The following is a 54,727-nucleotide window of genomic DNA, read 5'->3' as shown; positions in this document are numbered from 1 at the left end:
GAAGTCGTCCGCGGTGGCGATGGCCTCGATGGCACGGGCCCTGCCCAGCCGACGGGTCAGATGCTGCACTCCGCCCGCTCCGGGCAGTGCACCGGTCCCGGACTCGAACTGCCCGAACACCGCGTTCTCGCGCGCCGCGAAGATCATGTCGCAGGCCAGGGTGAGTTCATTGCCGCCGCCGCGGGCGCGGCCGCGTACCTTGGCGATGGTGATCACCGGGACCCGCGCCAGCTTGTACAGGAACATCCCCAGCGAGGCGTCTCCCGGGCCGCCGGCCTTCGCGGCCTCGGCCGTGTACTGCGGGACGGCCGCAAGGTCCACATGCGCTGAGAAGTACTCCGGCGACGCGCTGTCGACGACCAGGACACGTACCTCGCCCGGATCGGCGTAGAGCGCGTCCACGAGGGACACCAGATCACGGACGAGATCGACGCCGAGGAGGTTGAGGGGGCCAGCGTCCAGGGTGGCATACAGGACACCATCCTCCAGCCGGGTCCGGATCGAAGCGAAGGTGAAGCTCATGACGACTCCCGTGAGTGCGGCGATGCGGAGAGAGGAATTTCGGTCGGCGGACGGATCAGGAGCGAGGACGCGGTGAACCGGAGATGGCGCGGCGCGGGAGTGCGGGTGGCCGGGGAGATCACAGGTGAGCCTGGAACCAGTCCAAGGCAGCCCGTGAGGCCGCTTCGAACTGCGCGTGGTACGGGTCGAAGTGCCCGCCATCCAGCAGCACCAGCCGCTTGGGCTCCAACGCCCGCTCGTAGGCGGATGCTCGTAGGCGGACAGCACCAAGTCCACACCGGTGACCTGGTCGCGCTTGGCGGCAAGCACCAGCAGCGACGCTGCCGGGCCGATCCGGTCGATCCACTCTCCCGGGGCATACATGCGTGACCAGCGCATCGAGCGCAGCGTGGCGAAGTTGTCCATCACCTTCCCGTCGATCGGCCGGGTGTAGTAGGCGACAGCCTCGGGACTGGGGTAGAACGCGGGAACCGACGGATCGTCGCTGACCACGGCGCGTGTCGTCGGCGACTCGCCACGCAGCATGGCGCGCTCGTCCTCATCGAACTGCTGCTCCAGCTCGCCCAGTGCCGCGCCCGAGGCCCTGCGCAGGCCCGTGGCATAGCCGTCGACGGTCGGCACTTGGCCTACGACAACCTTGATCCGGCTGTCGGTCGCGCCCCAGTACATCTGATCATGGATGGGAATCAACCACACTTCAGACGTGCGCCCGGGACGGCGACCGCCCGTCGGCCCCGACGACGTGGGCCCCGGAGCCTCACCGGGCGCCTCTCGCCGCTTCCTGCCGCGCGCACCACCATCGTTCAACATCCACCACCATTGTCCGACGTCCCCGCGGGGCCCGCACCTTCCGGCGCGGCGGGGCGGGACGCGGCCGGGCGTCCATGTGCGAGCCTCGGCGCCTGTGCCTACGCTGGAGAACGTCCGAGGGCAGGGAGGACGCACCCATGGACATGAAACTGGAACTCGTCGTCGTGCCGGTGTCCGATGTCGACCGGGCCAAGGACTTCTACACGGGACTGGGGTGGCGGCTGGACGCGGACCTGGCCCCCGCCGACCGGTTCCGCGTGGTGCAGATGACTCCGCCGGGCTCGCCCGCTTCGGTCATCTTCGGTACCTCCGTCACGGAGCAGGCGCCGGGCTCGGCCCGCGGCCTGCACTTGGTCGTGAACGACATCGACAAGGCCCACGACGAGCTGGAGCGCGGCGGCGCCCACCCGAGCGACGTCTTCCACGACGCCGGTGGCGTGTTCCACCACGCGGGGAACGCGGACCGGGTGGACGGACCGGCTCCCGACCACGGCAGTTACGGCTCATTCCTGTCGTTCAGCGACCCGGACGGCAACGGCTGGCTCCTACAGGAGATCACCGACCGCCTCCCGGGGCGGATGGACCCCTCGACCACGGCCTTCGGCTCCGTTGCGGACCTCGCCGACGCAATGCGACGCGCCGCCTCCGCGCACGGCGAGCACGAGAGGCGCACCGGCACCGAGGACGCCAACTGGCCGGACTGGTATGCCCGTTACATGGTAAGCGAGCAGGCGGGGACAGAGCCGCCGACATGAGCACGGTGGGACTGTGGCGACGACCGGCATAGAACGGGTCATGCGTGGGGCGCGCCGACGAGGGAGCGAGGGACAGCATGGCACTTTCACGACGCCCGATAACGCCCATTACCGCTGTGATGGCCGGGGCGCTGGCAGGGACTGTGGGCACCGCCAGCATGGACATGGTTCGCTATATGAGATACCGCCGCGGTGGCGGAAAGGAAAGTCCGCGAGACTGGGAGTTCGCACCGGTCGCTGACTGGACGCAGGCACCAGATCCGGGGCAGATCGCGAAGCGTGTGATAGAGGGATTCACCCAGCGGAGTATCCCTGACCGTTGGGCATGGCTGATCAGCACGGCGGCTCATTGGTCATACGGTTGCTTCGGAGGGGCGGCCTACGGGATCGCGGCCGGGTCTGCCCAGCGACCAAACCCTCTGTATGGATTGCCGTTTGGCGCGGCGGTGTGCGCAAGTGGCTACCTCGTCCTGCCGCAGGCAGGCATCTACAAACCCATCTGGGACTACGACGTGAGGACCTTGGGTGAGGACTTGTCGGCGCACCTCGCCTATGGAATGGCTACGGGAGCCTCCTTCTGGCTGACCAGCAAGCTGCTCTCGTAGGGCTTGGTTCCGGCCCCGCGACCCCGCCGCAGGGGCAAGCGGGTTGAGCCGTCCGCCCGCACCGCGATCCACCGTCATCGGGACATGCACTTGATGCGGCAGAACGCTTGAACCCTTCGTTCTGACACCCGGTTCGCTCAGCGGTGGTTGCCAAGACTCCGGTCGGCAGGATGTACTGGACCGAAGAACGACGTTGAGCAGTCTGGCTGTGGTTGCCTCGCTCAACGCCTTGGACATTGCGAGCGTCTCCGGCACATCAGCCGTTTGAGGATCCGCCTGTGTCCCCCATCCTCCATCCCCATCCACATCCCCATCCCCATCTCCATCTCCATCTCCAGGGTTCCACTGGCTCGGTTGCCTCCGCCGGAAGCACGCGACGACGGCCAATGGGCCCATCTCGACCTGCAAGAAAGGGTTCTCGGACCATGCGGCGGTACATTCTCACTGGCACTCCGGGCGCGGGCAAGACATCAATCTTGCGGCGCCTGGACGAACTTGGCTACAACGTTGTCGAGGAGGCGGCAACGGCGGTCATCGCACAAGCCCAGGCCCTGGGCGAGAACCAGCCATGGACACGGGCGTCCTTCATCGACGAGATCGTCGCCCTGCAGCGGCGGCGACAGTTGGAAGCCACCGGCTCTGTTCAGGTATTCGACCGATCACCGGTCTGCACCCACGCCCTCGCCATCTACTTGGGATGGCCGGTGTCTCCGACGCTGACCGCGGAACTCGAACGGATCACGTCGGAAGGGGTCTACGAACGACACGTACTCTTCGTCCGCAATCTAGGGTTCTGCGAGCCGACCGCGGCTCGGCAGATCAGTTTCCAGGAATCACTGACTTTCGAGAAAATCCACGAAGAGAGCTATCGCGCGTTCGGCTACGAGCTCATTGACATTCCTGCCGGCGACCCGGCTCACCGCGTCGCTACGGTGAGTTCAATGATCGCGCATGCCCCACCTCAGGCACCCACAGAGTGAGCCGCACAACAACGACATTCTCGGAATGCAACACAACCGACGATGGGTTCAACACCGTACCGGGCGTGGCAGACGCTCTGACATCCCTCGATCGCCACGCCGATCGCTTGCCGCCGGACGCACTCAGCCGGGCAGCGTGACGAGCCCCGCCTCATAGGCCGTGATCACAAGCTGAACCCGGTCCCGGGCGCCCAATTTGGTGAGCAGGCGCGACACGTGCGACTTGGCGGTGGCCACCGTGATGAAGAGGTCCTCCGCGATCTCGGTGTTCGACCGGCCGCGCCCGACCAGGGTCAGGACTTCCCGTTCCCGCTCGGTGATGCCCTCGACCAGCCGTGGAGAGCGTGCCGGGGCGGCTTCGGGGCGCCTGGCGAACTCCGCGATCAGACGACGCGTGACAGCGGGGGCGATCAGCGCGTCGCCGGCGGCGACCACGCGGATCGCCGCGAGGATGTCGTCGAGCGCCATGTCCTTGACCATGAAGCCGCTCGCTCCGGCCCGGAGCGCACCGTAGACGTGGTCGTCCTCGTCGAAGGTGGTCAGGACGAGAACGCGGGCGGTCGCCGGACCGGCGGTGATCAGTCGAGTGGCCTCGATCCCGTCCATGCCGGGCATCCGGATGTCCATCACCACGACGTCGGGGCTTATGCCGCCAACCAGTTGAACGGCCTCGGCGCCGGTGGACGCCTCACCGACGACCTCCAGGTCGGGGTGGTCGGCCATGATCACGCGCAGGCCGGACCGCACCAGCGGCTGGTCGTCGACGAGCAGGACGCGTACGGGACCGCCGGTCATCGGGCCTCCAACGGAACTACGGCGGGGTCGGGCAGGGGCAGCCGCGCCGCCACCCGGAAGCCGCCCTCGGGACGCGGCCCGGCGCTGAGGCGACCGTGCAGCAGGGCGACCCGCTCGCGCATGCCCACGATGCCGAAGCCGTGGGCCGGGCCGTCCCCGGTGGCGCCGCGCCCGTCGTCGACGATTTCCACGGACAGTTCCCCGTCCCCGTACTCGATGGTCACCCGGCAGTGTCCGGTGTCCGCGTGGCGGACGACATTGGTCAGCGCCTCCTGGACGATACGGTAGGCCGACAGGTCGATGTCGGCGGGCAGCGGGCGCTGTTCCCCACCGTGACGCACATCAACACGCACATCAACGCGCACACCGGCGTCCGCCGTCGCCGCCGCCAGCCGTTCGAGGTCCGCGAGACCGGGCGAAGGCGTGATCGGTGCCCGTCCCGAAACCTCCGCGTCCGGGTCTGCCCGGCGGAGTGCCACCAGCGTGCGCCGCAGGCCCGACAAGGTCTCTCTGCTGGTGGCTTCGATGGCTCGTAGCGCCTCCTGGGCCTCCGCCAGCTGTGTCCGGATGACCCGGCTTCCCACCCCGGCCTGGATGGCGATGATGCCGATGCTGTGCGCGACCATGTCGTGCAACTCCCGTGCGATCCTCAGCCGTTCGGCGATGACGGCCTCGGCCACCTCCTGCGCGCGCAGCTCCACCGCGTGTTCGCGGCGCTCGCGGCTCAGCAGACCGACCGTGCAGGCCGCGGCCATCGCCAGGAGGGTGATCACGAGATTGACGGTCAGGCCGTCGCCGTGCGTGAAGCCTCCGACGAGCAGGATCTGGACGACGAGGGACGTGGCCGCGGCGACGATCGAGGCCCGCCGCGCGCGGGTGGCGACGATGAAGCCCAAGGTGAGGTCGACCGCCAGATACGACAGGAACTGGCCCTGGTACGAAGCCGACAGATCCGCATCGGCGGAGCTCGGGGGACCCACCACCACGGCCGTGGATCCGAGGAGCGCCAGGGCCAGGGCCAGGACCGGCGCGCGTCGCAGGACACCGATGAGCAGGCTCGCCGCCAGCAGTGCCCCGATGCCGTGGACCGTGCCCGAAGCCCGCGGCGCACCTCCTATGAGCAGACCCACCGCGAGGACGTACAGAACGCCCCCCGCCCAGGCCATGACCTTCGTCCTCGTCATCGGCGGTGTGCCCGCTCAGGGAGCGGTACCCACTCAAGAGAACGGTCGTGTCCTGCGACGCGCGCAGGCACCGGGCTGGTCGGTTGGTCGTTCATCCCGCGAGGCTATCCAGCCGCCGACCCCGCGGCATCGGCCCGTGGACGTACGCCCACGGGCGAAGGCGGCCGCACGATTGCCACCCACGGCCCCATGACCGGACGGGGCCCTCCCGGCAGGGTTGTCCATGTGATCGAAGTCAACGAACTCACCAAACGCTACGGCGGCAAGACCGCCGTCGACCAGCTGTCCTTCACCGTGCGGCCGGGCCGGGTCACCGGCTTCCTCGGCCCCAACGGAGCCGGCAAGTCCACCACTCTGCGACTGATCCTCGGCCTGGAAGCCCCCACCTCGGGCACCGCCACCGTCGGCGGAGTCCCCTTCCGCAGCCACGCACGGGGACTGCGGCACGTCGGCGCGCTCCTCGACGCGGGTGAGGTCCACGGCGGCCGCACCGCCACGGCCCACCTGTCCGCCCTGGCCCGCAGCAACGGGATCTCCCCGCGCCGGGTGGACGAGGTCCTGCGCGAAGTGGGATTGACCGACGCGGCGAACCTCCGTATCGGCGGGTTCTCGCTCGGCATGAAGCAGCGTCTCGGAGTCGCCACCGCCCTGCTCGGCGACCCGCCGGTGCTGATGTTCGACGAACCGGTCAACGGCATGGACCCGGAGGGCGTGCTCTGGATGCGCCACCTCTTCCAGCGCCTCGCGGCCGAGGGCCGCACGGTCTTTCTCTCCAGCCACCTCATGTCGGAGATGGAGAACACCGCCGACCAACTCGTCGTCATCGGCCGGGGCCGGCTCATCGCCGACGAGTCGGTACGGGACTTCGCGGCCCGCGGCAGCCACCTCGGAGTGGTGGTGGGCACACGGCAGGCAGCCGAGCTGACGACGGTGCTGACCGCCGCCGGCGCGGCGGTCGAGCCTGAGGGATCGGCGGGCGCCGAGAGGCTCGCCGTGACCGGACTGCCGACGGACCGGATCGCCGCGCTCGCCTTCGAGAACGGGATCCTGTTGAACGAGCTGACCTCCCGAACCGCCTCGCTGGAGGACGCCTTCATGGAACTCACCGCCGACAGCGTCGAATACCAGGCAGGACAGCCCCGATGACCACAGGGACTGCCGCCCCAACGACCACTTCGGCCGCGTCCCCCGCCGAGCCGCCCGCCCGCTTCCGCGACCTGATCGCCGCCGAGTGGATCAAGGTACGGTCCCTGCGCTCCACCCCGTGGGCCCTCGCCTTCATCACCCTGTTCGTCATCGGGTCCGGCGCCGTGGCCACACGGACGGACAAGGCCGCGGGTTCCGAACCCGGTGGTTTCCTGGCCTACGACGCCTTCCCGTCGACCGGTTACCTGACGCTGATGCTCGTCGCCGGCAGCATGGGCGCCCTCACCGTCGTGAGCGAGTACAGCAGCGGGCTGATTCGCACCACCAGCGTGGCCGTCCCCGCCCGTGGTGCGGTGGTGCTGGCCAAGGCAGTCGTCACCGCCGTGCTGTGGACCGCGGTCGGCACGGCCGCCTCCATCGGATCCTTCCTGGTCTCCCAGGCCATCCTGGACGGGCACGACGCCAGTGTTCCGATCACCCACTCCGACGTGTTCCGGCCGCTGGTGGCATCCGCGTTGCTGGCTCCGGTGTGCGCCTTGGTCGGTCTGGGCCTCGGCGTTCTGCTCCGGCATACCGCCGGGACCATGCTCACCAGCGTCTTCACCCTGCTGATGCTGCCCACCATGTTCTCGGAGAGCAATCGCTGGTCCGCGGACGTCAGACACACGATGGTGTCGGCCGCCTGGACTCGTCTGGTCCAGACGTGGGACCCGGATCCCGAATCCCTGGGCTACACCGCCACGCTCCCCGGCTCCTGGACGGTGTACGCCCTGTGGGCGCTGGTCGCGGTCGCTCTCGCGGTGGTCGTCGTACGGCACCGCGACGTGTGAATGGCCTCCGAACACGCGCGTCGCACCCGAAGGTCCCCGCCCCGGACGGGTCCCCGCCCCGGACGGCGGAACGAAGCCGGAGCCTACGAGGTTCAACAGGCGGCGGCCGACGTGAGGAGATCCCTCTGAACTGATCCGGATCACTCCAGCGCACGAGCTGTTCCCCTCGGCGGAGAGATCGCCCCGCACCTGCCTGCCGGCAGCTGCCGCCAATGTTCGGGCGGCCTCGCCGACGGTCTACCGACGTTCTGTCCACCGCGTGATCCTGGACGAACTCGGCAGCTGGGGTGAGCCGGACTGGTCGCGGTGCGCGATGGGCTCGGTCACAGATCGACCCGTCGGGGGCGGGCCTCTTCCCTTCCGAACGCCAGCACTTGGGCGAGTACGTCCCGCATCCGCTTGATGTCCTCGTCCGGTGCGCCGAGCTCCGCCTCGATCTCCGCGTCATCCAGTCCCAGATCATCCAGCGAAGCGGGATCCAGCGACACCGTGAGCAGCCCGTCTGACAGAACGACCTCACGGATACAGCCGTAAGCGGTCCCTTGATCCCGCGTCACCAGGCAGTGGCTGTCAAGCCAGCGGACCCGGAGCCGATACGCCCCCGACGATCATGAGAGGCGCAGATGACTGACAATGCCGGGATGACCCGACCCAGAATCCGTGTCGCCGCATACATGATCCGGAACCGCGCCGTCCCCGAAGTCCTGGTGTTCGACCACATCGGAATGCCCGAGGCCGGCACCCAAGTCCCCGCGGGAGGAGTCAAACCAGGAGAAGAACTGGAAGAAGCGGTCCTTCGTGAGGTCGCCGAGGAGACGGGTCTGCTGACAGCCACAGTCGTCCGACAGATCGCCACGGAGAACAAGCCCCATCCCGACACCGGTCAGCCACGACGAACCAGTTTCTTCTTCCTCCGGGCAGCAGCGGAAACCTCCGACGCGTGGGAACACCACGTCAACGGCGACGGAGACGACGCCGGCCTCACCTTCGCCTGCCGGTTCCTCCCCCTTCCCTTGAAGCAACCACTGGCCGACGATCAAGACGCATGGCTGGGCCGCATCGATCCGCGCTGGACCACCGTGGCTGGCGACGGTCAGTAGTCAGACCGGCCCCAACCGCTGACTACCGCGACACCTCAACCCGCGGGCATACCGGTCTCAAGGCCGGTCACGTCAGCGATGACAGGTATTCGGACCAGTTCTCGCCGACGAGCGTGGCCCAGCGTTCGGCTGTCTTCGGGTGGATGCCGGGCAGGTCGGCGATGACCATGCGGTGCCGGTAGGAACGCTGTCGCCGATCCTGCTGGCTAATTCGGTCAGAAGCTGGGATTCGAAGGAGCCCGGTTATCCCTGTGGGTGATTGCGCTCATGAGGGGGGCGGGACAGTCAGCAGAAAAGCCTTGGCCCCCTGATGGCCACTGGAGAGGCCGGTTCGCGCAGCGCGGCCGGCTCGCGACGTGACGCGGCGTCCCTGCCTTCAACGGCAACTATTCCGCCCTGGCCCACGTCACGAGGTCTCGTACAGCTCCTCAGCGATCGCCCTTGGGCGGGCGCACGGGGTGTGGCAGTGGCTGACGCCAGTCGCCCAGTGCCGTGAGGAGGAACTGGCGGGCGAGAGAACGTATTTCGTCCCACGCCGGATCTGTGGCCAGGGTGTTGGTCCAGAGTCCGGCCCGGGAGGCGGGATCGATCTCGCCGAGGCGACGGCCTATGGCCTGAAGACCGCACAGCTCCTCGGACTGGAAGACTCCGCGCTCCGCGAGTCTTTCGGAAATGCGGCAGAGCAGCTCCGCTTCTTCAACGACGGACTCCGTCTCCGTCTCCAGCTCACGCTCGCTCAGCCAGGCAAGCTGATCCTGGGTGTCAGCTGCGAGGAGGGTCATAAATCGCAGCGTCCAGGTGCGCTGGTGTGCGTCGCCGAGATCGTTCATGCATGCAGGATTGCACCTGACTCGTCCTTGGTCTCCATGGCATCTACGCCGCCCCGGACTACGTCACGAGGTGCTGGCACAGCTCCTCACGCGGCGAGGGAGGGACCGAGACGGGCAAGGTGGCTGGCGCGGGTTCGGTCGAGCGGGTGCACTGGTCGCGCACCGGGCAGCATCGCCGGAGGGTGCCGATGGTCCGGCGGCAGATCCCGGCCGCGCACTCAGCCGCGATGTGGCCGAGGAGCCACTGCCGCCGCTGGTCTACCGGGCCTTCGCCTGGGCACGCATCTGCTGGGTCAGCCGCCCGAGTTCGGCCGCCGTCGTGGGCGAGGCGTCGCTGAGCCCGCTGTATACGGCCGTCGGGCTGCGCAGGAAGCGCCGCAGCAGGGCCACGAGCAACCCTTCCGGCAGGGTCCGCAGTGCAGCGAACGCGCGAGGCACCGGCGGCGCCGACATGGCGGCCAGGTTCTGCCGCATGAGGTGGAGCATGCCGCGGACCGCGTCGGGATCGTCGGCCAGCGCTACCGGGCCGCCCGCCGCGTGCACCGCTTGTCCGAGTGGCACCTCGAACGCGGCGTGTGTCTTGAGCCAGGCGTCCATCCGGGGCTCGGCCTTGGCGTTCATCCCGGCGGTGCTGAACTCCTGGACGATCCGTTCCAGTCGCGGGGTGGTTCGGCCGTCGGGTTCGCCGATCGGCATCGGGACCCGGCTGGTCATGAAGGTGGTCGGGCGGTAGCGGACCACGTCCCCGTCCATCGTGCCGCCGGCCAGTGCCGGGGGGAAGCCGAGCAATACTCGTTCGTGGCCGATCACCGCGCCCAGCGGCTGCGCGCCGGCCGCCCAGTTGTGCAGGAACAGCACGTCACCTTCGAGGCCGGCGAGTGACTCCAGCACCGGGTCAACTTGATGGGTGCGGACGAGGACGGCGGTCAGGTCGTACCCGCCGGCCGGGTGCTCGACCACCGGTACCGGTACCCGCCTGACGGCAGGGCTGTCTTCCTCGGCGAGTTGCACGCCGTACCGGCGCAGGGAGGCCAGACGCTCGCCCCGGGCGAGGAGCGAGACGTCGAGCCCGGCCTCATGCAAGCGGGCGGAGAACAGGCTGCCGCAGACCCCGGCGCCGTACACGAGCAGTTTCATGACAACCTCTTCCGCATATTAGTCAAACGTTCGTTTCAATCGAACGTATGTATAGTACGCACATGGCGCTACCCGATACCCGGACCAAGATCCTCGACGCGGCCGAACGCCTCTTCGCCGAGCACGGCTACAGCGGCACCTCGGTCCGGGCGATCACCGACCTCGCCGGAGTGAACCTGGCCGCCGTCGGCTATCACTTCGGCTCGAAGGCGGAACTTTTGGCCGAGGTCGCCCGCCGCGTGACCGAGCCCATCACCGCCGCCCAGAGCGCCGGGCTCGACGAACTGCTCGCCCGGACTCCGGACCCGTCGGTCGCCGAACTGGTGGAAGCGTTCGCAGGGCCGTTCTTCGACGAGATGCCCGCCGGCAATGAGAGCGGAGCCCGGACGTCCCGGCTGATCGTGACGATCCTCAGCGACCCGGCCGAGGAGGCGCGCAGTTGGACCGGCCCGGACGAGGACACGGTCCGCGAGCGCTACCTGGCGGCTTTCGCGCGCGCACTGCCCGGCCTTGCCCCACAGGAACTGGTGTTCCGGATGCGGGGGATCCTCGCCGTGACGGCCGTGGACCGCGTCGAGGTCTACAACCGGCCCTCCCCTGACTGCCCGACGGCGATGGCAGGCGAGGAGACCCGGCGCTTGGCGATCACGTTCCTGACGGCAGCAGTGAGCGCGCCACCGACCCAGGCCCGGCGATAAGCCCGGGGCGGCTCACTCACCGCCCTCGTCGCCGTCCTCAGGCAACGTTCGGGTCGCGCAGCCGGCCGCCGCCCGGGCCGAGGTGCCCATCGTGAGGTTCTGGGGCGATGGCCTGCTCGCCTCGGTGGACGGGCTGCGGTTCGTCGTGCCCGTCACCCCCGGCGTTCCGGCCGCCGGCGCCCTGCGCCCGCTTCGGGACCCTGATGCGCCAGAGCTGGACGAGGATGAGGACGAGTCGGTCGGCTCGGAGTGATTCGGGGCCGTCACCGCCCGCTTCCCTACCGGCCGTCGCCCGGCGTCACAGGAGGACGCCGCCGGAGACCTCGATGCGCTGGGCGGTGACCCAGCGCAGTCCCTCGGAGGCCAGCGTAGCGATGGCGTCGCCGATCTCCTCAGGTTCGCCGACGCGGCCGAGCGCGGTCTGTCCGGCCAGAACCTGGCGCATTCCGGCGTCGTCCCGCATCGCTCCGCCATTGAAGTCGGTGGCGGTCGGCCCCGGGGCGATGGAGTTGACCCGGATACCGCGAGGTCCGAGTTCTGCGGCGAGGGTGCGGCTCAGAGCTTCGACGGCGGCCTTCGACGCGGAGTAGGCCGAGGTGGCGGGGCTGGTGTGGCGGGTCAGTGAGGTCGAGACGTTGATGACCTGGCCGCCCTGGGCCAGCAGCGGCACGAGCGACTGGATGAGGAAGAACGTGCCCCGGACGTTGGTGCCCATCACCGTGTCGAAGTCGTCGATCGTGACAGTCTCCAGCGGCCCGAAGACTCCCACTCCCGCATTGTTGACCAGGATGTCGAGCCGCGAAGCACCCCAGCGCTCCAACTGCGCGCCCAGTTCGGAGGTGAAGGACGCGAAGGAGGAGACGTCGCTGATGTCGAGCCGGAGAACAGCGGCAGTTCCACCCACGGCCTGCACCTGTTCCGCCGTCTTCTCAGCCCCGGCCGCATCGCCGCGGTGGGTGACCACGACCCGCACCCCGCGTGTGGCCAGGGCGATGGCCGCGCTGCGCCCGAGGCCGCGATTCGCACCGGTCACCAAAGCGATCTTGTCGATTGTCATGAACTTCCTCCACCGTGCGACAACCAGGATGCGCCCAGGTGTCACAGATCAGAGGCGAGTCACTCGACTCGCCTTGCTGGTGCACCGTAAGCGGACCCCCGAGGCGAGTCAAGTGACTCGCCTCGGTGCTGCGGCATACTTTCCGCATGGCAGCAGAACTCACCGCGCATCACCGCAGGCTCGCTCAGCAGAAGCGCGAGGCGATCACCTCCGCGGCCACAGAACTGTTCTTGGACCGTGGCTACGACGGCACCTCCCTCGCACGGATCGCTGAAGCGGCCGAGGTCTCGAAGTCCACCCTGTTCAAGCAGTTCCCCACCAAGGCGGCCCTCTTCGAGGCCATCGTCACCGAGTCCTGGCAGCGCGACGCCGGCGATACCGTCGCGCGGCCACAGGCGGGAGATCTGCGCTCCGGGCTGACAGCCATCGGCCACCGCTACGCCGACCTGATCGGCCGGCCCCGCATGACAGCCCTGTTCCGGATCGTCATCGCCGAACTGCCTCGTTTCCCCGAGCTGGGACGGATGCAGTTCCAACTCGGCAAACTGCCCTACTTCGCCTCCGTCCAGCACTACTTGGAATCCGAGCATGAGGCGGGCAACGCCGATGTGCCCGACGCCGAGAGCGCCGCGAACCAGTTCCTCGGCATGATCGCCAACTACGTCCTGTGGCCCCGCATGCTGCTGACCGGCTGGAACCCCGCAGCCTCCGACATCCACAACGCCGTCGAAGAGGCCGTCCAAACCATGCTCGCCAGATACACCCCCGACCCCCCGGCCTGACCCGAAGCCGGAACTTCGACACTGACGCACAATGCGAAAGACCGCGACGCGGGCGGTTGGCCGTGGTGACCGGGGCCAGCACCGGACTGGGGTACGAGACCGCCAAGGCGCTCGCCGAGCACGGGGCGTCCGTGGTGCTCGCCATGCGCAACGCTTCGCCTCGTCATCGAGGAGCTGTGCGCCCGCGCCGCGGGCGTGCTGCGTCCCGGCGTGACCACCGACGACCTGCTGCTCCTGCTGGTCTCCCTGGGGCACGCCGTGCGGGTCACCGACGAGTGCCGCCCGCACATGTGGCACAGACTGCTGCACATCTCCCTCGCCGGACTACGTGCCGACCAGGCCGAACCCACGGGAAGCCCCGAACAGTGAGGCAAGCTCACACGCAGACCACGATCTTCCCCCGCGTGCGTCCGCGCTCGGCGTACGCGTGCGCTTCCGCGATCTGTTCGAGCGGGTAGGCCCGCTCGACGCGCGGTGTGTAGCGGCCTTGCCGGCCGAGTTCACCCGCTTCCGCGAGGAGCGTGGAGTCATTCTCCGCGTTGGCCAGACGCACGCCCAGGCGATGCGCGTTGGCGTAGTCGGCGATCGTCGACACGCGAGCGGGGTCGCCCACGATCGCGACGAGATCGGCCAGGGACCCGGAGGCCGCGGTGTCGAGCACGATATCGACACCGTCAGGAGCCAGGGCGGCGAGTCGCTCCGCGAGGCCGGCGCCGTAGGTGGTGGGTACGGCTCCGAGGGAGGTGAGGAAATCGTGGTTGCGCTCGCTGGCCGTCCCGATCACAGTGGCGCCCTGAGCCACCGCGATCTCGACCGCGGCGCTGCCCACGCCTCCGGCGGCGCCCTCGATGAGAAGGGTGCGCCCCCGCAGAGGCCCGAGCACCTTCAGTCCGCCCATCGCGGTCACGGACGCCAGACCGGCACCGGCGGCCTCCTCGTCGGTCCAGGTGGTGGGCGCGTGTGCCCAGGCCGAGAACACGGCCAGCTCCGCCGTCGCGCCGGTGACACCGCCCAGCCCGAAGACACGGTCGCCGATGCTCACCCCCCGCACCCCCGCACCGGTCTCGTCGACCACGCCGACGGCATCACGCCCGGGAATCGCGGGCAGATCCACGGGAAGCACCTCCCGCACCGCGCCGGAACGCACCTTCCAGTCAACGGGATTGACACTGGCCGCCGCGACGCGGACGCGGATCTCGCCGGGCCCGGGATGCGGGTCCGGCACCTGCTCGACCACAAGAGTGTCCACACCGCCGTACTCGTGATAACGGGCTGCGCGCATGACGTTCTGCCTTCCAACGTGGCCGGAACCGGCCGTTCGTGAGATCAGTGGGGTGAATGGTCGGCGAGCGCCGACGCCCACTACGCTAGAACCTGACGTTGGTGTCAGGTGCAAGTCGGGCTGGTCGCCCGGACAGAGCGCCCGGACAGAGGAGGACGACCGGTGCGCATCGGTGAGGTCGCCGACAAGGCAGGTGTCAGCGTCCGTGCGCTGCGCTACTACGAGGAGCAGGATCTGCTCCAGGCATACCGCAGCCCCGGCGGCCAGCGGCATTACCCCGACACCGCCGTCGGCCGAGTCCGGCTGATCCAACAGCTGTATGCCGCGGGCCTCCCCAGCAGAGTGGTCCGCCAGGTGCTGCCGTGCGTGGACTCGGGTGAAGCGCCCCCGGCACTCCTGGGCCAGTTGACGGCCGAGCGTGTCCGCATCGACCAGCGGATCACCGACCTGCTCGCGGTGCGCGACCGGCTCGACGACGTGATCGCCATCACGCGCGACCCTGATCCCGACTGCTCTCACATGCGGTGAAGACCGCTGCCGCAACGGCCTCCGTCTGGCTCCTGGAACGCCAGGGACGCCGTCGGCAGACCCTGGCGTTCCAGGAGCCGGACGATGGCGTCGTGGTCCATACGAGGGCCGGGGGCGCGTTCGAGGCTGGTGGCCTCTATGTCCTTCCCTTCGTCAAAGGCATAGAGGCCGGGCCATGACGGACGTCGCTTCGACCGGTCACGAACCCGTGATGTCCCTGGCCCTCTTCAGTACGGAGCCGAGCCTGTCCACCGCGGCGTCGTGCCGCCTCGCGCGCTCCGCCTGGTCCGCCGGCACCAGCCGCGCGGCGACCTGCACTGCATAGGCGTCCGGGCTGCCGAAAGCAGTCCGCGGGTGCTCTCCCGTATCCGCGCAGTGCATCGTGACCTCCTTGACCGCCTGGAGCACCACTGCACGGTCCACGCCCGGCTGCATGGCCAGCCGCACCTGGAAGCGCGCCATCCACTTCTCGCGGTCCTTTTCGCTCGCCGCGTCGGTTGTCGGGTCCTTCTTCGCCATGTGCCCTCCCGGGTGATCGGCAGCCGTCCGTCATGGAAGAAGACGCCGGGACATCGTGGTGGGTTGCACAAACGAGAGACTGATGAGTCTCAGGTGACTGCCGGGGCCACAGTGGCTTTCACCGACCCCGTCCACCGTCGCGAAAACGTCACGGATCACCCGTCCTGCACAGCTCCCAGCCCCGTACACACCCACGACAGCCTCCCCGGCCCGGCGAGGCCCTTCTCCTCGGCGCCTGCGGAGCGCGGACCCGGACCCGTCGACCGACCGATCCGGTCGCGAGCGACAGCGGCCTTCTCGAACCGTGGTGCGGCGCCCGGGACGCGCACGTTACGGTGCCCGGATGACATTCGAAGATCATGACCCGTCGGGCCCCCGCACGAACGACGCCTGGGCCGACGCCCTGGCCCGCGCGGTGCAACTCGCGCTCGCCGCGCTGCGGCCGGCGGCTGCTCAGGCGGAGGCGTGGAACGCGAAGGCAGGTTCGCTGGAGTGGACGTGTTGGGAAACGGCCGAGCACCTGGCGGACGACCTGTTCTTCTACGGCATGCAGATCGCGACGCCCAGCCTGCCGGCCGGCACCTATGTCCCCCTTGAGATGCACCGTCAACGGCCCGAAGGGCCGGTCAACGTACTCCAGGCCGCGCGGGAGCCGGGGCCGTCCGGGCTGCTGACAGTTCTGGAGGCGTGCGGTGCGATGCAGGTCTCCCTGACTCGCACAACTCCCCCGTCGGCCCGCGCCCACCACGCCATGGGTGCCTCGGACCCGGCCGGTTTCGCGGCGATGGGCATCGTCGAGACCCTTCTCCACACGTACGACATCGCGGCCGGTTTCGGCAGGGAGTTCACTGCCCCCGACGACCTCTGCGCGCTGGTCCTCGATCGGCTCTTTCCCCATGTGGAGCGCGGCGAGGAGCCATGGCCGACGCTGCTGTGGGCGACCGGGCGGGGTGAGCTCCGGGGGCGGGAGCGGCTGGCGACGTGGCGCTGGTACGGCGAGGCGCGTGAGACAGAGTGAGGCTCCGCTCTCACGAAGAGTCCCGCTAAGAGCCCCGCTGGTAGGAGTCCCGCTGGGCCGGCGGAGCCCCGGGCCCTCCTCAGACAGGTTCCGGAAGCGGACCGAGATGATTGATGACACGCTCGCGCAAGAGGAGGTACTCCTCCCAGCGGCGGGGCAGAGGACCGGGCGGGCGCTCGACGACGCGGGCAGCCGTGACGACCTGTCCGCGCTGGAACTGCTCACGTGTCACATCGAGTTCCACACCGTTGGGCAGCCGGTTCCACCAGTGGAAGCCATGCTGGGTCCCGTCGAGGTGGACCTCGCCCACTATGAGATCACCGCCGAAGACGTCGTTGACGATCAAGGCCGTGATGTCACAGTGCCCCCAGGCCGGGTTGCCAGGCCCCCAGTCGGCCTGGTCATCGGGTGAACAGGTGTCAACAGCCCAGCTGGCGCGCAGCGCATTGTCGAGATCGAGCAAGCTCCAAGGAATCACGCCACCAGCATCGCAGCCGCCACCGACAACGGGCAGGGGCGGCCCCATGAGCCGACCCCACTCCCATTCCTCCACTGCCCCGAAGGTCCCTCTGTCCGATGAACTGGTGGCTGTCCACCCAGTGGTGGCGTTCACGTTCGCGTGGACACGGCAGGCGCTCGCGTCGCGTGACGGGCGCTCAGCGCCTCGTCTCGTACCTGGCCAGGATCACGCCGCCGGGAAGCGTCCGCGACTCCACCAGGTTCAGGTTCATCCAGCTGTCCAGCGCGGTGAAGAACGGCGTGCCGCCGCCCACCAGGACCGGCGCGGTGGCCAGCACGTACTCGTCAATCAGCCCGGCCCGCATGGCCGCCCGGGCGAGCGTCGCGCCGCCGATGTCCATCGGGCCGCCGTCCTCGGCCTTGAGCCGGGTGATCTCGGCGACCGCGTCGCCGGTGACCAGGCGGGTGTTCCAGTCGACCTTGTCGATCGTCGAGGAGAACACCGCCTTCGACATGTCCCGCCAGCGGCGCGCGAACTCGATCTCCGCCGGGGTGGCGCCCGGCTGCTGGTCGGCGGTCGGCCAGTAGGAGCTCATCGTCTGCCACAGCTTGCGCCCGTACAGCGACAGCTCAGTCGCCTCCAACTGGTCGGACCAGAACTGGAACAGCTCGTCGCTCGGCACGCTCCAGCCGATGTCGTCGCCGGGCGCGGCGATATAGCCGTCGAGGGTCACGTTCATGCCGTAGATCAGTTTCCGCATGGCGCCATGCCTTCCGTGAGTCGGTCTCACGCGTACAGACCGGCGCGGCGCGGGAAACTCATCGGTGGGTGTCTCGGCTGCTCTTGCCGAGCTCGCCCCGTGCGCCGATGCCCGTCAGCAGGTCCGTGGGTCGTCGTCCTGGGTGGCCGAGTGAAGCAGTTCCATGGCACGTTCCTCGTACCGGACGCGGGCCGGGGAGAGGTCGTACGGCATCTTGCCGATGGCCTCCATCGCGCTCATCCTCGCCTCGCCTTCCTCCTCACCAGCGTGCTCGTCCTCCTGGTCCAGGAGATCGACGACGGCCTCGTCCAGGCCGGATTTGTCGATGGTGGCTTCCAGGGCGGTCTCATGAGCACACCGCTGGGCGGCCAGCTCTTCGATGCGAGGATCGTCGGGCGGCATGGTGTCGTCCAAGTCCGCCTCGGCCTCGGCCAGGCGGTCCTCCTCGGCGCGCAGCTCGGGATGGGTGGCCAGAACGATGAACCTGTTGGCCTGGACGGCGGCCCCCTGGGGGCCGAAGATGCGCTCCGTGATCAGAAGGGTATCGAGATCGGTCGAACGCAGGGCTCCGGGCGGCAGATCGTGCAGGCGGCCACTGACCAGCGGTGAGAGCAGGCCCAGCGGGCTGCCCACCTCGCGCAGGCGGCGCACGGCGGCCAACTGGGCTTCGATTGCGGCCGCCTTGGAGGCGAGGGACTCCTCCAGCCGGGCCAGGGACTGTTCGATGCCGGTGGCGCCCTCAAAGCCGTCCCGGATGTCGTCCAGGGAGATGCCCGCATCAGCCATTCTCCGGATCCACAGCAGGCGGATCATGTCGTCGTATCCATAGCGGCGACGGTCATCACTGCCGCGTTCCGGCTCGGCGAGGAGCCCGATGGCGTGGTAATGGCGGATGGCGCGGGGTGTGATCCCGGCGAACGCGGCGGCATCGCCGATCTTGACCCGGCGGGGAATCGCAGGAAGGGGCATGCGGGGGAACCTCTCAATGTCGTATTCGCCGCCTACTGCACCACATGCCGCTACGGCACATGCAAACCCCGCTGCCGTAGGCACGCGCCCCCAGCTCCTGTCGAAAGGCGGCCATGACCACGACCGTTGACCCCATCGCCGTCATGTACGACCACCTGGCGTTCGGTGGCATCTGCCCACGATCACCGACCTCACCGGCGTGGCTGGTACGTCGGTCGGACTGATCGCCCTGTACCAGTGATCCACACGCACCGCGCCCCTCCAACCGGCCTACGGGCTGGTGGAGGGGCGCTCTTCGACGCGCCGGGTTCGGCGCGGCGGGGCGGCCTCCTCACGTCGGCCGGGGGCGGTTCAGCCCATCGACCAAGTGGCACTCGCGTTGGTGAAGGAGTAGGACCCGTCTTCGTTCTTGGTGGTCCAGAGGTCGGCGCCCCCGATGCCGTCGGCGCCGGCGAAGGCATTCGTCTCCGAGACACCGTCACTGTTCAGGCCGGCGGTGAACTCCCCCTGCCTATAGTCGTCTTCAGCGGCCGCCAGTCCGGCACAGCCCAGCATGAGCGGAACCGTGAGGGCGCCGACCGTAAAGGAACGCTTGAAAGTACGCATGAGGGTCATCTCCAGGGTCCGCGTGGTAGTGGAGACGCCGACCGTCCCCAGGACCACACATGACATGCCAACGCGCACCCAATACAAGCTCCGTCCCGCCGGAGTCCATTGCCCATCCCTCAGCTGGAGCGGTCCTGACCTGCGAGTACGAGCCATCTCCGGTCCAAGGTCAGTCACCCGTACGGATCACTCGCGGGCGGGCGAGGCGCTCCTGGAGTTGAGCGTGGCGGAACTGGTAGACAGGGCCGGTGACGCGCAGAAGGTTGCGGCGGCGTGCGTCCTCCAGAAAAGCGATCAGGCGTACGGGGGTTCCTTCCCGTCCGGAGAGTTGCACCGCGCTGAGGGCCGTGGAGACAGCAACGTTGCCGATGAGTCCGGCGTTGAGGGTAGGCCACAGGCCGGCCAGGAAACCAACCCGGACACCATCGTGAGGGGTGAACACCCATCCCACGAGCAGCCCAACCATCAGTGCGTTGGCGAGACCGCTCAGCAGTCCGAGCAGCAGGCGCAGTCGGCTGTGGTGACGCCACACGTACTGCGGACCAACAGAGGTTGTATCCACCATCAAGCGGGGAACCATGCCTCGCCTCAGCCCGTCGAAGCGATGGCCCGTGCCGTTGGCGAGCCAACTTCCAGCCATGAGCGTTCATGGTTCTGTGGCGGACGCGGAGCGCGGACACGTCACGATGCGGCCCGCTCGTCCGTCGGGCGGCGGCGGAGGCTCGTGTCCGTCAGGGAGGGCGGCTGCCAGGCGCCGTCCGGGTGGTAGAGGTTCCTGCCGGGCGGGACGATCTCATCGATGCGGTCGAGGGTCGAGTCGTCCAGGACCACCGGCGCCCCCTTCAGCAGGGCCTCGCACTGTTCCGCCGTGCGTGGGCCGATGATGACCGAGGTGACGGCGGGATGGGCGAGGGGGAAGGCGACCGCCAGCTCCGGGAGGGTGCGGCCGATGTCCGCGGCCAGTTCGGCGAGTTTGTCGGCGGCCTCCAGCTTGGTGACGTTCTCCGGGAGAGACGGGTCGAAGCGGGCCGGGTTCAAACGCGCCCTGCCGGAGGTGAGGTCGACCCGTTGCCCCGTCCGGTAGCGGCCGCTCAGGAAGCCGGAGGCGAGCGGACTCCACGTCAACACCCCCATGCCGTACCGCCGAGCGGTTGGCAGCACCGATGCCTCCACGCCGCGGGCGAGGATCGAGTACGGGGGCTGCTCCGTACGGAAGCGCTGGAGGCCGCGTCGCTCCGCCACGTGCTGAGCCTCCGCCATCTCCTCGGCGGGGAACGTCGACGACCCGAACGCCCTGATCTTGCCCGCTCGCACCAGGTCGCCGAGGACCCCGAGTGTCTCCTCGATATCCGTGGTGTGGTCCGGGCGGTGCACTTGGTACAGGTCGATCCAGTCGGTGTCGAGTCGCCGCAGGCTCGCCTCCACGGCCTGGGTGATCCAGCGGCGGGAGTTCCCGCTCCGGTTCCTTCCCTCGCCCATCTGGAAGTGGACCTTCGTCGCGAGTACGACCTCGTCCCGCCGGCCGGATGCCCGCAGCGCCTTTCCGACGATGACCTCGCACTCACCGGCCGAGTACATGTCCGCCGTGTCGACGAAGTTGATGCCCGCGTCCATGGCGGCGTGGATGATCCGGGCGCTGTCCTCGTGATCGGGGTTGCCGACCGCGCCGAACATCATCGTGCCCAGGCAGTAGGTGCTCACTTCGATGCCGGTGCGGCCGAGTGTGCGGTAACGCATCGTGGGGTTCCTCGCTGTCGGGCTGTGCTTGGCGCACCGCGGAAGACCGTAGTGCGGCGCATCCTAGGAGTTGGAGTGCGCTCGATGGCAAGACAGGGAGCCCGGTCATGCTTCCGGGTCGCGTGGGGTGTGGTGAGTCCGGGAGGCGTCCCACGCGGATCCGTGACCTTACCGGCGGGAACCAACACGACGTCACCCAGCACCCGCCGTTGCCCAGAGGCGAATGCCATGGGCGGGCGGCCGGGCCACATGGCCCCGGCTGCCCGCCCGGACGGTGCGTCAGATGATGGCGAGCCGGTCCACCAGCAGCTCCACCCTCCGCTCGGCGTCCCCCGGCGGCAGCCGTCCCGCCCGGGTCAAGGTCGCCAGCCCGTGCAGGGCCGCCCAGAACACCTCGGTGAACAGCGCCGGGTGGGCGCCGTCCCCGGCGACCTCGCCGAGGTTCTCCAACAGGGCGGCGAAGGCGTCCTTCAGGGGCTCCGGAGTGTCCTCCCTCGCGAATGCCAGGCCGCCGTCGAGCCGGAACATGGCGTCGTAGACCGCCGGGTTACGTTCGGCGAAGTCGAGGTAGGCGCGGGCGAGGGTGGTGACGCGGGCGCGCGGGCCGTCCACGGCGGAGGCCGCGGCCCGCAGCGCCGCGGCCATCTCGGCGGCGCCTTCCAGGGCGACGGCGCCGATGATCTCGCGCTTGCCGCGAAAGTGGCTGTAGAGGACGGGCTGGCTGTACTCGATGCGCTCGGCGAGGCGGCGGGTGGTGACCGCGTCCCAGCCCTGCTGCTCGGCGAGTTCGCGGGCCGTCGCCACGATGAGACGCTCGCGGCCCGCCCGCTCGCGCTCCTTGCGCTCCTGTACCGACATGATCCGATCCTAGCATCGCTAGACAATCGAGCGACAGTAGAGCTAGCGTTGCCTCGTCACCTAGCGACGCTAGATCCCAGGAGGGGTCATCATGCTCAGCGCACTTGAGGTCTTCACCACCGTGGTCGTCGGCGTGATGGTGGGGGTGGAGTTCTCCGTCGCCTTCTTCGTCAATCCGATCCTCGACGGCCTCCCGGGCGACAACGGCCTGCGCGGCCGCACCCATGGGGCCCGGCTGCTCGGCGCCGTGATGCCGTTCTGGTACATCGGCTCGCTCGTCCTCGCCACGGTCTGGGCCATCGCCGGATGGCACCACCACGGCGCCGGCCTCGTCGTCACCGCCGGCGCGCTGCTGATCCTCAGCGTGGTCATGTCGGTCCTGCTGCTCGTCCCGATCAACAACCGGGCCAAGACGTGGACCGCCGACGGCCTGCCGGCCGACTGGAAGCAGCAGATGAACCGCTGGGACCGCTTCCACTACGTCCGTGTCGCTGTCATCATCGCCGCCTTCGCCCTGCTGGTCGCCGCCCTCGCCTGATGACGTGCTTGGCCGTGGAGTACTCCACGGTGGGTCCGCCGCGGTCGGCGAACACACCGGAGACGTTGACGAGTGCCACCTTGTCGTGGAACCGGGTCATGACCGGGCCTCCGTCTCGGGCGTGGGAACGGGCAGCTCGACCGGGTCCTGGTCGAAGATCTGCGCATCGACTCGGGCGCCGGGTGGATCGCGCCCCAGGACGCGTACGCGCTTGCCGCGGCCCATCACCCGGACCAGCGGTTACGAGACAGCTCCTGGGCAACGACAGTGCCCCTCAGCAGTCGCCGACCCGCGACGCGCCACGAGTGTCCTGTCCCCTGCCCAGCTCGGTTTCCGTGCCCGCTCCCACGCAGATCTCCTTGTCCCACCACAGGATGTTGTCGATCTTGATCTTCTCGCTCTTCGAGATGCAGTTCTTCCAGTAGCGCCAGGTTGTGCCCAGGTGGTTGTGCGAGTGATTTCCACAAGGGTGTTCCTCTTTCACGGCAGGAGCGACGGCCACACCACCTTCCACCGCGGGAGCGGCGGCGGTGACGCCACTCGGTGCGGCGAGGAACAGGGCGAGCGTGGCGGCCGCGAGTCCCAGACCTCGCGAAGTGCGGAATGCCTTCATTTCGCTGTCCTTGCAGATCGTGTGGAACACCATGAGCTATGGCACGACGGCCCACGAGCGATACATGGGCAGCCGTCATGACCATGGCAGCCTTCGCGGCACCACAAGAAGGAAAGAGTGGGCGTCACCCCTCGATCGGGTGAACGTGGTCACCCACATGGCGTCTATGCCGGTTACCGAAGTTCTCCTCTCCGCCCGGCTGATCGCCGACGACGCCGTACTCGTCGCAACGCACGGCGCCCTCGCCAACGCCGGGTTGCCTTCTTCTACGGCTGCCCAGATCGACCACGGCCGAATTCACCTGGCCACGAGTTCGTCTAGGGTGCGCAGACGACGCCCGTGCACTGGGCGGCTTCCGCGTTGCCGCTCGCCAGGTTGGATCCGCCGTCGATGTTGCCCGGGTCGGCGAAGATGCCCCAGCTGTCGTTGTCGCGGGCGGTGTTGCCCTGGATGGTGTGAGTGGCCTTTGAGACGTGGATGCCATCGCCCTGGTTGGCGTTGGTGGTGTTGCGAATCAGTTGGTTGCCCGCCCCGGACGGCGCCTCTCCGTCGACGTAGATGCCCCGGGAACTGTTGCCGTTGGCCTGGTTGAGCTCCAGGTAGTTGTTGACTGAGTGCGACAGACTGATCCCGTCCCCGGTGGTGTCGTTCGCGATGTTCGATCGGATCAGGTTGTTGTCGGAGTAGCTCAACTCGATGCCGCCGGTGTTTCCGCTGACGTCGTTGCCGGTGACCGTGCTGCCGTGGGACGACTGGAGGACGATTCCGCTGTCGCCACTGCCCTGGAACGCGTTGGACAGGATGCGGTTGCCGGTGGAATCGGAGACGGTCAGTCCGGCATCCGCGTTCCGGGCGAACGAATTGCTCTGGACGAGGTTGTCGTTCGAGCCGAGTTGGAGGACGATCGCGCCGTCGCTGCTGTCGCCGAGGGTGTTGGTCAGCAGGGTGTTGCCGCTGGAGCCTTCAAGGACCAGGCCGGTGTCTCCGCTGCCGGTGATCTGATTGCCTTCAAGGCGGTTGTTGACGGAGTTCTGAACGAAGACGCCCTCACCCTGGTTGGTGGTGATCGCGTTGTCCGCGATCACGTTCTCCCTCGACCCGGCGGTTATCGCGACGCCCCTGTGGGCCTGCCGTTCGATGAGGTTGTCGCGTACCCGATTGTTGGTGGCGCTGTCGAGTTCGACGCCGGAGAACTCGTTGCTCTGGATGGTGAGTTCTTCGACGACATTGCCCGACGTGCCGGGGTTGAGCTTTACTCCGTGGTCGAACTCCTGCACCCGGGCGGGAGCGCTGCCGTTGTTGGTGATGGTGACATCACCGAAACCGTCGTTGCGGATCCCGATGCCCAGGCCGACGCCGTCGAGGACGTGTCCGTTGATGTCGATCGTGATGCCGCCGCTGCCGACGATCAGGCCGTCGCCGGGGCAGTCGAGCAGGGCGGCGTCGAGGACGACGCTGGTCGTGACTGTCTGACCGCAGGAGAGTTGCGCGGCAGGCGCGGCGTGCGCGGCCCGTGCGGGCGTCAACAGGGTGATGAGTGCGGTGGCCCCCACCGCTGCGAACCACCCTGAAGACAGGGTCCTGGAAAGGCGGATCATGTCGGGACTCCTTCTGCCACAGCGTTGCCGGCCGGTCTCACGGGCCGGGCTCGGACCCTTGAAGGGTGCGACGAGGCGGACGGCCCGCCTTCCGCTCAGCGTCAAGCGAAAGCATCCCGCAGGAAATGAAAAGGTAAAGGATGTCCTGAAATATGCGAAAGTTGACCGAATCGGTCAGTCGTCGCACGGCTGTCGTGCCCGCTTGCCGAAGGTGTCTTGTCGGCTTCGCCACGGGCAGAAGTCGACTGCTCCACTGGCCCCCAAGGCCGGGCTCGGAGTTGGGACTCGGAGGCCCCGCACGGAACCGGTAGTCGTGGGTTCACGTGCGGGGCCGCTCACGGGGTGTGGGCCGTCAGACTCGGATCAGGGAGTACGTACCCGTACCGTCCTGCCGGCCGCTGGAGTACTGGCGTATGAACTCCCCGTCCGCGTACCGGTCGTGGCCCATCATGGAGCCGGTGTACTTGTTCTGCACACCGATCTTCGAGCTACCGGGTACGTCGCGGTAGATGTAGAACCGCTGGAGGTCGTCCTCCGCACAGGGGGCCGTCATCAGGACCGCCCGTTCGGTGGCCGCGTTCTGCGCGGCGATCGTCGCGCACCCGCCGTTGCCCCAGTTCCACAGGGACGCCTCAAGGACCCCGTTCACCTCCGTCACGTTGCACAGGCGCCAGTTGTCCAGGTGGGCGCTGAAGATCGTCGAGGGCCGCAGCCGGACACCGTCGTCCGCCAAGAGCGGCGCGCCCCAGGACAGGGGCTTGTCGGGTACGGCGATCTTGTAGACGTCGGCCTGGCAGTCGAGAGCGGCCCGCGCGCCGCGCCCGGTGGCCTTGGGCTGTTCGGCGGACGTGCCGCTGGTGAGAGCCGGGCGCTGCACGAGGCGCTCGCGCTTCTGCTTCGCCGTCGGCGCCACCGCACCCGCCGGGTGCTCGGCGTTCACGGCGGCCGAGCCGCAGTCGAGAAGGTCTTGCGCCTTGGCCATGATGCTGCCTGCGGGCACCTTGTCCTCGCAGCGCACCGCGCCTTCTTCGAGGGTGGTGTAGGTGGTGAAGCTGCCGCTGCCGGACCCCTCGATCCACTTCAACGCCCAACTGCCGTCACCCTGCTGGACGCGGTTGCAGTTGAGGCTTCCGTACGTACCTGTGACCTTCTTGGTGCCCTTGTAGACGCCGTAGTAGCCGGGCTGGCTGAAGTTCCACGTGACCGAGTTCGACTCGGTGCTGGTGGAGGAGTAGTCGACCTTTACGCTCAGGCCCAGGCTCGCGCCGACGGTGCCGAGGGTCTCGACGGCGAAACTGCCCTCGACACCGCCGTTGAGACCGACGGAGACCGAGATGGTCGTCTGGGTGCTGGTGGTGATGGTCTGGTTGCCGGTCGCGCCCTCGGTGACGTACCAGCCCTTGAAGTGGGTGATCGTCGGGGACACTTCGGTGGTCTTGATGTACGGGTGGCGTGTGCCGAGGTCGGCCGCCGTACAGGTGTCGCCGGGCTGGGCCGCCGTTGTGTTGGTGGGTGCCGCAGCAGCCGGTGAGGCGACAAGGGTCATGGCAGTGACGGCGCAGGCGGCCGCCGTAGCGGTCACCGCCACGAATGATCTGCCGATGTCGCTGACGGGTTCTATGAGGCGCATTGTTGTGTGTTTCCCCCTGGTCGTGTGTGTCCGGTCGGGGGTGAATGTAGCGGCCACGGGGGTGGTGCCGTGAGGTCGGAAGTGGCCACAAATGACACGGAGGGGCTGATTCTGCCTCGGGCGCAGACCGTTGCCGGGCCGGTTCGATCCCCGGTGAACCCGTACGCCACCGAACATAAGGGACCGTTCAAACGCGCCAGCTTACTGGCGGCTCCGCCGGTCCCGAACGCCGTTCGTAAACGGGCGAGTTCGTTCCTGAACGGGCGAGTTCGTCGGCCCACGGTGTCGGGGGACGCGTCGGTCCGGAAACTCGGATGCGACTGCCGCACGGCCACTCCTAAGCTGCGCTCGCGGGGCGTGCGAGGCGCCGTATCGACCGCCAGTGGATCGGAGACGCGCGGGAATGACCAGTCAACTGTTCGCGATCTGCTTCACCACACCCCAGCCGTCGGCCCTGGCGAGGTTCTGGTCCGGGGTCCTGGGCTGGGAGTCGGCCGACGGACCGGGCGACGACGTCGCGATCCTGCCCCCTGACACCGCCGGATTCCGCATCCGTTTCCTGCCGGGCCAGGAACCGAAGACCGGCCAGAACCGGGCGCACTTCGACCTCACGAGCTCTTCCCCGGAGGATCAGCGGCGGACGGTCGCCAGAGCGCTGCGACTCGGCGGGAAGCACATCGACGTGGGGCAACTCCCGGAAGAGGGGCATGTGGTGCTCGCCGATCCGGACGGCAATGAGTTCTGCGTCATCGAGGCGGACAACACGTTCCTCGCCGACACCGGCTTCATCGGAGCACTGGCCTGCGACGGTACGCAGCGGGTCGGATACTTCTGGAGCGAGGCGCTGCGGTGGCCGCTGGTCTGGGACCAGGACCAGGAGACCGCGATCCAATCGCCGAACGGCGGCACGAAGATCACGTGGGGTGGCCCTCCGGTGGCACCGAAGACGGGCACGAACAGGCTGTATCTCGAACTGACACTCCCCGTCGGTGCGGACCGGGAGGCGGAGATCGCCCGCCTGATCTCACTCGGCGCGACACGCACCGACACCGGCGAGGGCCACGGCGGCCGGGTGAGGATGCTCGACCCCGACGGCAACGAATTCACCGTACAAGAGCCCCGGTAGCAGGGAGTACCACACCATCCGCTTCCAGCCGGTGCCCCACTGCAAGCCTCCGGGGACGCGTCACGCCCGTACCCGAGATCGGCCGACGCGCCTCCCCCGGCGCGACGACCGGAACCAACTGGTCGCCTCCCGCCAACCACCGCTGTCCCATGGACGGCTGTCTCGCCGGGACCGGCCCGTCCACCAGGGCCACACGTGAACAGCGGCACAACACCAAGAGTTCGACCTCAGTGACTGGGAGTCGGATTGGCCGAAGGGGGCAGACGAGTTGAGTGTGCGTGTGATTCGCTGAGCGCATGGAAGTCGTTGCCACAAGCGTTATAGCCGTGCTCGGTACACTCCTCGGTTCGGGAGCGACCTATCTGTTTCAGCGACGCACGGTTCTTCGGACAGAGGAGTTCACGCGGAATGAACGGCTCAGGCAGGAGCGGATCGATGCCTACTGTTCCTTCGGTGGTGCGCTGGCGAACTATCGACGGGGCCAAATGGACCACTGGTTCTCTCGGCACGATGACCGAGTGGCAGACGCGTCGGACGTCCATGAACTGCGCCGGGAGGCACAGAGGTTGCGGGCCGTGGCCATGGAGGCGATGTTCCGTGCCGAGCTTCTGACGAACTCGTCGGCCCTGCACGCAGTCGGGCGGCAGGCATTCAAGGCGGCCGACCGGATCTCGAACGCGGAGTCCCGCTCCGAACTGGATCAGGTACGCGAGGTATCACGGACGTTGATCTATGACTTCATGGCCGCGTCACGCGCGTACGTTCCGGGGCTCTCCGAAGCCCCGTCGCCTGTCATCGGCGGACGCGGCAGCTGAGGTCCCGTCGGCGCCGGAATCATCACCTCTCGACCCTCAGCGTGCTCAGGGTCTCCCGTGTGCTGACTGTGTCCGGATGCTTGTCGCCCAGTACGTCCACCCGCATCCGAAGGTGAAGAACCCGAACTTGAACAGCCCTGTCGCTCACCGAGGTACTCTGAGCCGCCTGCCAACGGCCGTTCGGGAGGTCAGGGGCAGAACCACCTGCTCGGCCCGCTCGTTCCCCGCTACGCTCTCCCCATCGGACCCATCGGACCCATCGGCTTCGGGCCGGTCGGCCCCGGTGGTGAAGGTGGAGCCGGGGGCGGTCGGGTAGCGCCAGGCGTGGTCGCCCGGGGCGAGGCCGGAGGTACGCACGGCCTGATCCTCAGTGCTGGACACATCCTGCGCGCCGCCGCGAGTGCCGCGCGCATCGCCGAACTGAGCGCAGGGGACGACCCTGCGGTCGGAAAGGCGCAGATCGAACAGGCTCGACAACGTGCCACGCCGGTATTGGTCGCTGTTCTTTCGCGTTGACCTCTGGCGCCGACCGGCAAGAATCGCGTCGCGCGACTGATGAGTACCCTGGACACTTCCCTGCGTGCCTCCGACTGAGAGACCGCGAGACCGGCTGTCGGCCCACGGATTCACACTGCGGTACTCGCTCCCGGGTACGGCGAGCGTTCCGTTGCGGTTCGGTTGATGACCCTGGTGGCGCCAGGCCGACAGAGAAGGTGGACCCACCTCCAGTCACGCCAAGTTGCTTACAGAACAGCCTTTTTGTAGTAGAAAGAAGGATTCAGGGGCGAAGGTGCGTACGGAGGGGTGGTTACGTGCTGGAGGTACGGTTTGAGGCCCGCAGCCTGCGTTTCGACTCGGACGACGACCGGTGGGCATCACAACTTGAGCTGCTCCACAAGGAGATCGAAGAGGCAGCGGGCTCTGTGAGGCATCGGCCGCCTCGGGATGCCCCGCCGACCCCAGGCGTCAAGGGGGCGGTCTCCGAGGTGCTTGTCGCGCTCGCGCCTGTGGCCATCCCAAGCGTTGCGGCTGTGCTCACGATGTGGCTCAAGAGGGACCGAGGGCGGAGCGTGCGCCTCACCTGGACCGTGGACGGCCGAAGCGGCGAGTTCACCGCGTCCGGTGACGCTCTCGACACCATCACGCTCCGCACAGCGCTGGAGCATGGGCTGAGGGCGGCGGCCGACAACGCGGCGACGGCCGACGACAACGATCCAGGGGGGCGGGCCGAGATCGGCGACCAGGACGGTACACAGGGTGCCTGAGGACGAGCGGGTTTACCGTGCGCTCCTGATCGGCAACTCCGAGTATCCCGATGACCCGGTTCAACTACGGTCACTCTTGGGCCCGCCCGAGGATCTGCGCTTGATGCGGGCCGCACTGACGGATCCCACCTACGGCCTGCACTTGCCTGGAAACGTCGAGGCGCTGCCGGAACAACCCACGCTCCGCATCAAGGAACGGCTGGCGACATTCTTCGACGACGCCCTGCGCCACGAGCAGTTGCTCATCTATTACAGCGGGCACGGATTGCTCGACGCGCGGAACAGACTCCACTTGTGCGGACGAGACACGACAGTTGAGCAATTGCGCACCCACTCTGTCTCACTCAGCTTCATCAACGAGCTGATCGACGATTGCGCGTCCCGGTCGATTGTCGTCATCCTGGACTGTTGCTTCAGTGGAATCGCGGCCGCCAAGGGAATAGACCCGGCGGCTCAACTGGCGGGCCACGGCCGATTCGTCATGACGAGCTCCAGCCGCATCGGTACCGCGGCCGACGCACGCACCCAGGGTGAGGCGAGTCCATTCACCCGCCACTTGGTGACCGGCCTTGAATCCGGCGCCGATGGCCACGACGGCTATGTATCGATGGTCGATCTGTACCGGTACGTGCATGACCAGCTCCGCGGCTCCGGCCAGACCCCGCACATCAAGGCGGAAGCGGCCGTCGGTGCCATTCCGCTCGCCCGCCGGCCGCCGCAGAACAAGGCGGAGCGGGCAGGCTCGGCGGCCGAGCCACCTGAGATCCCCGTCAACCGACTCGGCTTGCGCCCCACCTTCACGGACACCGCGGGAAATCGGGCACTGCTCGCCACCGACACGGACTTCACCGGGGTGTTGCACGTCAGCTTGCCCCAACACCGCATGGTACTGAGCACCCATTGTGATCAGCTGGCCGCGGCCGCGGAAGGCAAGCCGGTCACTGCCCAGTTGTTCAAGCGGGGACGGGTGCACATCGGGGATCTGCGTGCGGAAGTGACCGGCAGACATGCGGCGGATCTTGATGCCAGGTCCATCGGTGGGTCCGTGTCATTCGTCCTGCCGGACGGTGCCGGGGCGGTCGACTGGACGGCTTCTCAGGTGCGCTCTTTCACACAGGCCAGGGCTGAAGGGCGGTGGCCAGGTTCACCGTTGGCGCCGTTACCCGCCGCGAGAGCTGCCGAGTTCTACGAGCGCGACCATGGCTATCAGCACTTGGCGAGTGGGCTTTGGGGAGCTGTGTGGTCGGGGGCGATTTCCGCCGTCCTCTTCGCCGCGACGGCGATCCTCTTCAATCTGATGCCGGACGGAGGCTTCGATGAGCTGGGCGGTGTGCTGGGCACGGGCGCCATTGTCCTGGGCCTGGTCTTCGTAGTGCTGTGCCTACTGGCCCTGGTGAGCGTCGCGCAGCGATTGAGGGACGCCTGGGTGTTCCTGCGGCTCCGTAGCCTGCTGAGGTCGTCCGCGCAGGCGTCCAGGACGATGGTGATGCTCGCCTGGTCGGAAACCGAGCACGTCCCCACTGGCAACTATGTGAGCATGGCCGAGGCCAAGAAGCCATGGGCGAATCTATGGGAGACGGATACGGCGATCGCGGGCCTCGGCGACGTGGCGGAGAAGAGCGTGGACGATGTGACCGCGGCTCAGAAACGCAAGGTTGCGGTGCCACTTCAATGGATGCACGCGGAGGACATCCGAACGCGGATGTTCCCGGAAGAGGGGCCTCCCCGCGCGCCTGCCATGGAACACGTCGAGGTTGTGGGGATCCCGGAGCCCGGCGAGTGGCTGGTGATCCGGACCGCAACCGGTGTGTTGTGGCCGCGTGGCAGAGCGCGCTGAACCTCAGGGCGTCGCAGACGGGCAGCGCGCGTTCCGGACAGGGCGAGTCCCCGAGCGAGGTCCACGTCGGGCGAGCCGACCAGCCACGGAGAGGCGGGTCGGGCACGGTGACGCAGCGGCGTTGCCGTTGCGGGAGCGGTGCCGCGGAAGCCGCGAACGGCAACTACGGAGGCGGACTCCACCTCGACGGCTCAATCATGTGGCGCAAGATCGTCACCTCGACCCCGTGATCCGAACCCCAAATGCCGCCTAGGGAATATCGCGCCCCCACGGACGCAGCTTCTCCGGGTTACGGACCGCCCAGATCCGGGTGACGCGCCCGTCGGAGACGTCGAACGACGCCACGGTCATGACGGCGCCGGCACGAAGGGCCACCAGGCCGGGCGCACCGTTGACCGACCGCTCCAGGAGTTCGAGCCCCGACGCCTTGTCGGCAATGGCGACCATGTACCCGGCGACGCGCGCGCCGCCCTCGACCGGGCGCAGGACGGTACCGACCATCCCGCCGCCGTCGGCGGTCATCACGGCGGCCGGGTCGAGGAGACCGACAAGGGCCGCGATGTCCTTGGTCTCCCATGCCGCTTTGACATGCCGCACCACATCGGCCCGGTCGGCCGCCGTCGCCGGTGCGCGCGCCGCGCCCACCCGCCGTCGGGCGGAGGACGCCAGTTGCTTGCAGGCCGCGGGGGTGCGGCCGAGAACGCCGGCGATCTCGGCGAACGGATACCGGAAGACGTCGTGCAGGACGAACGCCACCCGCTCGGCGGGCGTCATCGACTCCAGGACGACGAGGAAGGCCATGGTCACCGACTCGTCCAGGACGATCTGGTCAGCGGGGTCCACAGCGCCGGTGGGGTCGGCGCCGCTCGTGTGTTCCCACTCGGTGCGGTCGGGCAGTGGCTCGGGCAGCCATGCGCCGACATAGCGTTCACGGCGGGCCCGCGCCGATCCGAGCAGGTCCAGGCAGATGCGGCCGGTCACCGTCGTCAGCCAGGCTCCGGGAGACAGGATCTCCTCCCGGCGGCTCCGTGGCAGCGCGTACCAACGTGTGTAGGCATCCTGTACGGCGTCCTCGGCCTCGGTCACCGAACCGAGCAACCGGTAAGCCACATTGAGCAGTTGGCGTTGCTCACCGGCTATGCCATCCGCGCCGGCGCCGACAGTGCCCATGATTCCGGCCGCCCCTCGCCTTACCTTTCGCAGGCCCGCGTCGTCGGGCTGATGAGACCTTATCGATCTACTGCCCGAGGGCGGACAAGGGGATTGTGACATGGCCACTCAGGAGACAGCGACGGCGAGCGCACAGCGCGGCTCCTCGTTCCTGCGGATCGCGATCGCCCTGCAGACCCTGACCATCTTCCTTCAGGCGGTCTCCGCCGGACTGCTGCTGGCCTCGTCCTACGGAGAGACGCTGCACAGTGCCGGAGCCCGTGTGATGTACGGGGCGTCCATGCTGTATGTGCTCGCGGCGGTGCTGGCGTGGAAGCCGGGCGGCGGCTCGCCCCGCCCGGTCCTGCACGCGGCGGGTTTTCTCGTACTCGCCTCGGTCCAGGTCGTGCTCGGCATCGCACATGTCCCGTCGGTCCATGTCCCCCTGGGTGTCCTGATGTTCGGTCTGAGTGTGCTGGCACTGGCCCGGCGCTGAGGTCCGACACGGGGCCCGCCGACACGGGGCCCGCCGGGGTCGGCTCGGCCGCTTACGGCGAGGCATCCGGTCGTCGGTGCCGCCCGCCTCACCACGTAACCCACCTGGACTGAGGGAAACTTGCGCAGGCTCCGAAGCCTCTGGATGAACAATCGCGTCCCGCCGTTGAACATTCACTGACCAGGCTTTTCGTCGGGCCCGCCGGTCCCGACCATGGGAAGTCGTCAATCTCCACGACCTCCTGAGGAAGGACCGCCGTGCCCCGTCTGAGACCCGTTCTGGCCACCCTGCTGGCCGCGTTCGTGGGGAGCGCCTCGCTGCTCCTCGCCCCGCCCGCACAGGCCGCCCCCAGCGACGCCGACCTGGCCTACCGCTGGGCTCCCGTGCACTACCAGGACAGTTCGGCGAACTACTACACCGCCGACTACCTGGCGCCGGTGAACTACGACGGCGACTGGAACACCCTCAACAACTGGGACAACCTCGACGCCAACACGACCCGGCTGACCGGCACCGTGTACTACTCGGTGGCGGAGACCGCGACGCACTGGTACCTCACGTACGCGTTCTACCACCCCCGGGACTGGAAGGACTACCCGCTGAACCTCTTCTCGCACGAGAACGACATGGAGGGGCAGGTGGAGGTCGTCCGCAAGGACGGCAGTCAGTACGGCACCCTCCAGGCCGTCGTGACACTCGCGCACGACAACTTCTACTCGTACACCCCGCCCGGCAGCCCCTTCACCAGCGGCCGCGAGAGCGTCGACGGCTCCGTGATCATGCAGAACCACGACGGTGCGGCGCACCCGACGAGCTTCCAGGAGGCGCGCGGTCACGGTGCCTACGCCTGGAACGGCGGCGAGTTCCCCGGCGGCGACGGAATCGTCTACAAGCCGAGCCGCACCGGGGGCTCGGTCCCGACGGGCGGCAACGACCGCGACGCGCGGTACGGGCTGGTCGACCTGACCGCCTCCGACAGCCTCTGGGGCCGTCGCCACAACACGGAGACATACGCCTCGTGGGGCGTGTTCCGGGGCGACAACGGCAAGGACAACTCGGCGCGCGCTCCGTGGGCCTGGGACGACATGAACGACGGCAGTGACCTCCAGGCGGGCGCGCTGGTGACGGACCCCGCGTACCTGGTCTCCAAGTACTTCGGCAACACGGGCGATCTGAGCCTGACGTACCTGCGCAACCCTTACCGCGGCTGATCCTCGGCGAGGCGGCCGGCGGGCGACCGCCAGGTACAACGAAGGGCGACGGGACGCGAATCCGTCCCGTCGCCCGTCGACATCCCCCCCTGATGTCCCGCGCCGTCCTCCGCCGTCCGGCGGTCCGTCGCCCGCCATCACATCGCGGCTTGGGCGAGCGACCATCAGGGCTAGGGCGCCGCACCGAGCCAGCGGTGATAGGCGTCCATGTCGACGTTGCTGCCGCACACGATGGTGACGACATGTCGGCCGGCGAAGCGGTCACGGTCTTCGAGGATCGCCGCGATGCCGAGCGCGGCCGATGGTTCGACGACGAGGCCGGCGTGGTCGCGGAGCAATCGCATACCGGCGACGATGGATGCTTCCCGCACCAGGACGGCGTCGTCAGCGACCAGGAGGAGGTCGTCCAGGACGGCCGGGATGGGACGCCGGCCGGCGACGCCGTCAGCGATGGTGTCGGTCGAGTCGGTGGTGACGACGCGCCGCTCGCGCCACGAGCGTGTCATCGCCGGTGCGCCCAGCGGCTGGACACAGACCACCTCGACATCGGGTGCCGATGTCTTCAGTACATGCCCCACGCCGGTGGCCAGCGCCCCACCGCCGAGGGCGATCAGGACGGTGTCGAACGACGGTGCGGCGCCGACGAGTTCCAGGCCGATGGTCGCCGCGCCCTCGCAGGTCTCGATGTCCAGGCTGTCTTCGAGCAGCCGGACACGGTCGTGGCGCGCGACGTCCGCGGCCCGTTCGCGGGCCATCTCATGGTCGCCGTCCACCAGTTCCAGTCCGGCACCCAACGCGCGGATGCGGTCGAGCTTGACGGCGGGCGCGGAGCGGGATGCCACGACGGTCACCTCAAGCCCCCGGCCGCGACCGGACCAGGCGAGTGCCTGGCCAAGGTTGCCCGCGCTGGCGCACACCACGTCCCGCGAACCACTGTCGGCGAGCAGGCTCGCGACCATCTCGGTACCGCGAGCCTTGAAGCTGCGCACGGGGTTCGCCGTTTCGAGCTTGATGCTCACCGCGCACCCGAGGTCGGGCTCCAGCGCCTCGCAGCGGTACAGCGGTGTGTCGAGGAACACCGGGTCGATCAACCGGCGGGCAGCCCGGATCCGAGCGGTGTCAAGACGCGTCTCCAGCACGGCCGACAGCCTAGCGCGAGGGGCAGCACCCGGCGATGAGCGGGGTACGCCCGCCGGGCACGCGCGGTCGAGCCCAGCCACGTCCTCGTCGCACCGGGTGTCCGGCACACCGCGCACCGGGTCACCCGGCGACCGGGAACCCCGCCGTACGGAAGACCCGCCGCCCCTCGTCCACCGCGAACACCTCGCAGCCGTTCCTCGACGCCGCCCATTCGACGCCCTCCACGCCCATCGCGAACGCCGCCGTGGCGGTGGCGTCCGCCTCGGTCAGTGACGCGGCCACGACGGTCAGGCTGAGCAGACCGGTGGCCGGCCGGCCGGTGCGGCCGTCGAGGATGTGGTCGCCGCGCTCGTACCGGGCGGAGGTCGCCACCGCGCCTTCCGCGATCTCCAGTACCGCGCACAGCCGGTCCGCGCGTTCGGGGTGGCGCACGCCGACGCGCCAGGGGCCACCGGCCGCGACGACATCACCGCCCGCGTTCACGCAGAACCTGGTGGCCCCGGCGGCCGACAGCAGTTCCGCCGCCTTCTGCACCGACCAGCCCTTCACCACGGCGCAGGGGTCGAGGCCGCGCCCGGGCAGGCGGACGTCGAAGGCGCCGCGAGTCGCCACCTGGTAGTGCTCGCACAGGGCCAGGATCTCCGACAGCTCCGGGCTGAGCTCGTCGGCCGGCGTCTCTCCCCGGTCCAGCCGGGACACTTCGCTGTCGGACCTGAACGGACTGAATCTCAGGTCGACTTGGCGCAGCCACCCGAACACCCCGGCCACGGCGGCCCCCGGGTCGGCGGCCCCGGCGTCGACCCGCACCGAGACGGGGAAGCCCATGACGTGCTCAACTCGTCGCACTCAGGCGCCCTTCGCGTCGATCGCGGCCTGAAGCGACTCCCGGTATCCGTCGCTGGTGATCGTGGCACCGGAGACCGTGTCGATGTCGGCGCTCTGCGCGGCGAGCGTGTCCTCGATCAGTCGCGGTACGGCGGCCGTGGTCTGCGGGTGGTCGGGCTGCCGAAGCAGGCGTACGGTGCTGATCTCGTCGCCCTCGAAGGTCACCTCGACCTGCACGGGGCCCTTCTCGGTGTGGACGGTGGACCCCTGAACGGTCTTCGCCGGGGTGCCGCCGGGCGAGGGCTCCGAACCGGGCGAGGAGGCCGACGGGCGCGGCAGCGCGGGCGGCGGCGAGGGGGCGGCCTCGACGGATGTCGTCGTACCGAGAGACGGTTCGTAGCGCCACAGCGGTATCAGCGCGGCGGCGGTGAGCGCCAGGACGGGCAGTGCTCGCTTCATCGTGTTCGTTCCCCCTCTATCCGGCCAGGCTGAAGCGCTCGGCGTGGATCTGTGGTTTGGGCACGCCCAGTTGTCGCAGGGTGCGCAGCACCGCGGTGGTCATGCCGGGCGGTCCGCAGACGTAGACGTCTCGCTCGGTGATGTCGGGTACGAGGCGCCCGAGCTCGTGCGGGGCCAGTGTGTCCGGGGTGGACGGTCCGGTGATCAGATGCAGCTGGGCGCCCTTGGCGTGGGCCAGTTCGGTCAACTCGTCGTAGAGGACGGCGTCCTGGTCGGTGGCCACCCGGTAGATGAGCACGGCGTGGCCGTGGAGTTCTTCGAGGAGCGCGCGGACAGGGGTGATACCGACGCCTCCGGCGATGAGCAGGGTGTCCTGGCGGGTACGGTGCATCGCGGTGAAGGCGCCGTACGGGCCCTCCGCGAACACCCTGGTACCCACCTTGAGTTGGCGTAGCGCCGCCGTGCCGTCGCCCGCGGTCTTGGCGGTGAGCCTGAGCCGGTCGCCGTCGGGGGCCGCCGAGAGCGAGAAGGGGTTCGCCTGCCACCAGCGGTCCCTGGTCAGAAACCGCCAGAGGAAGAACTGGCCGGCGCGGGCGGGCAGCCGGTCCAGGTCACGGCCGGAGACGTAGACCGACACGACATGGTCGGACTCGGGCACGACGGCCGTCACCCGCAGCCGGTGGCGCAGATTGCGGCGGAGCGGAAGCACCACACGGCCGAAGAGGACCGAGGCGAGGGCGGCGCCCCACAGCGTGTACCAGTACGCCGTGGCGATGGGCGACGCGGTGAACGTCGAGCCCGCCGCGACCTGGTGGGTGAAGGCCAGCACCACCGCGAGGTAGGTGTAGAGGTGGATGAAGTGCCATGTCTCGTACGCCAGTCGGCGCCGCGCCCACCGGGCCGAGACGGCGCCGACCACGATGATCAGGGCCAGCGCGACAATGGCGCGCAGCACGCCTTCGACGGTCTCCGCGAGATCGACGAGCTGGTCGACCGGGCCCATCGACGATCCCTGGGCGTAGCCGAAGACGATGAACACACCGTGCGCGAGCAGCATCCACAGGAGGCCGAAGCCGACCCAGCGGTGCCAGGAGGTCAGCCGGTCCATGCCGATACGGCGGTCGAAGAACGGCAGCCGGGCGACGAGCAGCAGTTGGAGGGCCATGAGCAGGGCGGCGTAGAGCCCGGTCAGGCGCCCCATCAGGATGAGTGCGTTCGAGGCGAACCCGGCCTGGAGGAAGAACACGCCCACCACAGCCACGTTCGCCGCGAGCAGGACGTACAGCCCGGCGCGGGCCACCACTTGGGGGCGGACCGCCGTTGGGGTTGGCTGGACACGTTGAAGGGTCGTCACGGACCGCAACTCCTTGATCGGCGCCTGGGTACTCCGAGCCTGCCTGCCTGGAGCTGTCGTTTTCCTGTCGCTGAACTTTCAGGTGCTTATCGATATGGCCCCGGGCCCGGCCGCCCGTATGGCGTCGACAGGCACGTACAGCACTATGGACGAGTGGAAAAAGTGCGCCTTCTCGTCGTCGACGACGACCCGCCCATCGCCGACCTCGTGGCGACGGTCGCCCACTACGAGGGCTGGGAGGCGGTCACCGCGCACTCCGGCGAGGAGGCGTTGCACCGGGCGGCGGAGTTCCAGCCGGACATCGTGGTGCTCGACCTGATGCTCCCCGGCCTGGACGGCTTCGCCGTGCTGGACCGGCTCCGGGCGTCGGGGACGATGGTGCCGGTGGTGTTCCTCACGGCGCGTGACGGCGTCTCCGACCGGGTCGCGGGCCTCACCCGGGGCGGCGACGACTACCTGGTCAAGCCGTTCGCGGTGGAGGAGCTGATGGCCCGGCTGCGGACCGTGCTGCGCCGCAGCGCCGGGCCGGGGTTTCAGCGCTCCGTGCTGCGGGTGGCGGATCTGACGATGAACGAGGACACCCGCGAGGTGCGCCGCGGTGACCGGCTCCGCACGCTCACCCCCACCGAGTACGAGGTTCTGCGCTATCTGATGCGCAAGTCGCCGACCGTACTGACCAAGGCGCAGATCCTCGATCATGTGTGGGAGTACGGTTTCGGGGGCCGTTCCAACGTCGTGGAACTGGTCATCAGCCGGCTGCGCCGCAAGCTCGACGAGCCGGACGACGGCGGTGGACCGCTGATCCACACCGTGCGGGGCGTCGGCTATGTGGTGCGGCGGGTCGCCGAGTGATCCGCCGTTTCGCGCGCGGGTACCGCGGGCTGCGCCTGGGCACCCGGCTCGCGCTGGGCCTTGGCGCGCTCGCGCTGATCGTGTTCGCCATCGTCGGCACCGCGTTGTCGACGTATATGCGGGACTATCTGGAGCACCAGCTCAACAACCAGATGGAGCTGGTCCAGGGCACCCAGGCCCAGGACGCCCAGGCCCATGGAACGGTGGAGCGACAGCCCTATTACCGCTGGTACACCGCGGTGTTCGACGTGTCGGGCGACCGGGCCGTGCTGCGCAGGCCCAGTGACGTACCGACCGACGCCGGAAAGCTCTCCGCCGTCGCCGAAGTACAGCGCGACTCAGGGGAGAAGGAAGTCTTCCGCACCGCGCACATCGAGGGACAGGGCGCGTACCGGCTGCGTGCGTGTGAGGTCAGCCCCGGGGTGGTCCTGGTCACCGCGGCCCCCCTGGAGGACATCGAGAAGACCATGGACCAGCTGATCACGGTCCAGATCATCGGTTTCTCGCTCGCCCTGGTGGGACTTGTGGTGCTGGGCCGTTCGCTGCTGCGGCGCGGACTCAAACCGCTCAGCGACATGGCGCGCACCGCCCATGACATCACCTCACACGATTTCACCGAGTCGGCACGGCTGCCGGTGCGTGTCGATTCCGACGACGGCGGCCCGGAAGTCGGGGAGTTGCGCACCGCGTTCAACACCATGCTGGAACACATCGACGACTCGCTCGCCGTGCGCACCGAGGCCGAACGGCGCTTGCGCCGGTTCGTCGCGGACGCGTCGCACGAGCTGCGTACACCACTGATGTCGGTACGCGGCTACGCCGACCTGTTCCAGTACGCCGCCGCCAACGAACCCGCCGAACGGGACAGGCACCTGACACGCCTGCGCGCCGAGGCGGCCAGGATGGGTCTCCTCCTCGACGATCTGCTGCTGCTCGCCCGCCTGGACGCCGCCGACGCGCAGACTCCGCTGCGCCTTGAGGAGACGGACCTGGCGGAGCTCCTGAACCAGGCGGCGGACGCCTTCCGCACCATCCGGTCGGAGCATCCGCTGTCCGTGAAGGGCGACGGCGAACCGGTGCGCATGCGTCTCGATCCCCTCCGTATGCGACAGGTCCTGGACAATCTGCTGACCAACGCGGCCGTGCACACCCCTGCCCGTACGCGGGTGTCGCTGGAGTTGTCCGTCGGTCCGGACGCCGCGGTGGTCCGGGTCGCCGACTCCGGTCCCGGAATCCCGGCCGCGGACCAGGAGCGGGTCTTCGACCGCTTCTACCGCGTGGACAAGGCCCGCACCCGCGACCGCGGCGGCAGCGGACTGGGACTCGCGGTCGCGCGGTCACTGATAGCGGCTCACCACGGCACCACCGAGCTTGTCAGCCGCCCGGGTTCGACGGTCTTCACCCTACGGATCCCCCGCGAGTCTTCCCGGACCGCTCCCTGACCCGTCTCGTCCCGCGGCGGTGTGACCCCCGGCGCCGCGGGGGCCGCTGTATCGCCGGCGTATCGGAAATCGCATACGGCACAGCAACGGCCCTCCCTCTCCAATGGACGCATGAACCACAACGCATCCCTGTCGGCACCGCCCCGCCGCACGCGCAGGATCGTGATTCTCGGTCTGGCGATCCTCGGCTTGGCGAGCGCCCTGTTCGTCATGCGGCGGCCACTGATGATGTCCGCACCGATGTGCATGGCCGGGCGGTGGCACGGCTGCTTCGATACGTTCAACGGTGTGGTGCTCATGACGTTGGTCACACTGCCGTTGGCCGCGCTGGTGGTGTGGGCCCTGGCGCACCGTCGGCGTGCCGCCGGTGTCACATCGGCGTGGCGGATGTCGCTGGCCGAGGTGGGCATGGTCCACGGGACGGTGCCGTTCAGCTGGCTGACCATGATGCCGGGCGCCGGAGCCGGCACCGTGCCCGGCCGGGTGAGCCTGGTGCCGCTGCGGGACCTGGTCACGATGGGGCCGGGCGGGATCGTCGGCAATCTGCTGATCCTCGCGGCGCTGGGGTTCTTCGCCCCGATGCGGTTCGCGGCGCTGGCGTCCGTGCCGCGGATCCTGGCGCTCGGGGCGGGCTGCTCGATCCTCATCGAGACCGCGCAGTACGTCCTGCGGCTGGACCGGGTGTCGTCCGTGGACGACGTACTGGTCAACACCGTCGGCGCCGTGCTGGCCGCGCTGGCGTCGCGCCGCTGGTGGCGCACCACGGCGGAAGCACCGTCGGACCGGCCTCGCGCCGCGCTCGCGCCGACGGGCTGACTTTCGGGTGTCCGGTGCGCACACGTCTTCGCTCACGTCTTCGCTCACGTCTTCGCATACGTCTTCGCATACGTCGGCGATACGTTGTGCTGCTTAGGCTTCGGACATGCGCGTACTGATCGTGGAGGACGAGCCCTACCTGGCCGAAGCCGTACGGGACGGTCTGCGGCTGGAGGCGATCGCCGCCGACATAGCGGGCGACGGCGACTCCGCACTGGAACTGCTCGGCGTCAACTCCTACGACCTCGCGGTCCTCGACCGCGACATCCCCGGCCCCACCGGCGACGAGGTCGCCCGGCGCATCGTCGCCTCCGGCAGTGGCATCCCGATCCTCATGCTCACCGCCGCCGACCGGATCGACGACAAGGCTTCCGGGTTCGGGCTCGGCGCCGACGACTACCTCACCAAACCGTTCGAGCTGCGAGAGCTCGTCATGCGGCTGAGGGCGCTCGACCGCAGGCGCGCGTACACCCGGCCCCCGGTCCGGGAGATCGGGGGCCTGCGGCTCGACCCCTTCCGCCGGGAGGTCTTCCGCGACGGGCGCTATGTCGCGCTCACCCGTAAACAGTTCGCCGTGCTGGAAGTCCTCGTCGCCGCCGAGGGCGGTGTCGTCAGCGCCGAGGAGCTGCTGGAACGGGCCTGGGACGAGAACGCCAACCCCCTCACCAACGCCGTGCGCATCACCGTCTCCGCACTGCGCAAACGGCTCGGTGAACCGTGGATCATCGCCACGGTGCCAGGCGTCGGCTACCGTATCGACACCGCTGCGGACGCCATCACCCCCGGCGGGGACACCACTGACTCCGGCAGTACGCGTGCGTAGGCGCCGAGGGCTCAGCGCCCGGCTGAAGCTCACCCTCAGCTACGCCGGGTTCCTCGCCGTCGTCGGCACTCTCCTGCTGGCCGTGGTGTGGCTGTACCTGCTGCGCTACGTACCCGACAACCCCAAGGGCCTCCTCGGGATCTCGCCCAATCGCTACCTCCTCGTGCGCACCTTCGCCCCCGCCGCGGCCACCAGCCTGATCCTCCTGCTCGTCCTCGGCCTCCTGGGGGGATGGCTCCTCGCCGGCCGGATGCTCGCACCACTCGCCCAGATCACGGACGCGGCACGGATGGCGGGGAACGGGTCGCTGTCCCACCGGATCCGTATGAAGGGCCGCCAGGACGAATTCCGTGAACTCTCCGACGCGTTCGACTCGATGCTCCAACAACTGGAGTCCCACGTCGCCGAGCAGCGGAGATTCGCCGCGAACGCCTCCCACGAACTGCGCACCCCGCTGGCGATCTCACGGACGCTCCTCGACGTCGCCCGCAAGGACCCGACACGGGCCCGGGGCGAACTCATCGAACGCCTGCACACCGTCAATACGCGGGCGATCGACCTCACCGAGGCCCTTCTGCTGCTCAGTCGAGGCGACCGCGGACACTTCAGCCGCGAGAGCGTCGACCTCTCCCTCAGCGCCGAGGAAGCCGCCGAAACGCTCCTTCCCCTCGCCGAACAGCGCCGGATCACACTCGACGTCACCGGCGGAGCGGCCCCGACCAGCGGCTCCCCTGAGCTCCTGCTGCGGATGGTGATGAACCTCGTCCAGAACGCCATCGTCCACAACCTCCCCGCCGACGGCACCGTGACGGTCCACACCGAGGCGCACGGCGACACGAGCGTGCTGCGCGTCGAGAACACGGGTCACCGGCTCCCACCGCAACTGATACCGACCCTCACCGAGCCCTTCCAGCGCGGCACGGAACGCGTACGCACCGACGAGCACGCCGGAGTGGGTCTCGGCCTGGCCATCGTGCACAGCATCGTCCGCGCCCACGACGGAACCCTCGACCTCGCTCCCCACCCCGCCGGCGGTCTCCTCGTCACCGTCCGGCTTCCCAGCACGCCGCGGGATCAGACAAACGCCGGATCGTAGACGCCGTACCCCCTCCCCTCGGGGGAGTCGAGGGCGAGGCCGGTGCTGAGTGCGTGAGTTCCTGGCTGACCGTGTCCAGGCGGTCATGGGTGAGCCCTCCTCGGGACCCGGTGGATCTGGGTGATCCTGCCGGAGCCCGGGGAGGGCGTCGATTACTCGCTCGGGGAGGCCGCGTGGCTCAGATCGTCGCGGTGTCGATCACAAAGCGGTAGCGCACGTCCGAGTCGAGCACACGTTCATACGCCTCGTTGATCTGGCTCGCCTCGATCAGCTCGATCTCGGCGCCGAGGCCGTGCTCGGCGCAGAAGTCGAGCATCTCCTGGGTCTCGGCGATGCCGCCGATCGCCGAACCGGCGAGCGTCTTGTTGCCGCTGATCAAGGAGAACAGGTTCAGGGCGACGGGCTCCTCGGGAGCGCCGACGTTCACCAGGGCACCGCCGGTCTTCAGCAGGCTCAGGTACGCACCGAAGTCCAGGGGCGCCGACACCGTGGAGAGGATGATGTCGAAGGCGCCGGCCAGGTTCTCGAAGGTGGCCGGGTCGCTGGTGGCGTAGTAGTGGTCGGCGCCCAGCTTCAGGCCGTCGTCCTTCTTGCGCAGCGACTGGGAGGGGACCGTGACCTCGGCGCCGAGGGCGTGCGCGATCTTGACGGCCATGTGGCCGAGGCCGCCCAGGCCGATCACGGCGACCCTCTTGCCGGGGGCCGCTCCCCAGTGCTTGAGCGGTGAGTACGTGGTGATGCCCGCGCAGAGCAGCGGCGCGGCCACGTCCAGTGACAGCCCGTCCGGGATGCGGACGGTGAAGTTCTCGTCGACGACAACCTTCTGTGAGTAGCCGCCGTAGGTGGGCTCGCCGTCGTGGCCGATGGCGTTGTACGTGCCGACGTTCCCGCGCAGGCAGTGCTGCTCCTGACCGGCCTCGCAGTTCTCGCACTCACGGCAGGAGTCGACCATGCAGCCGACCCCGACCCGGTCGCCGATCTTGAATTTCGTCACGCCGGGGCCGACCTCGGCGACGACGCCCGCGATCTCGTGGCCGGGCACCATCGGGAAGATGGCCTCGCCCCAGCCCTCGCGTGCCTGGTGAATGTCGGAGTGGCAGATGCCGGCGAACTCGATGTCGATCAGGACGTCGAACTCGCCGACCGTACGGCGCTCGATCGTGGTGCGCTCCAGCGGTGCCTTGGCGCTGGGGGCGGCGTATGCGGCAACAGTCGTGGTCATGTCTTCGAGAGTGCCTCCTCGGAGCGTGTTCACCCAGGTCACCGCTTTGGGTACGTCCAGTGGTCCTACTACTGGCGGGGTCAGGCTCCTGGTCGTACGAAGGGGAATACTTGAGAACATGGACGACACCCCCTCCACACACGACCCCCTCTCCGCGGACGACGAACAGGCAGCCCTCCCCGACGTGCTCGACGGCCGGGCCGAGCTCAGCGAGTTCCTGCGCACCCGGCGGGCTCGGCTCAAGCCGGAGGACGTGGGAATCCCCTCGCATGGGCGGCACCGGCGGGTGCCGGGGCTGCGGCGCGAGGAGCTGGCGCAGCTGGCCGGGGTCTCGGTGGCGTACTACACACGCCTGGAACAGGGAAACGGGCGCAATGTGTCGGCGGAGGTACTCGGTTCGATCGCGCGCGCCCTGCGTCTGACCGACGCCGAGCACGCGCACCTCACCCATCTCGCCAAGCCGAAGCAGCAGCGGAGGAAGTACCGGGCGCCCAGGCGGCAGCACGTACGGGTGGCGCTGCGACAGCTGCTGGAGTCGATGGACGGCGTGCCCGCGTATGTCGGCGGTGCGCGCTCGGAGATCCTCGCCTGGAACCGAATGGCGGCGGCGCTGTTCGGCGACTGGGGCAAGCTGCCGCCCGCGGAGCGCAACTGGGCACGGCTGACCTTCCTCTCCCCCGACTACCGTGAGCTGTTCCTGGAGTGGGACTCCAAGGCGTCCGACATGGTCAGCTATCTGCGGCTGTACGCGGGCCAGCACCCGCAGGACCCGGAGCTCTCGGCGCTCGTGGGTGAACTCTCCGTAAAGAGCGAGGAGTTCAGGCGACTGTGGGCCACGCACGATGTGAAGGAGAAGGGCCACGGCGTGAAGCGGATGCGGCATCCGCTGGTCGGTGACCTGACCCTCGCGTACGAGACGATGCATCTCCCGGACGACCACGAACAGTATCTGTGCGTGTACCACGCGGAGCCGGGCTCCGCGTCGGCCGAGGGTCTGCGCATCCTCGCGAGCTGGGGCGCGGACACGGTCCACGCGGAGAGCCGGACATCACAGCCCTGAAGACAGCCCTGAAGCACCGCGGCGAACGCGTCGGCTCGGGGCCCCGGCCGCGAGTTCCCCGCCGATCTCGTCTCGAATCTGGTCTCGGACCCCGTCTCGGATCCCGTCTCGAATCCGGTCCCGGATCCGGTCCCGGGGTCCGGCGGTCTCGCGCTCGGTGTCGGCAGCGGTCACACTCGACAGTCATGGACGCAGGATTGGCCGCGGTCTGCGGCGCGTTGGCCGCGACGGTCGCCACCATAGGAGCGGCGTTCGCCACCGGCCGCTCCCAGCGCGAGACGGCCCGGATCGCCGCCCACACCGAACACCACAGACAGCGGCGTGAACCGCGCCTCGCGGTCTACCGGGCGTTCATCGCCGCGACGGAGGGGCTGCGAAAGGCGATCGGACAGCGGGAACCCGGGCCCCACGCCCTCTCCGATTTCACGAGCGCCTATGTGCGCGGCTGCCGGGACCGGGCGTCGGACATGAAATCCGTATGGTTCGACATCGCCCTGGCAGGTCCCAAACATGTGTCGACGCTCGCGGAGGAACTGGCCCAGTCCGCCGACGTGATCTCTTCCCTCTGTGTGGAGTTGGGACAGATCCGAGCAGATCGCGAGGAGAATCCGGCCGCGAAACCGCCACCGCACACCGATGCCCTGCTCATCTCGTTCGAGCAGACGGTTCAGCCTCTGATGGAGAGCCTGTCGGCATTCATCGAGGCTGCCCGGGACGCCCTGGACGACAATGGACTGAGCGGCCTCCGCGCCCCTTCCGGCCGGTGACGGCGGCGCCTGATCGCCTGTCAGAACATCGCCTCGGCCATCCGCGCCCCGATCAGGCCAGCGCCTTCTTCAGAGCGCTGATGGCGAGTTCACGGGCCACATTGGTGGCATGGCACCCCCGGAGGCTGTCCAGCATCATGAAGTCGTGGACGATGCCCTCCACGCGCACCGCCGTCACGTCGACACCGGCCTCGCGGAGCTTCGCGGCGTAGGCCTCGCCCTCGTCGCGCAGGACATCGGCCTCGTCGGTGATGACAAGGGCCGGTGGCAGGCCCTTGAGCTGACCGGCGCTCGCCCGCAGCGGGGAGGCGTAGGGCTCGGTCCGCTGTTTCTGGTTGGTCGTGTACTGGTCCCAGAACCAGATCATGCCGTCCCGCGTCAGGTAGTAGCCGTCCGCGAACTGGAGGTACGACGCCGTATCGAAGGCGGCGTTCGTGACCGGGTACAGCAGCACCTGCGCACTCAAGCCCACGTCACCGCGGTCCTTGGCCATGAGGGCGAACACCGCGGCCATGTTGCCGCCCACCGAGTCACCGCAGACCGCGATACGGGAGGCGTCGAGACCATGCTCGGCACCGTGCTTCACGACCCACTCGCCGACGGCCCAGTTCTGCTCGATCTGCGTCGGGTACCTGGCCTCGGGTGCCCGGTCGTAGACGGGGAAGACCGCGGCGGCGTCGGCTCCGGTGGCGAGTTCCCGTACGAGGCGGTCGTGGGTGTTCTCGTCGCCGAAGACCCAGCCGGCCCCGTGGATGTAGAAGATGACCGGCAGATCCCCGACGGCGCCCTTGGGACGGACGATGCGGGTGCGGACCCTGCCGTACTCGCCCGCGTCGACCGTCACCCACTCTTCGTCGATCTCCGGCTTGTCGACGCCTTTACCGGTCTGGAGCCCGGCGAGGATGTCCCTGCCCTGCTCCGGTGGGACCTCGTAGATCCTCGGATGCGGCGATGTGGCCTCGGTGAGCTCCTTCGCGGCGGGTTCGAGGACGGGGGCGGGCGGAGGGGGCAGCTCGGCCATGACGGTCTCCTGTGTTCTCGCGCGAACGGATGGTGAGGAAGCCCGGCTCACCGGCCGGCACCGATGGGCGGGGCCCATGGCGCGAGGATCATGCGGCCGACGTCGGAAGTTCGCTCCTCTCGCCATGTTCCAGGGGGACACGCCCCGCGCAACTCGAACGCGCCAGGCGTGGTGGAGAACCGCCCGCCGTGCCGGGGCTCGCCTGTGGAGACCCGGCACGGCGGTTTCGGCTAGGTGCCGAACCGCGGTTTCGGCTAGATGCCGAACGGAGCGGCGTAGTGGACGGTTCCGGCGGGCAGCGGATGGTCGGCGTCGAGGGTGAGGGCCATCATGGCCTCGTCCGGGACGTCGATGCTCAGTCCGATGCCGTATGCGGAAGCGCGGGTGAAGCCGAACCGCGGGTAGTACTCAGGGTGTCCGAGGACAGTGACGAAGTGTTCGCCCAACTGCTCGGCGGCCCGCAATGAGGCGCGGATCGCCGCGGAGCCGGCGCCGGTCCTCTGGTACTCGGGCCGGACGGCGACCGGCCCCAGACACAGGGCCGGGGTGTCGTCGATGTGGCAGCGGGTCAGCAGCGCGTGGCCGATGGGAGTGCCGTCGTGGTCGGTGGCGACGAGGGACAGACCGTCGATCCACGAGGGGTCGGCGCGCAGGGCCTCGACGAGGTCCGCCTCCAGCGGAGTGTCGAACGCGGCGAGGTTGATCTCACGAATGGTCGGGATGTCGGCGCTGGTCTCGGCGCGCGTGATCCAGTTGATGCTCACGGTGGATGGAGATCCGTTTCGTGGTGGGTTCGTATGGGTTTTGCCCCGCGAGCTCACGCTCCCGGCGGGGCGCATCCGGATGAGGGTCAGGCCAGGGCCCGGGACGTGAGGACGGTCCGGGCGGAGCGCAGGGCGCCGGTGGCCTTGAGCGCGGTCATCAACCCCACCTCCCCGCTTCCTCGATCTGGATCCGATACGAACGCCGAGCACCATATCATCGGGGCGGCCGACCGGCCCCCGCCGATCCTCGCGGGGGGGGCGGCCGGAGACACGAGCACAGAACCTGATCTCCTACTCGGTGCGCAGGGCCGTGGCGGTACGGGCCCTGGCGGCCCAGCCGGCGGGCAGGAGCGCGCCCAGGGTGGCGATGAGCAGGCCGCCGAATGCCAGCGACAGCAGTTCGGCACCCTGGTAGACGGCGATGACGGAATCGGGGAGGCGGAGCCCCACACTCTCGCCCATCGCGGGGAGGACCCGGCCGTGCAGGGCCACGCCGAGCGGCACGCCCAGAGCGCCCGCGACCAGTCCGGTCACCACGACAGAGGTGAGGACCATCGCGACGGTCTGCCGGGGGGTCATGCCGAGCGCCTTGTGGACTCCGATCTCCCGGACGCGCTCGCGGGTATCGAGCAGCACACCGTTCAGCACGCCGAGCGCGGCGACGGCGACGAGCATCAGCGTGAGGATCGCGGACAGCGCGTTGAGCGTGACGACCATGTCGCCGCCCGCGTCGAGCCCACCGGCCCGAGCAGTGGCCCCCAGCGGTGCCAGATCCTTGTTCAGGGCGTCGACGTAGCCGCTCACGTCGGTGCCCGACGTGACCGCGACATGATGGCTCGTCTCGGTCAGATCGGGATCCGCGGCGGTGAGGGTCGCGGCGTCGGTGAAGACCTGCATACCGTCGTTACGGGGGTCGAGGACCTCACCGACGATCCGGACCGTGACCGGCTCGGCCAGGCCGTTCAGGGTGACGGTGTCGCCGACGCGGGTGCCGGTGGCGGTCAGGAAAGGGGTGGGGACCACGCCCTCGCCCGGCCTGTCGATCCAGCGGCCCGAGACCATCGTGTAGCCGCCCCAGGAAGCGTCGCCGGTGAAGGCGATCACGTCGATGACGCCGGACAGACCGGACACGGTCGTCCGTACCGTAGCGGCGCTGTAGTACTTCCCGGTTCCGGCGGCGGTCTCGATGGCCGCGGCGACCGCGGTGGGATCGGCCCCGGGCCGCTTCTCGGGGCGAGGGCCCTGGTGTCCGAAGTCGGGCAAGGGCGCCGGCACGACGACATCGGCGGCGGCGTGGGCCCTGGCTTTCATCACCTGGCCGAGCGAGGCGCCCATTCCCACGGTGAACGTGACGGCGATGGCGCCGAAGAGGATCGCCGTGCCCGCGGCCAGCGCGCGGGCGGGCCGCGCGAAGGGCCGGGCCAGGCCCAGAGCGACCGGCCGCGGCAGCGGCAGTCGTCCGGCCAGCCGGGCCGCCCACCGGCCGCGCACCGCGGAAGCGGTACGCCCGACGGCGAGCGCGTCCACCGTACGCAGCCGCCCGGCCCGCCAGGCACTCGCCCACGCGATCGCCGCCACCAGTGCGAGCACCCCGCCGATCACCGTCAGGTCGACCCAGGGGGCGATGGCCAGGGACGAGGTGCCGTAGACCTCCTCGGTCTGGGCCAGTACGGGGATGGCGAGCAGATGACCCGCGACGACGCCGAGGGCCGTGCCGACGGCGGCCGGGATCAGCGCCGTGCCCACGTAGGCCCGCACGACCTGGGCCGGGGTGAAGCCGATGGCCTTGAGGATGCCGATGCGGCGTGTGCTCGTGCCGACGGCCGACGCGACCACGTTGCCGACGATGAGCACCGACATGACCAGGCCGAGTGCGCCGAACGCGATGAGGAACGGAACGTAGAGGGCGGTGTCGCGCTCGGCGGTCTTCTTGACGGCGAGCCATGACTGTTTGCCGAGGATCGCTCCCGGCGGCAGCTGTTCCGTCACGGCCTTGCCGCCCGCGGTGATCCGCGCGGCGGTGTCCGCGTCGGTGAAGCGGTAGAGCATCTGGTAGCCGCCGCTGCCGGGCGCGGTGAGCGCCGGCATCTGGGACGGAACCACCCAGGCGTCGGCGGTCCGCGTGACCGAGCGGGCCACCCCGACCACCGTCAGGGTGGGGCCGCTGGACAGATCGGGGAAGTCGATCTTCATGCCCATGGTCGGGAGGAGCGAGGAGTCGGCGGACAACACGATCTCGCCAGGGCGCGTGGGCCACCGGCCGTCGAGCAGTGCCACCTCGTCCACGTCCCGGCCGGGATCGCCCCGGCCGACCACGGTCATCATCGGCCCCCCGGGGCCCGCGCCGTTCAATCGCGGGGTGACCGTCGCCGTACGGAACGGTCCGGCCGCACCGCTCACCCCTTCGGTTTCCTTGGACTTGGACAACTGCCCGGCACTCACCCTGTTCGCGTCGAACCGCAGGGACAGATGCGCGCCGCGCTGCTTCGCGAAGGCGTCGTCGAAGGGCGCGCCGGACACCACGAGCAGCGTTCCGCCGAGGACGGAGGCCGCCACCGCCATCATCGTGGCGAGCCCGATCACCAGCGTCCGCACCCGGCGTCGGCTCACCCCCGAGCGCACCACCTTGCCGAGCGCGCTCATCGGACGGCCTCCGGGGCGACGGCCCCTGACCGGGTGTCCTCGGTGATCCGGCCGTCGGCGATCCGGACCGTACGGTTCGTGCAGGACCGGGCCAGAGCCAGGTCGTGGGTGACCACGACGATGGTCTGTCCCTCGGCGTTGAGGTCGGTGAGCAGTCCGCTGACGTCCTGTCCCGCGGCCGTGTCCAGGGCCCCGGTCGGCTCGTCGGCCAGGAGCAGCGCTGGCCGGTTCATCAACGCCCGGGCCACCGCGACGCGTTGCCGCTCACCGCCGGACAGCCGCCCCGGGTAGGCGCGGGCGTGCCGGTCCATGCCAAGCAGTTCCAGGAGCTCCGCCGTCCGGCGGTCCGCCTCGCCGCGTGCCATACCCGCGAGGCGCGCGGGCAGGGCGACATTGTCGGTGACGGTCAGATCGTCGAGCAGGTTGAAGAACTGGAAGACCATGCCGATCTTCGACCGCCGGTAGCGCGCCGAACCGGCTTCGCCCAGCTGGTCCACCCGTACCCCGTCCACGGTGACTCTCCCCGTGTCGGGCCGGTCCAGGCCCGCGATCAGATTGAGCAGCGTGGACTTGCCGCTGCCGGAGGGGCCGAGGATCGCGACGGCCTCGCCGGGCCGCACGCTCAGCGACGCCTCGTGCAGAGCGGGCGGGCCGTCGTCGTACCGGCGGCTCACCTCACGCAGTTCGATCAACGGCATGGTCATAACAGGCTCCTTGGACATGGGCGGTTGGCTGGGTGAACGCTAGGAGCGGGCCCGGCCCGCACACGTCGGCCGCCCGAACCCTTCGCGGTACCGCGCTGGGATGAGCCCTGGAAACGTCATCCCTGCGATGTACGCGGGTGATGTATCCGGTGCGGTGGGAATGGCCACCGGGACGGACGACGCGGGTCCGCGCGGCGGCGACAATGAACCGGTGAGGGACGTGAGTACGACGCTGGAGGGGCTGCGGGAGGCCGCGCGCCGGAGGGTCCGCGACGGCGGGCTTCCGAGCGCTCCACCGCTACGACCCGGCCGGCGCGCCTGGCAGTTCGACACACTGGTGGCACTGGCACTCGGAATCGCCGCCGTCTACTACGGCATCGACAACGCAGACAACGTGGTGATCCGCGAGATCACGCCCGGTGTGGAACGCGTCGTGCCGCGCCCGTCCGGCCCCGGCGGCCTGGCCTTCATGGTGACCCTCGCGGTCATCGCCTCGGGCGCGCTGGCGCTGCGCCGCCGCTACCCGCTCGCCGTGCTGTGCGTCGTGACGGCCGCGACACTGGCGACACCGCAGAGCGTGCTGCGGCTGACCTTCTACGCGTTCGTCATCACCGTCTACAGCGCCGCCGTGTACAGCCCGTACCGGGTGGCGACCCTGGCGGCGCTGCCGGTGTCGGTCGTCCTGGTCGGCACCTCGGGGAACTCGGTGACACCGATCGTCCCCAACGAATACATCGCCCTGCTGATCCTGGTCCCGATGGCCGTGGCCGCCGTCGGCCTGCGTACCTGGAAACTCCGGACCGACGAGGGCCGCACCCGGCTCTCCGCCCTGGAACGCGAACAGGCCGACGCGCTGCGCCGGGCCGTCGAGCATGAGCGGGCCAGGATCGCCCGTGAACTGCACGACGTCGTCACCCACAACGTCAGCGTGATGATCATCCAGGCGGGCGCCGCCCGCAAGATCATGAACACCTCCCCGAAGCAGGCCGGCGAGGCGCTGCTCGCCGTCGAGGCGGGCGGGCGGGCCGCCATGACCGAGCTGCGCCACGTGATGGGGCTGCTCACCATGGCCGATGACGGCGTGGAGAGGGACGGAAGCGCGGACCTGGCCGCGACGGAGGCGGAGTTGGCCCCGCAACCCGGCCTGGGCCAGCTGGAAACGCTGGTCGGACGGGTCCGGGACACCGGACTGCCCATCGATCTGACCGTGACCGGCCCGCCGCGTCCTCTCCCGCCCGGCCTCGAACTCGCCGCGTACCGGGTGATCCAGGAAGCCCTGACCAACACCGTGAAGCACGCGTCCGGCGCCAGCGCCGCCGTGACCGTCGAATTCGGCCCGGATCGGCTCCGGGTCGTAGTCACCGACACCGGTGGACACTCGGGCACGGGCGCGACCACCGGTAACGGCCGGGGCCTGATCGGCCTGCGCGAGCGTCTCGCCGTCTACGACGGAATCCTGAACACCGGCCGACGCGTGACCGGTGGCTATCGTGTGGAAGCACTGATCCCTCTGGAGGCACCGTGACCGAGCCGCCGCGTGTGCTTCTCGCCGACGACCAGACACTGGTCCGTACCGGATTCCGGATGATCCTCAACGCCGACGGCGTGGACGTCGTCGGCGAGGCGGCCAATGGAGCCGAAGCCGTCGAAGCGGTCCGCCGCAGCCGGCCCGACGTGGTCCTGATGGATGTCCGGATGCCCGAGATGGACGGCTTGGAGGCCACCCGCCGCATCCTCACCGGCGCCCCGGGCGAACCCCGCGTCATCATCCTCACGACCTTCGACCTCGACCGGTATGTCTACGCGGCACTGTCCGCCGGGGCCAGCGGCTTCCTCCTCAAGGACGTCACCCCCGAGCAGTTGACCGCGGCCGTCCGCACGGTGCGTACCGGCGACGCTCTCCTCGCGCCCGCCATCACGCGCCGCCTCGTGCAGCGGTTCGCCCAGCGCGGCGGCGAAACCGCCGCCCTCCACCGCGACCTGGCCACGCTCACCCCGCGCGAGCTGGAGGTCCTCTGTCTGCTGGCCCGAGGACTGAGCAACGCCGAACTCGCGGCGCGCCTCCACCTGGCCGAGGCGACCGTGAAAACGCACGTCGCCCGCATCCTGGCCAAACTCGGGCTCCGTGACCGCGTCCAGGCCGTCATCGTCGCCTACGAGACAGGGCTGGTCAGCGCAGGCGCACACGAGGCCGCCCAGCAGCCGACGGAGCAGACGTAAGCCCGAGCAGACGCAAGCCCGAGCAGACATAGGCCCGAGGAGACGTAAGCCCGAAGCCGAGACGAGGGATCAGCTGCCGGCCCCTGTGGTTCCGGTCACCACTTCGACGGCGCCCGTACGACCGCTCGCCCCGTCCCGTACGGGCTGACCGTGGTCGAACAGGTTCCGGAGGAAGCCGTGTTCCCGCATGATGTCCAAGGCGAGGTACGACAGACGGCACTTGGCCGCCGGCACCGGCACGGTACGACCGCCTACCGAGGGAGCAGGCACGAATCATGGGTGCGCTCAACGAACAGTCCGCCGTCCGCTCACTCACGCTGGGCGATGCCCGCCTCACCTACGTCGTCGACGGGGCAATGGGCATACTGCCGGAGAGCTTCTTCCCCTCGATACCCGCGGAGTACTGGCGGGAGCATCCGGAGACGCTCGACGAGCACGGCTTCGTCGCCATGTCGGCGGGAGGACTGCTCGTGGAGCGCGACGGCCGCCGTCTGCTGATCGACGCCGGCCTCGGACCGGTTTCCGGGCCGACCAGGGTCTCCGGAGAGCCGGTCGGACACACGAACTCCGGCGCGCTCCCGGAAACCCTTGCCGCGCTGGGTGTCACCCCACAGGACATCGAGAGCGTCGCCTTCACCCACTTGCATGTCGACCACACCGGCTGGGCCTTCACACCGCGGAAGTTCTTCCCCAACGCCCGGTATGTCGTCGCCGTCGACGAGTGGGCTCCGCACGGCCGTGGCGAGACGGTTCCCGGTGCACCGGCTCAGGAGACCATCGAGCCGATGAAGGACGCGCACACCCTGATCTCCCACGGGGACGAGATCTTCGACGGCGTGCACGCCCTGGTGACGCCGGGACATTCTCCCGGCCACACCTCGTATGTGATCACCGCTGGGGACGAGCGGGTCGTGGTCTTCGGCGATGTCTTCCACATCCCGGCGCAGATCGCGCATCCGCACTGGGGGTCGCGCCCCGACACCGACGCCGCCGCGGTCATAACGGCGCGCGAGCGCATCGCCAGGGAACTCGCACAGCCAGGAACGACCGGCTTCGCCTTCCACTTCGGTGACCAGGCATTCGGGCGCCTGATCGGCACACAGTGGGTGCCCGTCGAGACAGAGACGGTCCTGCCCACCCCCAGAGCACTCGCCTAGGTCCTGTCCGGTCGGACAGGACCTAGTCTTCTGAGTCAGGAATTCTGTTCAGATAGCTGGCGAGGCGTTCGAGGATCTCGTCTGCGGTCTTCGTCCAGACGTAGGGCCTGGGGTCG

59 protein-coding genes and 2 pseudogenes (1 of these 61 cut by a window edge) are annotated in these 54,727 nt (G+C 69.0%); 31 read left to right on the top strand and 30 right to left on the bottom strand.

Annotated features, from left to right (window positions below; translation table 11 throughout):
* Positions 1-1,191: the 5' portion of an enoyl-CoA hydratase/isomerase family protein gene (locus ABTZ59_RS23085; protein ID WP_351412016.1), read on the bottom strand. It extends 315 nt beyond the left edge of the window; 1,191 of the gene's 1,506 nt are visible here — the first part of the coding sequence; the start codon lies at positions 1,189-1,191; its stop codon lies beyond the left edge, outside the window.
* Between the two features lie 278 nt (positions 1,192-1,469).
* Here ABTZ59_RS23085 and ABTZ59_RS23080 point away from each other — a divergent pair, with 278 nt between their 5' ends.
* The 3 genes from ABTZ59_RS23080 to ABTZ59_RS23070 all read left to right on the top strand — a co-directional run bounded on the left by ABTZ59_RS23080 (position 1,470) and on the right by ABTZ59_RS23070 (position 3,672).
* Positions 1,470-2,087 carry a VOC family protein gene (locus ABTZ59_RS23080; protein ID WP_351412006.1) on the top strand — a complete coding sequence of 206 codons (618 nt, stop codon included), beginning with the start codon at positions 1,470-1,472 and terminating at the stop codon, positions 2,085-2,087.
* A 446-nt stretch (positions 2,088-2,533) separates the two neighbouring features.
* Positions 2,534-2,692, top strand: coding sequence for a hypothetical protein (locus tag ABTZ59_RS23075; RefSeq protein ID WP_351411996.1), 159 nt, complete (start codon positions 2,534-2,536; stop codon positions 2,690-2,692).
* A gap of 425 nt (positions 2,693-3,117) precedes the next feature.
* Complete coding sequence (locus ABTZ59_RS23070) at positions 3,118-3,672, top strand: ATP/GTP-binding protein (protein ID WP_351411992.1); 555 nt, start codon at positions 3,118-3,120, stop codon at positions 3,670-3,672.
* Positions 3,673-3,795: 123 nt separating this feature from the next.
* Here ABTZ59_RS23070 and ABTZ59_RS23065 read toward each other — a convergent pair whose 3' ends face one another.
* Both ABTZ59_RS23065 and ABTZ59_RS23060 read right to left on the bottom strand, forming a co-directional pair.
* Positions 3,796-4,467, bottom strand: coding sequence for a response regulator (locus ABTZ59_RS23065; protein WP_351411986.1), 672 nt, complete (start codon positions 4,465-4,467; stop codon positions 3,796-3,798).
* Positions 4,464-5,633, bottom strand: coding sequence for a sensor histidine kinase (locus tag ABTZ59_RS23060; protein ID WP_351411974.1), 1,170 nt, complete (start codon positions 5,631-5,633; stop codon positions 4,464-4,466). Before ABTZ59_RS23060 ends, ABTZ59_RS23065 begins: the two co-directional genes overlap by 4 nt.
* 243 nt (positions 5,634-5,876) lie before the next feature.
* On the opposite strand from ABTZ59_RS23060, the gene ABTZ59_RS23055 reads away from it, so the two are divergent.
* Both ABTZ59_RS23055 and ABTZ59_RS23050 read left to right on the top strand, forming a co-directional pair.
* A complete protein-coding gene (locus ABTZ59_RS23055; RefSeq protein WP_351411959.1) occupies positions 5,877-6,797 on the top strand; it encodes an ABC transporter ATP-binding protein in 921 nt (306 codons plus the stop codon).
* Positions 6,794-7,627, top strand: a complete 834-nt coding sequence (locus tag ABTZ59_RS23050) for an ABC transporter permease (protein WP_351411951.1) — start codon at positions 6,794-6,796, stop codon at positions 7,625-7,627. The genes ABTZ59_RS23055 and ABTZ59_RS23050 overlap by 4 nt, the downstream gene beginning before the upstream one ends.
* Before the next feature lie 323 nt (positions 7,628-7,950).
* On the opposite strand, the pseudogene ABTZ59_RS23045 reads toward ABTZ59_RS23050, so the two are convergent.
* A pseudogene (locus tag ABTZ59_RS23045) lies at positions 7,951-8,190 on the bottom strand (Imm10 family immunity protein); the annotation flags it as partial.
* A gap of 78 nt (positions 8,191-8,268) precedes the next feature.
* Between ABTZ59_RS23045 and ABTZ59_RS23040 the strand changes: the two are divergent.
* Positions 8,269-8,727: an NUDIX hydrolase gene (locus ABTZ59_RS23040; protein ID WP_351412447.1), complete on the top strand. Its 459-nt coding sequence runs from the start codon at positions 8,269-8,271 to the stop codon at positions 8,725-8,727.
* A 428-nt stretch (positions 8,728-9,155) separates the two neighbouring features.
* Here ABTZ59_RS23040 and ABTZ59_RS23035 read toward each other — a convergent pair whose 3' ends face one another.
* Both ABTZ59_RS23035 and ABTZ59_RS23030 read right to left on the bottom strand, forming a co-directional pair.
* Complete coding sequence (locus tag ABTZ59_RS23035; RefSeq protein ID WP_351411942.1) at positions 9,156-9,557, bottom strand: hypothetical protein; 402 nt, start codon at positions 9,555-9,557, stop codon at positions 9,156-9,158.
* A 258-nt stretch (positions 9,558-9,815) separates the two neighbouring features.
* Positions 9,816-10,694 carry a ketopantoate reductase family protein gene (locus ABTZ59_RS23030; protein WP_351411937.1) on the bottom strand — a complete coding sequence of 293 codons (879 nt, stop codon included), beginning with the start codon at positions 10,692-10,694 and terminating at the stop codon, positions 9,816-9,818.
* Positions 10,695-10,756: 62 nt separating this feature from the next.
* Here ABTZ59_RS23030 and ABTZ59_RS23025 point away from each other — a divergent pair, with 62 nt between their 5' ends.
* Both ABTZ59_RS23025 and ABTZ59_RS23020 read left to right on the top strand, forming a co-directional pair.
* Positions 10,757-11,392, top strand: a complete 636-nt coding sequence (locus tag ABTZ59_RS23025; protein ID WP_351411928.1) for a TetR/AcrR family transcriptional regulator — start codon at positions 10,757-10,759, stop codon at positions 11,390-11,392.
* 91 nt (positions 11,393-11,483) lie between these two features.
* On the top strand, positions 11,484-11,645 hold the full coding sequence (locus ABTZ59_RS23020) for a hypothetical protein (protein ID WP_351411923.1): 162 nt from the start codon (positions 11,484-11,486) through the stop codon (positions 11,643-11,645).
* A 45-nt stretch (positions 11,646-11,690) separates the two neighbouring features.
* Here the strand turns inward: ABTZ59_RS23020 and ABTZ59_RS23015 are convergent, their stop codons facing one another.
* Positions 11,691-12,449, bottom strand: a complete 759-nt coding sequence (locus ABTZ59_RS23015) for an SDR family NAD(P)-dependent oxidoreductase (RefSeq protein WP_351411916.1) — start codon at positions 12,447-12,449, stop codon at positions 11,691-11,693.
* Positions 12,450-12,595: 146 nt separating this feature from the next.
* On the opposite strand from ABTZ59_RS23015, the gene ABTZ59_RS23010 reads away from it, so the two are divergent.
* The 3 genes and pseudogenes from ABTZ59_RS23010 to ABTZ59_RS23000 all read left to right on the top strand — a co-directional run bounded on the left by ABTZ59_RS23010 (position 12,596) and on the right by ABTZ59_RS23000 (position 13,600).
* Entirely contained in the window at positions 12,596-13,231 is a 636-nt protein-coding gene (locus ABTZ59_RS23010) for a TetR/AcrR family transcriptional regulator (protein WP_351411910.1), read from the top strand.
* Between the two features lie 62 nt (positions 13,232-13,293).
* A pseudogene (locus ABTZ59_RS37425) lies at positions 13,294-13,347 on the top strand (hypothetical protein); the annotation flags it as partial.
* A 79-nt stretch (positions 13,348-13,426) separates the two neighbouring features.
* A complete protein-coding gene (locus ABTZ59_RS23000) occupies positions 13,427-13,600 on the top strand; it encodes a hypothetical protein (RefSeq protein ID WP_503003438.1) in 174 nt (57 codons plus the stop codon).
* 7 nt (positions 13,601-13,607) lie between these two features.
* Here the strand turns inward: ABTZ59_RS23000 and ABTZ59_RS22995 are convergent, their stop codons facing one another.
* Positions 13,608-14,513 carry an NADP-dependent oxidoreductase gene (locus tag ABTZ59_RS22995; RefSeq protein WP_351411902.1) on the bottom strand — a complete coding sequence of 302 codons (906 nt, stop codon included), beginning with the start codon at positions 14,511-14,513 and terminating at the stop codon, positions 13,608-13,610.
* A gap of 162 nt (positions 14,514-14,675) precedes the next feature.
* Between ABTZ59_RS22995 and ABTZ59_RS22990 the strand changes: the two genes are divergently transcribed.
* Both ABTZ59_RS22990 and ABTZ59_RS22985 read left to right on the top strand, forming a co-directional pair.
* Positions 14,676-15,041 carry a MerR family transcriptional regulator gene (locus ABTZ59_RS22990; protein ID WP_351411895.1) on the top strand — a complete coding sequence of 122 codons (366 nt, stop codon included), beginning with the start codon at positions 14,676-14,678 and terminating at the stop codon, positions 15,039-15,041.
* Complete coding sequence (locus tag ABTZ59_RS22985; RefSeq protein ID WP_351411890.1) at positions 15,038-15,220, top strand: hypothetical protein; 183 nt, start codon at positions 15,038-15,040, stop codon at positions 15,218-15,220. The genes ABTZ59_RS22990 and ABTZ59_RS22985 overlap by 4 nt, the downstream gene beginning before the upstream one ends.
* 19 nt (positions 15,221-15,239) lie before the next feature.
* Here the strand turns inward: ABTZ59_RS22985 and ABTZ59_RS22980 are convergent, their stop codons facing one another.
* Positions 15,240-15,560: a hypothetical protein gene (locus ABTZ59_RS22980; RefSeq protein ID WP_351411885.1), complete on the bottom strand. Its 321-nt coding sequence runs from the start codon at positions 15,558-15,560 to the stop codon at positions 15,240-15,242.
* A 343-nt stretch (positions 15,561-15,903) separates the two neighbouring features.
* On the opposite strand from ABTZ59_RS22980, the gene ABTZ59_RS22975 reads away from it, so the two are divergent.
* Complete coding sequence (locus tag ABTZ59_RS22975; RefSeq protein ID WP_351411880.1) at positions 15,904-16,578, top strand: hypothetical protein; 675 nt, start codon at positions 15,904-15,906, stop codon at positions 16,576-16,578.
* Between the two features lie 79 nt (positions 16,579-16,657).
* Here ABTZ59_RS22975 and ABTZ59_RS22970 read toward each other — a convergent pair whose 3' ends face one another.
* From ABTZ59_RS22970 to ABTZ59_RS22940, 7 genes are all read right to left on the bottom strand, one after another.
* The gene (locus ABTZ59_RS22970; protein ID WP_351411875.1) at positions 16,658-17,056 is read right to left on the bottom strand and encodes a YunG family protein; all 399 of its coding nucleotides are present in this window, start codon (positions 17,054-17,056) and stop codon (positions 16,658-16,660) included.
* A 178-nt stretch (positions 17,057-17,234) separates the two neighbouring features.
* Positions 17,235-17,798: a dihydrofolate reductase family protein gene (locus ABTZ59_RS22965; protein ID WP_351411871.1), complete on the bottom strand. Its 564-nt coding sequence runs from the start codon at positions 17,796-17,798 to the stop codon at positions 17,235-17,237.
* A gap of 114 nt (positions 17,799-17,912) precedes the next feature.
* Positions 17,913-18,767, bottom strand: coding sequence for a MerR family transcriptional regulator (locus ABTZ59_RS22960; protein ID WP_351411860.1), 855 nt, complete (start codon positions 18,765-18,767; stop codon positions 17,913-17,915).
* Between the two features lie 351 nt (positions 18,768-19,118).
* Entirely contained in the window at positions 19,119-19,373 is a 255-nt protein-coding gene (locus tag ABTZ59_RS22955) for a hypothetical protein (RefSeq protein ID WP_351411852.1), read from the bottom strand.
* Positions 19,374-19,542: 169 nt separating this feature from the next.
* The gene (locus ABTZ59_RS22950; RefSeq protein WP_351411847.1) at positions 19,543-19,938 is read right to left on the bottom strand and encodes a hypothetical protein; all 396 of its coding nucleotides are present in this window, start codon (positions 19,936-19,938) and stop codon (positions 19,543-19,545) included.
* A 116-nt stretch (positions 19,939-20,054) separates the two neighbouring features.
* The gene (locus ABTZ59_RS22945) at positions 20,055-21,110 is read right to left on the bottom strand and encodes an aldo/keto reductase (RefSeq protein ID WP_351411842.1); all 1,056 of its coding nucleotides are present in this window, start codon (positions 21,108-21,110) and stop codon (positions 20,055-20,057) included.
* A gap of 279 nt (positions 21,111-21,389) precedes the next feature.
* Positions 21,390-21,968, bottom strand: a complete 579-nt coding sequence (locus tag ABTZ59_RS22940; protein WP_351411828.1) for a TetR/AcrR family transcriptional regulator — start codon at positions 21,966-21,968, stop codon at positions 21,390-21,392.
* A 91-nt stretch (positions 21,969-22,059) separates the two neighbouring features.
* On the opposite strand from ABTZ59_RS22940, the gene ABTZ59_RS22935 reads away from it, so the two are divergent.
* Positions 22,060-22,506, top strand: coding sequence for an anthrone oxygenase family protein (locus tag ABTZ59_RS22935; protein WP_351411816.1), 447 nt, complete (start codon positions 22,060-22,062; stop codon positions 22,504-22,506).
* Between the two features lie 274 nt (positions 22,507-22,780).
* Here the strand turns inward: ABTZ59_RS22935 and ABTZ59_RS22930 are convergent, their stop codons facing one another.
* From ABTZ59_RS22930 to ABTZ59_RS22920, 3 genes are all read right to left on the bottom strand, one after another.
* On the bottom strand, positions 22,781-23,152 hold the full coding sequence (locus ABTZ59_RS22930) for a hypothetical protein (protein WP_351411810.1): 372 nt from the start codon (positions 23,150-23,152) through the stop codon (positions 22,781-22,783).
* A gap of 284 nt (positions 23,153-23,436) precedes the next feature.
* Positions 23,437-24,717, bottom strand: coding sequence for a right-handed parallel beta-helix repeat-containing protein (locus ABTZ59_RS22925; RefSeq protein WP_351411806.1), 1,281 nt, complete (start codon positions 24,715-24,717; stop codon positions 23,437-23,439).
* 352 nt (positions 24,718-25,069) lie between these two features.
* Positions 25,070-26,347 carry a hypothetical protein gene (locus ABTZ59_RS22920; RefSeq protein ID WP_351411799.1) on the bottom strand — a complete coding sequence of 426 codons (1,278 nt, stop codon included), beginning with the start codon at positions 26,345-26,347 and terminating at the stop codon, positions 25,070-25,072.
* A gap of 403 nt (positions 26,348-26,750) precedes the next feature.
* Here ABTZ59_RS22920 and ABTZ59_RS22915 point away from each other — a divergent pair, with 403 nt between their 5' ends.
* The 4 genes from ABTZ59_RS22915 (at position 26,751) to ABTZ59_RS22900 (ending at position 31,390) form a co-directional block, all read left to right on the top strand.
* Positions 26,751-27,473, top strand: a complete 723-nt coding sequence (locus ABTZ59_RS22915; RefSeq protein ID WP_351411790.1) for a VOC family protein — start codon at positions 26,751-26,753, stop codon at positions 27,471-27,473.
* Between the two features lie 296 nt (positions 27,474-27,769).
* Entirely contained in the window at positions 27,770-28,288 is a 519-nt protein-coding gene (gene kilB, locus ABTZ59_RS37420; RefSeq protein WP_503003431.1) for a plasmid transfer protein KilB, read from the top strand.
* Between the two features lie 812 nt (positions 28,289-29,100).
* Positions 29,101-29,553, top strand: a complete 453-nt coding sequence (locus ABTZ59_RS22905) for an effector-associated constant component EACC1 (RefSeq protein WP_351411777.1) — start codon at positions 29,101-29,103, stop codon at positions 29,551-29,553.
* Positions 29,546-31,390: a caspase family protein gene (locus ABTZ59_RS22900; RefSeq protein WP_351411768.1), complete on the top strand. Its 1,845-nt coding sequence runs from the start codon at positions 29,546-29,548 to the stop codon at positions 31,388-31,390. Before ABTZ59_RS22905 ends, ABTZ59_RS22900 begins: the two co-directional genes overlap by 8 nt.
* 249 nt (positions 31,391-31,639) lie before the next feature.
* Here the strand turns inward: ABTZ59_RS22900 and sigJ are convergent, their stop codons facing one another.
* The gene (gene sigJ, locus ABTZ59_RS22895) at positions 31,640-32,560 is read right to left on the bottom strand and encodes an RNA polymerase sigma factor SigJ (RefSeq protein ID WP_351411760.1); all 921 of its coding nucleotides are present in this window, start codon (positions 32,558-32,560) and stop codon (positions 31,640-31,642) included.
* Between the two features lie 100 nt (positions 32,561-32,660).
* Between sigJ and ABTZ59_RS22890 the strand changes: the two genes are divergently transcribed.
* Together ABTZ59_RS22890 and ABTZ59_RS22885 are read left to right on the top strand one after the other, a co-directional pair.
* Positions 32,661-33,035 carry a hypothetical protein gene (locus ABTZ59_RS22890; protein ID WP_351411752.1) on the top strand — a complete coding sequence of 125 codons (375 nt, stop codon included), beginning with the start codon at positions 32,661-32,663 and terminating at the stop codon, positions 33,033-33,035.
* A 257-nt stretch (positions 33,036-33,292) separates the two neighbouring features.
* On the top strand, positions 33,293-34,246 hold the full coding sequence (locus ABTZ59_RS22885; RefSeq protein ID WP_351411746.1) for a hypothetical protein: 954 nt from the start codon (positions 33,293-33,295) through the stop codon (positions 34,244-34,246).
* 170 nt (positions 34,247-34,416) lie between these two features.
* Here the strand turns inward: ABTZ59_RS22885 and ABTZ59_RS22880 are convergent, their stop codons facing one another.
* From ABTZ59_RS22880 to ABTZ59_RS22865, 4 genes are all read right to left on the bottom strand, one after another.
* Positions 34,417-35,385 (bottom strand): threonine ammonia-lyase, encoded by a 969-nt coding sequence (locus ABTZ59_RS22880; protein WP_351411740.1) that lies wholly within the window; start codon positions 35,383-35,385, stop codon positions 34,417-34,419.
* Between the two features lie 121 nt (positions 35,386-35,506).
* Positions 35,507-36,232: an FAD:protein FMN transferase gene (locus ABTZ59_RS22875; protein WP_351411733.1), complete on the bottom strand. Its 726-nt coding sequence runs from the start codon at positions 36,230-36,232 to the stop codon at positions 35,507-35,509.
* On the bottom strand, positions 36,233-36,670 hold the full coding sequence (locus tag ABTZ59_RS22870; RefSeq protein ID WP_351411728.1) for an FMN-binding protein: 438 nt from the start codon (positions 36,668-36,670) through the stop codon (positions 36,233-36,235). It abuts the gene before it with no gap.
* A 16-nt stretch (positions 36,671-36,686) separates the two neighbouring features.
* Positions 36,687-37,973 carry a ferredoxin reductase family protein gene (locus tag ABTZ59_RS22865; protein ID WP_503003460.1) on the bottom strand — a complete coding sequence of 429 codons (1,287 nt, stop codon included), beginning with the start codon at positions 37,971-37,973 and terminating at the stop codon, positions 36,687-36,689.
* Between the two features lie 204 nt (positions 37,974-38,177).
* Between ABTZ59_RS22865 and ABTZ59_RS22860 the strand changes: the two genes are divergently transcribed.
* The 5 genes from ABTZ59_RS22860 (at position 38,178) to ABTZ59_RS22840 (ending at position 43,053) form a co-directional block, all read left to right on the top strand.
* Positions 38,178-38,876, top strand: coding sequence for a response regulator transcription factor (locus ABTZ59_RS22860; RefSeq protein ID WP_351411716.1), 699 nt, complete (start codon positions 38,178-38,180; stop codon positions 38,874-38,876).
* Positions 38,873-40,318 (top strand): sensor histidine kinase, encoded by a 1,446-nt coding sequence (locus tag ABTZ59_RS22855; RefSeq protein ID WP_351411711.1) that lies wholly within the window; start codon positions 38,873-38,875, stop codon positions 40,316-40,318. The genes ABTZ59_RS22860 and ABTZ59_RS22855 overlap by 4 nt, the downstream gene beginning before the upstream one ends.
* 111 nt (positions 40,319-40,429) lie before the next feature.
* Positions 40,430-41,134, top strand: coding sequence for a VanZ family protein (locus ABTZ59_RS22850; protein ID WP_351411703.1), 705 nt, complete (start codon positions 40,430-40,432; stop codon positions 41,132-41,134).
* A 106-nt stretch (positions 41,135-41,240) separates the two neighbouring features.
* A complete protein-coding gene (locus tag ABTZ59_RS22845) occupies positions 41,241-41,957 on the top strand; it encodes a response regulator transcription factor (protein WP_351411696.1) in 717 nt (238 codons plus the stop codon).
* Complete coding sequence (locus tag ABTZ59_RS22840) at positions 41,950-43,053, top strand: sensor histidine kinase (RefSeq protein ID WP_351411690.1); 1,104 nt, start codon at positions 41,950-41,952, stop codon at positions 43,051-43,053. Before ABTZ59_RS22845 ends, ABTZ59_RS22840 begins: the two co-directional genes overlap by 8 nt.
* Before the next feature lie 178 nt (positions 43,054-43,231).
* On the opposite strand, the gene ABTZ59_RS22835 is transcribed toward ABTZ59_RS22840, so the two are convergent.
* Complete coding sequence (locus ABTZ59_RS22835) at positions 43,232-44,275, bottom strand: NAD(P)-dependent alcohol dehydrogenase (protein WP_351411681.1); 1,044 nt, start codon at positions 44,273-44,275, stop codon at positions 43,232-43,234.
* A gap of 118 nt (positions 44,276-44,393) precedes the next feature.
* Between ABTZ59_RS22835 and ABTZ59_RS22830 the strand changes: the two genes are divergently transcribed.
* Both ABTZ59_RS22830 and ABTZ59_RS22825 read left to right on the top strand, forming a co-directional pair.
* The gene (locus tag ABTZ59_RS22830; protein WP_351411674.1) at positions 44,394-45,335 is read left to right on the top strand and encodes an MmyB family transcriptional regulator; all 942 of its coding nucleotides are present in this window, start codon (positions 44,394-44,396) and stop codon (positions 45,333-45,335) included.
* A 185-nt stretch (positions 45,336-45,520) separates the two neighbouring features.
* Positions 45,521-46,102 carry a hypothetical protein gene (locus ABTZ59_RS22825; RefSeq protein WP_351411666.1) on the top strand — a complete coding sequence of 194 codons (582 nt, stop codon included), beginning with the start codon at positions 45,521-45,523 and terminating at the stop codon, positions 46,100-46,102.
* A gap of 52 nt (positions 46,103-46,154) precedes the next feature.
* Here ABTZ59_RS22825 and ABTZ59_RS22820 read toward each other — a convergent pair whose 3' ends face one another.
* From ABTZ59_RS22820 to ABTZ59_RS22805, 4 genes are all read right to left on the bottom strand, one after another.
* Positions 46,155-47,123, bottom strand: a complete 969-nt coding sequence (locus ABTZ59_RS22820) for an alpha/beta hydrolase (protein WP_351411662.1) — start codon at positions 47,121-47,123, stop codon at positions 46,155-46,157.
* A 254-nt stretch (positions 47,124-47,377) separates the two neighbouring features.
* Complete coding sequence (locus ABTZ59_RS22815) at positions 47,378-47,887, bottom strand: GNAT family N-acetyltransferase (RefSeq protein WP_351411649.1); 510 nt, start codon at positions 47,885-47,887, stop codon at positions 47,378-47,380.
* A gap of 291 nt (positions 47,888-48,178) precedes the next feature.
* Entirely contained in the window at positions 48,179-50,530 is a 2,352-nt protein-coding gene (locus ABTZ59_RS22810) for an ABC transporter permease (RefSeq protein WP_351411640.1), read from the bottom strand.
* Complete coding sequence (locus tag ABTZ59_RS22805; protein ID WP_351411631.1) at positions 50,527-51,234, bottom strand: ABC transporter ATP-binding protein; 708 nt, start codon at positions 51,232-51,234, stop codon at positions 50,527-50,529. The genes ABTZ59_RS22810 and ABTZ59_RS22805 overlap by 4 nt, the downstream gene beginning before the upstream one ends.
* A gap of 160 nt (positions 51,235-51,394) precedes the next feature.
* Between ABTZ59_RS22805 and ABTZ59_RS22800 the strand changes: the two genes are divergently transcribed.
* Together ABTZ59_RS22800 and ABTZ59_RS22795 are read left to right on the top strand one after the other, a co-directional pair.
* Positions 51,395-52,759: a sensor histidine kinase gene (locus tag ABTZ59_RS22800; RefSeq protein WP_351411619.1), complete on the top strand. Its 1,365-nt coding sequence runs from the start codon at positions 51,395-51,397 to the stop codon at positions 52,757-52,759.
* On the top strand, positions 52,756-53,454 hold the full coding sequence (locus tag ABTZ59_RS22795) for a response regulator (protein WP_351411609.1): 699 nt from the start codon (positions 52,756-52,758) through the stop codon (positions 53,452-53,454). Before ABTZ59_RS22800 ends, ABTZ59_RS22795 begins: the two co-directional genes overlap by 4 nt.
* Positions 53,455-53,523: 69 nt before the next feature.
* Here the strand turns inward: ABTZ59_RS22795 and ABTZ59_RS22790 are convergent, their stop codons facing one another.
* On the bottom strand, positions 53,524-53,724 hold the full coding sequence (locus tag ABTZ59_RS22790; RefSeq protein ID WP_351411598.1) for a hypothetical protein: 201 nt from the start codon (positions 53,722-53,724) through the stop codon (positions 53,524-53,526).
* Positions 53,725-53,729: 5 nt separating this feature from the next.
* Here ABTZ59_RS22790 and ABTZ59_RS22785 point away from each other — a divergent pair, with 5 nt between their 5' ends.
* On the top strand, positions 53,730-54,611 hold the full coding sequence (locus ABTZ59_RS22785; RefSeq protein WP_351411591.1) for an MBL fold metallo-hydrolase: 882 nt from the start codon (positions 53,730-53,732) through the stop codon (positions 54,609-54,611).
* Positions 54,612-54,727: the final 116 nt, after the last annotated feature.

The sequence above is a fragment of the Streptomyces sp. NPDC094034 genome (assembly GCF_040303865.1).
Lineage (GTDB): Bacteria > Actinomycetota > Actinomycetes > Streptomycetales > Streptomycetaceae > Streptomyces.
Note: the sequence above shows the minus strand (reverse complement) of the source record. Positions and strands in the feature narration are given on the sequence as shown.

Bases quoted from the DNA above. Each gene is read 5' to 3' on its own strand.
- ABTZ59_RS23080 (WP_351412006.1), top strand. From the start codon at position 1,470: ATGGACATGAAACTGGAACTCGTCGTCGTGCCGGTGTCCGATGTCGAC.
- ABTZ59_RS23070 (WP_351411992.1), top strand. From the start codon at position 3,118: ATGCGGCGGTACATTCTCACTGGCACTCCGGGCGCGGGCAAGACATCA.
- ABTZ59_RS23065 (WP_351411986.1), bottom strand. From the start codon at position 4,467: ATGACCGGCGGTCCCGTACGCGTCCTGCTCGTCGACGACCAGCCGCTG.
- ABTZ59_RS23060 (WP_351411974.1), bottom strand. From the start codon at position 5,633: ATGGCCTGGGCGGGGGGCGTTCTGTACGTCCTCGCGGTGGGTCTGCTC.
- ABTZ59_RS23050 (WP_351411951.1), top strand. From the start codon at position 6,794: ATGACCACAGGGACTGCCGCCCCAACGACCACTTCGGCCGCGTCCCCC.
- ABTZ59_RS23040 (WP_351412447.1), top strand. From the start codon at position 8,269: ATGACCCGACCCAGAATCCGTGTCGCCGCATACATGATCCGGAACCGC.
- ABTZ59_RS23035 (WP_351411942.1), bottom strand. From the start codon at position 9,557: ATGAACGATCTCGGCGACGCACACCAGCGCACCTGGACGCTGCGATTT.
- ABTZ59_RS23030 (WP_351411937.1), bottom strand. From the start codon at position 10,694: ATGAAACTGCTCGTGTACGGCGCCGGGGTCTGCGGCAGCCTGTTCTCC.
- ABTZ59_RS23025 (WP_351411928.1), top strand. From the start codon at position 10,757: ATGGCGCTACCCGATACCCGGACCAAGATCCTCGACGCGGCCGAACGC.
- ABTZ59_RS23015 (WP_351411916.1), bottom strand. From the start codon at position 12,449: ATGACAATCGACAAGATCGCTTTGGTGACCGGTGCGAATCGCGGCCTC.
- ABTZ59_RS23010 (WP_351411910.1), top strand. From the start codon at position 12,596: ATGGCAGCAGAACTCACCGCGCATCACCGCAGGCTCGCTCAGCAGAAG.
- ABTZ59_RS22995 (WP_351411902.1), bottom strand. From the start codon at position 14,513: ATGCGCGCAGCCCGTTATCACGAGTACGGCGGTGTGGACACTCTTGTG.
- ABTZ59_RS22980 (WP_351411885.1), bottom strand. From the start codon at position 15,560: ATGGCGAAGAAGGACCCGACAACCGACGCGGCGAGCGAAAAGGACCGC.
- ABTZ59_RS22975 (WP_351411880.1), top strand. From the start codon at position 15,904: ATGACATTCGAAGATCATGACCCGTCGGGCCCCCGCACGAACGACGCC.
- ABTZ59_RS22965 (WP_351411871.1), bottom strand. From the start codon at position 17,798: ATGCGGAAACTGATCTACGGCATGAACGTGACCCTCGACGGCTATATC.
- ABTZ59_RS22960 (WP_351411860.1), bottom strand. From the start codon at position 18,767: ATGCCCCTTCCTGCGATTCCCCGCCGGGTCAAGATCGGCGATGCCGCC.
- ABTZ59_RS22955 (WP_351411852.1), bottom strand. From the start codon at position 19,373: ATGCGTACTTTCAAGCGTTCCTTTACGGTCGGCGCCCTCACGGTTCCG.
- ABTZ59_RS22950 (WP_351411847.1), bottom strand. From the start codon at position 19,938: ATGGTGGATACAACCTCTGTTGGTCCGCAGTACGTGTGGCGTCACCAC.
- ABTZ59_RS22945 (WP_351411842.1), bottom strand. From the start codon at position 21,110: ATGCGTTACCGCACACTCGGCCGCACCGGCATCGAAGTGAGCACCTAC.
- ABTZ59_RS22940 (WP_351411828.1), bottom strand. From the start codon at position 21,968: ATGTCGGTACAGGAGCGCAAGGAGCGCGAGCGGGCGGGCCGCGAGCGT.
- ABTZ59_RS22935 (WP_351411816.1), top strand. From the start codon at position 22,060: ATGCTCAGCGCACTTGAGGTCTTCACCACCGTGGTCGTCGGCGTGATG.
- ABTZ59_RS22930 (WP_351411810.1), bottom strand. From the start codon at position 23,152: ATGGTGTTCCACACGATCTGCAAGGACAGCGAAATGAAGGCATTCCGC.
- ABTZ59_RS22925 (WP_351411806.1), bottom strand. From the start codon at position 24,717: ATGATCCGCCTTTCCAGGACCCTGTCTTCAGGGTGGTTCGCAGCGGTG.
- ABTZ59_RS22920 (WP_351411799.1), bottom strand. From the start codon at position 26,347: ATGCGCCTCATAGAACCCGTCAGCGACATCGGCAGATCATTCGTGGCG.
- ABTZ59_RS22915 (WP_351411790.1), top strand. From the start codon at position 26,751: ATGACCAGTCAACTGTTCGCGATCTGCTTCACCACACCCCAGCCGTCG.
- kilB (WP_503003431.1), top strand. From the start codon at position 27,770: ATGGAAGTCGTTGCCACAAGCGTTATAGCCGTGCTCGGTACACTCCTC.
- sigJ (WP_351411760.1), bottom strand. From the start codon at position 32,560: ATGGGCACTGTCGGCGCCGGCGCGGATGGCATAGCCGGTGAGCAACGC.
- ABTZ59_RS22890 (WP_351411752.1), top strand. From the start codon at position 32,661: ATGGCCACTCAGGAGACAGCGACGGCGAGCGCACAGCGCGGCTCCTCG.
- ABTZ59_RS22870 (WP_351411728.1), bottom strand. From the start codon at position 36,670: ATGAAGCGAGCACTGCCCGTCCTGGCGCTCACCGCCGCCGCGCTGATA.
- ABTZ59_RS22850 (WP_351411703.1), top strand. From the start codon at position 40,430: ATGAACCACAACGCATCCCTGTCGGCACCGCCCCGCCGCACGCGCAGG.
- ABTZ59_RS22845 (WP_351411696.1), top strand. From the start codon at position 41,241: ATGCGCGTACTGATCGTGGAGGACGAGCCCTACCTGGCCGAAGCCGTA.
- ABTZ59_RS22835 (WP_351411681.1), bottom strand. From the start codon at position 44,275: ATGACCACGACTGTTGCCGCATACGCCGCCCCCAGCGCCAAGGCACCG.
- ABTZ59_RS22830 (WP_351411674.1), top strand. From the start codon at position 44,394: ATGGACGACACCCCCTCCACACACGACCCCCTCTCCGCGGACGACGAA.
- ABTZ59_RS22825 (WP_351411666.1), top strand. From the start codon at position 45,521: ATGGACGCAGGATTGGCCGCGGTCTGCGGCGCGTTGGCCGCGACGGTC.
- ABTZ59_RS22820 (WP_351411662.1), bottom strand. From the start codon at position 47,123: ATGGCCGAGCTGCCCCCTCCGCCCGCCCCCGTCCTCGAACCCGCCGCG.
- ABTZ59_RS22810 (WP_351411640.1), bottom strand. From the start codon at position 50,530: ATGAGCGCGCTCGGCAAGGTGGTGCGCTCGGGGGTGAGCCGACGCCGG.
- ABTZ59_RS22805 (WP_351411631.1), bottom strand. From the start codon at position 51,234: ATGACCATGCCGTTGATCGAACTGCGTGAGGTGAGCCGCCGGTACGAC.
- ABTZ59_RS22800 (WP_351411619.1), top strand. From the start codon at position 51,395: ATGGCCACCGGGACGGACGACGCGGGTCCGCGCGGCGGCGACAATGAA.
- ABTZ59_RS22785 (WP_351411591.1), top strand. From the start codon at position 53,730: ATGGGTGCGCTCAACGAACAGTCCGCCGTCCGCTCACTCACGCTGGGC.